The organism is Streptosporangium jomthongense (assembly GCF_042650425.1).
GTDB lineage: Bacteria > Actinomycetota > Actinomycetes > Streptosporangiales > Streptosporangiaceae > Streptosporangium.
Genome location: NZ_JBHSBC010000014.1, coordinates 197104 through 254774, shown reverse-complemented (window position 1 = coordinate 254774; position 57671 = coordinate 197104). Strand labels below are relative to the sequence as shown.

The 57671-nt window shown below is 70.7% G+C and carries 48 protein-coding genes (1 of these 48 running past the window's edge); 21 read left to right on the top strand and 27 right to left on the bottom strand.

Going from position 1 to position 57671, the window contains the following annotated elements; translation table 11 throughout:
* Positions 1-1338, top strand: the 3' portion of a protein-coding gene (locus ACFOYY_RS15870; protein WP_386190163.1) for an ATP-binding response regulator. Its footprint begins 363 nt before the window's first position; only the last 1338 of its 1701 coding nucleotides appear in the window; its start codon lies beyond the left edge, outside the window; it ends in the stop codon at positions 1336-1338.
* Positions 1335-2912 (top strand): fused response regulator/phosphatase, encoded by a 1578-nt coding sequence (locus ACFOYY_RS15865; RefSeq protein ID WP_352008579.1) that lies wholly within the window; start codon positions 1335-1337, stop codon positions 2910-2912. The genes ACFOYY_RS15870 and ACFOYY_RS15865 overlap by 4 nt, the downstream gene beginning before the upstream one ends.
* A gap of 49 nt (positions 2913-2961) precedes the next feature.
* On the opposite strand, the gene hflX is transcribed toward ACFOYY_RS15865, so the two are convergent.
* Positions 2962-4428 carry a GTPase HflX gene (hflX, locus tag ACFOYY_RS15860; RefSeq protein WP_386190162.1) on the bottom strand — a complete coding sequence of 489 codons (1467 nt, stop codon included), beginning with the start codon at positions 4426-4428 and terminating at the stop codon, positions 2962-2964.
* An 88-nt stretch (positions 4429-4516) separates the two neighbouring features.
* Positions 4517-5224, bottom strand: a complete 708-nt coding sequence (locus tag ACFOYY_RS15855) for a DUF4097 family beta strand repeat-containing protein (RefSeq protein WP_386190161.1) — start codon at positions 5222-5224, stop codon at positions 4517-4519.
* A gap of 187 nt (positions 5225-5411) precedes the next feature.
* On the opposite strand from ACFOYY_RS15855, the gene aceB reads away from it, so the two are divergent.
* The 5 genes from aceB to ACFOYY_RS15830 are packed head-to-tail and all read left to right on the top strand — an operon-like array spanning position 5412 to position 11810.
* The gene (gene aceB, locus ACFOYY_RS15850; protein ID WP_386190160.1) at positions 5412-6998 is read left to right on the top strand and encodes a malate synthase A; all 1587 of its coding nucleotides are present in this window, start codon (positions 5412-5414) and stop codon (positions 6996-6998) included.
* 57 nt (positions 6999-7055) lie between these two features.
* Positions 7056-8513, top strand: coding sequence for an FAD-linked oxidase C-terminal domain-containing protein (locus ACFOYY_RS15845; protein ID WP_352008576.1), 1458 nt, complete (start codon positions 7056-7058; stop codon positions 8511-8513).
* Positions 8513-9751 carry an FAD-binding oxidoreductase gene (locus ACFOYY_RS15840; RefSeq protein ID WP_386190159.1) on the top strand — a complete coding sequence of 413 codons (1239 nt, stop codon included), beginning with the start codon at positions 8513-8515 and terminating at the stop codon, positions 9749-9751. The genes ACFOYY_RS15845 and ACFOYY_RS15840 overlap by 1 nt, the downstream gene beginning before the upstream one ends.
* 1 nt (position 9752) lies before the next feature.
* Positions 9753-10982 (top strand): (Fe-S)-binding protein, encoded by a 1230-nt coding sequence (locus ACFOYY_RS15835; protein WP_386190158.1) that lies wholly within the window; start codon positions 9753-9755, stop codon positions 10980-10982.
* A 45-nt stretch (positions 10983-11027) separates the two neighbouring features.
* Entirely contained in the window at positions 11028-11810 is a 783-nt protein-coding gene (locus ACFOYY_RS15830; RefSeq protein WP_386190157.1) for an IclR family transcriptional regulator, read from the top strand.
* Between the two features lie 9 nt (positions 11811-11819).
* On the opposite strand, the gene ACFOYY_RS15825 is transcribed toward ACFOYY_RS15830, so the two are convergent.
* The 6 genes from ACFOYY_RS15825 to miaA form a co-directional block, all read right to left on the bottom strand.
* The gene (locus ACFOYY_RS15825) at positions 11820-12743 is read right to left on the bottom strand and encodes a hypothetical protein (RefSeq protein ID WP_386190156.1); all 924 of its coding nucleotides are present in this window, start codon (positions 12741-12743) and stop codon (positions 11820-11822) included.
* Positions 12744-12846: 103 nt separating this feature from the next.
* On the bottom strand, positions 12847-13518 hold the full coding sequence (locus ACFOYY_RS15820; RefSeq protein WP_352008571.1) for an HNH endonuclease family protein: 672 nt from the start codon (positions 13516-13518) through the stop codon (positions 12847-12849).
* Between the two features lie 132 nt (positions 13519-13650).
* On the bottom strand, positions 13651-14013 hold the full coding sequence (locus tag ACFOYY_RS15815) for a phosphomannose isomerase type II C-terminal cupin domain (RefSeq protein WP_352008570.1): 363 nt from the start codon (positions 14011-14013) through the stop codon (positions 13651-13653).
* Between the two features lie 238 nt (positions 14014-14251).
* Entirely contained in the window at positions 14252-16540 is a 2289-nt protein-coding gene (locus tag ACFOYY_RS15810; RefSeq protein ID WP_362774578.1) for a tetratricopeptide repeat protein, read from the bottom strand.
* Between the two features lie 122 nt (positions 16541-16662).
* Positions 16663-17469 carry a diaminopimelate epimerase gene (dapF, locus tag ACFOYY_RS15805; RefSeq protein WP_352008568.1) on the bottom strand — a complete coding sequence of 269 codons (807 nt, stop codon included), beginning with the start codon at positions 17467-17469 and terminating at the stop codon, positions 16663-16665.
* A gap of 20 nt (positions 17470-17489) precedes the next feature.
* Positions 17490-18395, bottom strand: a complete 906-nt coding sequence (gene miaA, locus ACFOYY_RS15800) for a tRNA (adenosine(37)-N6)-dimethylallyltransferase MiaA (RefSeq protein ID WP_352008567.1) — start codon at positions 18393-18395, stop codon at positions 17490-17492.
* A 75-nt stretch (positions 18396-18470) separates the two neighbouring features.
* On the opposite strand from miaA, the gene ACFOYY_RS15795 reads away from it, so the two are divergent.
* Positions 18471-18752 (top strand): antitoxin, encoded by a 282-nt coding sequence (locus tag ACFOYY_RS15795; RefSeq protein WP_352008566.1) that lies wholly within the window; start codon positions 18471-18473, stop codon positions 18750-18752.
* A 40-nt stretch (positions 18753-18792) separates the two neighbouring features.
* Here ACFOYY_RS15795 and ACFOYY_RS15790 read toward each other — a convergent pair whose 3' ends face one another.
* Entirely contained in the window at positions 18793-19323 is a 531-nt protein-coding gene (locus ACFOYY_RS15790) for a methylated-DNA--[protein]-cysteine S-methyltransferase (RefSeq protein WP_362774568.1), read from the bottom strand.
* Between the two features lie 130 nt (positions 19324-19453).
* Between ACFOYY_RS15790 and ACFOYY_RS15785 the strand changes: the two genes are divergently transcribed.
* Entirely contained in the window at positions 19454-20383 is a 930-nt protein-coding gene (locus tag ACFOYY_RS15785; RefSeq protein ID WP_386190155.1) for a ribonuclease Z, read from the top strand.
* A gap of 7 nt (positions 20384-20390) precedes the next feature.
* Here ACFOYY_RS15785 and ACFOYY_RS15780 read toward each other — a convergent pair whose 3' ends face one another.
* The gene (locus ACFOYY_RS15780; protein ID WP_352008563.1) at positions 20391-21077 is read right to left on the bottom strand and encodes a class III extradiol dioxygenase subunit B-like domain-containing protein; all 687 of its coding nucleotides are present in this window, start codon (positions 21075-21077) and stop codon (positions 20391-20393) included.
* A gap of 358 nt (positions 21078-21435) precedes the next feature.
* Between ACFOYY_RS15780 and ACFOYY_RS15775 the strand changes: the two genes are divergently transcribed.
* Positions 21436-21936 carry a hypothetical protein gene (locus tag ACFOYY_RS15775; protein ID WP_352008562.1) on the top strand — a complete coding sequence of 167 codons (501 nt, stop codon included), beginning with the start codon at positions 21436-21438 and terminating at the stop codon, positions 21934-21936.
* A gap of 7 nt (positions 21937-21943) precedes the next feature.
* Here the strand turns inward: ACFOYY_RS15775 and miaB are convergent, their stop codons facing one another.
* Positions 21944-23443 (bottom strand): tRNA (N6-isopentenyl adenosine(37)-C2)-methylthiotransferase MiaB, encoded by a 1500-nt coding sequence (gene miaB / locus ACFOYY_RS15770; RefSeq protein ID WP_362774559.1) that lies wholly within the window; start codon positions 23441-23443, stop codon positions 21944-21946.
* 247 nt (positions 23444-23690) lie between these two features.
* Between miaB and ACFOYY_RS15765 the strand changes: the two genes are divergently transcribed.
* The 5 genes from ACFOYY_RS15765 to ACFOYY_RS15745 all read left to right on the top strand — a co-directional run bounded on the left by ACFOYY_RS15765 (position 23691) and on the right by ACFOYY_RS15745 (position 28925).
* On the top strand, positions 23691-24446 hold the full coding sequence (locus tag ACFOYY_RS15765) for an amino acid ABC transporter ATP-binding protein (RefSeq protein WP_352008560.1): 756 nt from the start codon (positions 23691-23693) through the stop codon (positions 24444-24446).
* 38 nt (positions 24447-24484) lie between these two features.
* On the top strand, positions 24485-25300 hold the full coding sequence (locus ACFOYY_RS15760; protein WP_352008559.1) for a glutamate ABC transporter substrate-binding protein: 816 nt from the start codon (positions 24485-24487) through the stop codon (positions 25298-25300).
* Positions 25301-25351: 51 nt separating this feature from the next.
* Positions 25352-26020, top strand: coding sequence for an amino acid ABC transporter permease (locus tag ACFOYY_RS15755; RefSeq protein WP_352008558.1), 669 nt, complete (start codon positions 25352-25354; stop codon positions 26018-26020).
* Complete coding sequence (locus tag ACFOYY_RS15750; protein ID WP_352008557.1) at positions 26017-26913, top strand: amino acid ABC transporter permease; 897 nt, start codon at positions 26017-26019, stop codon at positions 26911-26913. Before ACFOYY_RS15755 ends, ACFOYY_RS15750 begins: the two co-directional genes overlap by 4 nt.
* Before the next feature lie 134 nt (positions 26914-27047).
* Entirely contained in the window at positions 27048-28925 is a 1878-nt protein-coding gene (locus ACFOYY_RS15745) for a S9 family peptidase (RefSeq protein WP_386190154.1), read from the top strand.
* A gap of 40 nt (positions 28926-28965) precedes the next feature.
* Here the strand turns inward: ACFOYY_RS15745 and rny are convergent, their stop codons facing one another.
* The 3 genes from rny to recA form a co-directional block, all read right to left on the bottom strand.
* Entirely contained in the window at positions 28966-30585 is a 1620-nt protein-coding gene (gene rny / locus ACFOYY_RS15740; RefSeq protein ID WP_352008555.1) for a ribonuclease Y, read from the bottom strand.
* A 437-nt stretch (positions 30586-31022) separates the two neighbouring features.
* Positions 31023-31763, bottom strand: a complete 741-nt coding sequence (gene recX / locus ACFOYY_RS15735) for a recombination regulator RecX (protein WP_386190153.1) — start codon at positions 31761-31763, stop codon at positions 31023-31025.
* Positions 31764-31776: 13 nt separating this feature from the next.
* The gene (gene recA / locus ACFOYY_RS15730) at positions 31777-32871 is read right to left on the bottom strand and encodes a recombinase RecA (RefSeq protein ID WP_352008553.1); all 1095 of its coding nucleotides are present in this window, start codon (positions 32869-32871) and stop codon (positions 31777-31779) included.
* 270 nt (positions 32872-33141) lie between these two features.
* Here recA and ACFOYY_RS15725 point away from each other — a divergent pair, with 270 nt between their 5' ends.
* Complete coding sequence (locus ACFOYY_RS15725) at positions 33142-33420, top strand: hypothetical protein (protein WP_386190152.1); 279 nt, start codon at positions 33142-33144, stop codon at positions 33418-33420.
* Positions 33421-33462: 42 nt separating this feature from the next.
* Here the strand turns inward: ACFOYY_RS15725 and ACFOYY_RS15720 are convergent, their stop codons facing one another.
* On the bottom strand, positions 33463-33714 hold the full coding sequence (locus ACFOYY_RS15720) for a hypothetical protein (protein WP_352008551.1): 252 nt from the start codon (positions 33712-33714) through the stop codon (positions 33463-33465).
* A gap of 79 nt (positions 33715-33793) precedes the next feature.
* On the opposite strand from ACFOYY_RS15720, the gene ACFOYY_RS15715 reads away from it, so the two are divergent.
* Positions 33794-35269: an aminotransferase-like domain-containing protein gene (locus tag ACFOYY_RS15715; RefSeq protein ID WP_362910844.1), complete on the top strand. Its 1476-nt coding sequence runs from the start codon at positions 33794-33796 to the stop codon at positions 35267-35269.
* A gap of 5 nt (positions 35270-35274) precedes the next feature.
* Here ACFOYY_RS15715 and ACFOYY_RS15710 read toward each other — a convergent pair whose 3' ends face one another.
* Genes ACFOYY_RS15710 through ACFOYY_RS15690 form a run of 5 tightly spaced genes read right to left on the bottom strand, consistent with a single transcriptional unit; the run spans position 35275 to position 39718 of the window.
* Positions 35275-35706 (bottom strand): MaoC/PaaZ C-terminal domain-containing protein, encoded by a 432-nt coding sequence (locus ACFOYY_RS15710; protein ID WP_362910846.1) that lies wholly within the window; start codon positions 35704-35706, stop codon positions 35275-35277.
* On the bottom strand, positions 35690-36676 hold the full coding sequence (locus ACFOYY_RS15705) for an amidohydrolase family protein (RefSeq protein ID WP_362774541.1): 987 nt from the start codon (positions 36674-36676) through the stop codon (positions 35690-35692). Before ACFOYY_RS15705 ends, ACFOYY_RS15710 begins: the two co-directional genes overlap by 17 nt.
* A 1-nt stretch (position 36677) precedes the next feature.
* Positions 36678-38039 (bottom strand): TrpB-like pyridoxal phosphate-dependent enzyme, encoded by a 1362-nt coding sequence (locus ACFOYY_RS15700; RefSeq protein ID WP_362774538.1) that lies wholly within the window; start codon positions 38037-38039, stop codon positions 36678-36680.
* Between the two features lie 32 nt (positions 38040-38071).
* Entirely contained in the window at positions 38072-39415 is a 1344-nt protein-coding gene (locus ACFOYY_RS15695) for an NAD(P)/FAD-dependent oxidoreductase (RefSeq protein ID WP_352008546.1), read from the bottom strand.
* A 48-nt stretch (positions 39416-39463) separates the two neighbouring features.
* Positions 39464-39718, bottom strand: a complete 255-nt coding sequence (locus ACFOYY_RS15690) for an acyl carrier protein (protein ID WP_352008545.1) — start codon at positions 39716-39718, stop codon at positions 39464-39466.
* Between the two features lie 291 nt (positions 39719-40009).
* Between ACFOYY_RS15690 and ACFOYY_RS15685 the strand changes: the two genes are divergently transcribed.
* Genes ACFOYY_RS15685 through ACFOYY_RS15675 form a run of 3 tightly spaced genes read left to right on the top strand, consistent with a single transcriptional unit; the run spans position 40010 to position 44018 of the window.
* Positions 40010-41137, top strand: a complete 1128-nt coding sequence (locus ACFOYY_RS15685) for an acyl-CoA dehydrogenase family protein (RefSeq protein ID WP_352008544.1) — start codon at positions 40010-40012, stop codon at positions 41135-41137.
* Positions 41134-42591 (top strand): amino acid adenylation domain-containing protein, encoded by a 1458-nt coding sequence (locus ACFOYY_RS15680; RefSeq protein ID WP_386190151.1) that lies wholly within the window; start codon positions 41134-41136, stop codon positions 42589-42591. Before ACFOYY_RS15685 ends, ACFOYY_RS15680 begins: the two co-directional genes overlap by 4 nt.
* On the top strand, positions 42588-44018 hold the full coding sequence (locus tag ACFOYY_RS15675) for a cation:proton antiporter domain-containing protein (protein ID WP_386190150.1): 1431 nt from the start codon (positions 42588-42590) through the stop codon (positions 44016-44018). The genes ACFOYY_RS15680 and ACFOYY_RS15675 overlap by 4 nt, the downstream gene beginning before the upstream one ends.
* On the opposite strand, the gene ACFOYY_RS15670 is transcribed toward ACFOYY_RS15675, so the two are convergent.
* The 6 genes from ACFOYY_RS15670 to ACFOYY_RS15645 all read right to left on the bottom strand — a co-directional run bounded on the left by ACFOYY_RS15670 (position 43956) and on the right by ACFOYY_RS15645 (position 50476).
* The gene (locus ACFOYY_RS15670; RefSeq protein ID WP_386190149.1) at positions 43956-44882 is read right to left on the bottom strand and encodes a DMT family transporter; all 927 of its coding nucleotides are present in this window, start codon (positions 44880-44882) and stop codon (positions 43956-43958) included. The two genes, ACFOYY_RS15675 and ACFOYY_RS15670, sit on opposite strands and share 63 nt — an antisense overlap.
* Before the next feature lie 71 nt (positions 44883-44953).
* On the bottom strand, positions 44954-45682 hold the full coding sequence (locus tag ACFOYY_RS15665) for a response regulator transcription factor (protein ID WP_352008540.1): 729 nt from the start codon (positions 45680-45682) through the stop codon (positions 44954-44956).
* Between the two features lie 637 nt (positions 45683-46319).
* The gene (locus ACFOYY_RS15660; protein ID WP_352008539.1) at positions 46320-46514 is read right to left on the bottom strand and encodes a DUF3046 domain-containing protein; all 195 of its coding nucleotides are present in this window, start codon (positions 46512-46514) and stop codon (positions 46320-46322) included.
* Positions 46515-46780: 266 nt separating this feature from the next.
* Positions 46781-47971, bottom strand: coding sequence for an alginate O-acetyltransferase AlgX-related protein (locus ACFOYY_RS15655; RefSeq protein WP_386190148.1), 1191 nt, complete (start codon positions 47969-47971; stop codon positions 46781-46783).
* Positions 47972-47985: 14 nt separating this feature from the next.
* Positions 47986-49554 (bottom strand): MBOAT family O-acyltransferase, encoded by a 1569-nt coding sequence (locus ACFOYY_RS15650; RefSeq protein WP_352008537.1) that lies wholly within the window; start codon positions 49552-49554, stop codon positions 47986-47988.
* A gap of 433 nt (positions 49555-49987) precedes the next feature.
* Entirely contained in the window at positions 49988-50476 is a 489-nt protein-coding gene (locus ACFOYY_RS15645) for a VOC family protein (protein ID WP_352008536.1), read from the bottom strand.
* A gap of 283 nt (positions 50477-50759) precedes the next feature.
* Here ACFOYY_RS15645 and ACFOYY_RS15640 point away from each other — a divergent pair, with 283 nt between their 5' ends.
* Positions 50760-55673 (top strand): ATP-dependent helicase, encoded by a 4914-nt coding sequence (locus ACFOYY_RS15640; protein WP_386190271.1) that lies wholly within the window; start codon positions 50760-50762, stop codon positions 55671-55673.
* Positions 55674-55761: 88 nt separating this feature from the next.
* Here ACFOYY_RS15640 and ACFOYY_RS15635 read toward each other — a convergent pair whose 3' ends face one another.
* On the bottom strand, positions 55762-57489 hold the full coding sequence (locus ACFOYY_RS15635; RefSeq protein WP_386190147.1) for a hypothetical protein: 1728 nt from the start codon (positions 57487-57489) through the stop codon (positions 55762-55764).
* Positions 57490-57671: the final 182 nt, after the last annotated feature.

Below are 57671 nucleotides of genomic sequence, written 5' to 3'. Positions count from 1 at the left end.
CCGGGCCGGCCGAGGCCGTCGGTCGAGGAGATACGCGCCAGGCTCGCGAAGCTGACCCCCACGACCGCCCTGGACGAGCTGCGCCAGCAGAACCACGAGCTGGCCGCGACCCTGGAGGAGGTCATCCAGCTCAACGCCGAGCTGCAGGAGACCAACCAGGGTGTGCTCGCGCTGTACAACCAGCTCTCCGAGGAGCTTGAGGAGACCAACCGCGGCGTCGTCGCGCTCTACGCCGAGCTGGATGAGAAGTCCGCCCAGCTCAGGGAGGCGAGCACCGCCAAGGACCGGTTCTGGGCCACGGTCAGCCACGAACTGCGCACCCCGCTCAACTCGATCATCGGCCTGGTACGGCTCCTGGTCGGCCCCGGCGGGGAGCCGCTGGCCGACGAGCAGCTCCACCAGATCCAGCTCATCGGCTCCTCGGCGGAGACGCTCCTCAACCTGGTGAGCGAGCTGCTCGACATGGCCAAGGCGCAGGCGGGACGGCTGGACCCGCAACCGTCCCAGGTGGACCTGGTCGCCCTGGCCGAACGGCTGCGCATGTCACTGCGCCCGACCGGCGGCAACCGGGTGCGCCTGACGACGCGGATCGCGCACGACGCGCGGGAGATGCTCGTCGACGAGACGATGCTCACCCGGGTGCTGCGCAACCTGCTGTCCAACGCGCTGAAGTTCACCGAGGAGGGCGAGGTCACGCTCGACGTGAGCTTCGACGCCGCGACCCACGAGGTCGTCCTGCTGGTCACCGACACCGGGATCGGCGTTCCCGAGGAGCACCAGGAGCGTGTCTTCGAGGAGTTCTACCAGGTGCCGGGGCCGATCCAGGTCAGGACGAAGGGCACCGGGCTCGGCCTGCCGTACGCCCGCAGGCTGGCCGAGGCGATGGGCGGCACGCTCAGGCTGTCCAGTGTGGCGGGTGCGGGGACGACGGTCACGCTCAGGCTGCCCAGCCGCGACGACGCAATGCCCTCCGTCGGGCGGGTGCTCGTCGCCGACGACGACGCGGAGTTCCGCGCGACCGTACGGCGGATGCTCTCCGGGGTCGCCGCGCACGTCGACGAGGCCGCCGACGGCCTGGTGGCGTTGGAGACGATGGCGGCGAACCCGCCGGACATCGCCCTGGTCGACCTCCTCATGCCCAGGCTGGACGGCGGGGCCCTGCTGCAGAGGATGGCGCGGGACGAGCGGCTGCGGCGGGTGCCGGTCGTCGTGGTCACCGCGGCGGGCTCGCACCAGTACCCGCAGGAGGCGAGCGCGGTCGTCCCCAAGCAGGGTCTGCGCAGGGACAGCCTGCTCGCGGCCCTGCGCCGCGCCCTGGAGCAGGCGGAGGCACGGTGAACCAGGCGCAGGCGAGGGTGCTCGTCGTCGACGACACCCCGACCAAGCTGTACATCCTGTCGAGCTGGCTGCGGCGCGCGGGACACGAGGTACTGCAGGCGACGGGCGGCGTCGAGGCGCTCGCCAAGGTCAGGGAGCTTCGGCCCGACCTGGTCGTCCTCGACGTACGGCTGCCCGACATCAGCGGGCACGAGGTGTGCGAGCAGATCAAGGCCGATCCGGTGACCGCCTCGATCCCGGTCGTCCAGATCTCCGGGGCGGCGATCACCCCGGCCGACCGGGCGCACGGGCTCGAACGGGGGGCGGACGCCTATCTGGCCGAACCGGTCGAACCCGACGAGTTCGCCGCGACGGTCGAGGCGACGCTGCGCTACTACCGGGCCAGGCAGCGGGCTGAGCGGATCGCCGAACGGCTGGCCGCGCTCACCGAGGTCACCCTCGCGATGAACTCGGCGGACACCTTCGACGAACTCCTCGTCACGGCCGTCGAGGGCACCTCAAGGATCCTCGGCAGGCAGGCGGGCGCTCTGGCGTTGCCGCCCGACGGGCGCGTCCGCAGATACACCGCGCTGCCTCCTGGCAGCGCCGTCTCCCGGAACGTGACCGCGACGACCCTGCCCGCGCTGGACGCCATGTCGCTGGGCAACGCGGCGGGAACCCGGGTCTTCACCGTCCTGGCGAGCGACTGGCTGCGGCTGATCCCCGACGCGGACCTCAAGGGCGACGTGCGGGGGGTGCTCTGCCGTACGAAGGGGGGCAGGCCGCCGGTCTTCCTCGGCGTCGAGGCGACGCCGGAGCTGGGCCAGGACGAGTCGAACGTCCTGCGGCAGCTCGGCCAGGCGCTGGCCCTGGCGCTCGACGCGCTGCGCGCCTACGCCGAGGAGCACGCGATAGCCCTCACCCTGCAGCGCAGCCTGCTGCCCGCCAGGATTCCCGAGGTTCCCGGCCTGGAGATCAGCTGGCGTTACCAGCCCGCGGTGGACAACGTGGAGGTCGGCGGCGACTTCTACGAGGTCCTGCGGCTCGGTGAACGCGTGCTCATCGCGATCGGGGACGTCCAGGGGCACTCCCTGCTGGCCGCGACGGTCATGGCGGAGCTGCGTCACGCGCTGCGGGCCTCGCTCATCGGCACCGTCGACCTGGGCGCGTCCATGGGACTGCTCAACGACGTGCTACGGCGTTATCACCCGGGCATGACCGCGACCGTGTGCCTGACGCTGATCGACCCGGCGACCGGGTGCATGGAGGTCGCCAACGCGGGCCACATCCCCCCGTTGCTCATCGGTGACGGCCGGGCCCGCTACGACCGCCTGGGCAATCTCCTGCTCGGCGTGGCCGAGGAGACCTACCGGGTCGACCGGCTGGTCGTTCCCGAGGGCGGGGCGGTGCTGATGTTCACCGACGGCCTGGTCGAGGACCGCGACAAGCTCCTCGACGAGAGCCTGGAGATCGTACGGCAGCTGGCGGACACGGTCGAGGACGACCTCGAACTGTTCTGCGAACGGCTGATCAGGCGGTTCGGCGCCCGGGAGGACGACGTGGCGCTGGTGGTCTTCCGGCGCGGCACGGAGTGAGAGAGCCCCGCCCCGCCGGGAAACGACGGGACGGGGCTCAGGGTCTCTCTCAGACGGTCTCGACCGGCTTGGCGGTCCGCTCCAGCTCGGCGAAGAGCGAGGGCAGGACCCTGGCGTGCAGGATCGTGCCGTCACCGGTGTGCTCGATGCCCAGCACCTCGCCCTCCTTGTGCGCCCTGGAGATCAGGTCTCCCCGCTGGTACGGCACCAGCAGTCTGACCTCCTGGTCGAAACGGGGCATCTCCCGCTCGATCAGCGCCATCAGCTCGTCGATCCCGGCGCCGGTGCGGGCCGAGACCACGACGATGGGCTTCTCCCTGGCCTCCAGCTGGGCCAGCACCACGGGGTCGGCGACGTCGGCCTTGTTGACGACGACGATCTCCGGGATGTCGCGGGCGCCCTCGATCTCGGAGACCACCTCCCGCACGGCCGCCAGCTGCGACTCCGGGTCGGGGTGCGAGCCGTCGACCACGTGCAGGATCAGGTCGGCGTCGCCGATCTCCTCAAGCGTCGAGCGGAAGGCCTCGACCAGCTGGTGCGGCAGGTGCCGGACGAACCCGACGGTGTCGGCCAGCGTGAACAGCCTGCCGTCCGGCGTGTGCGCCCTGCGGACCGTCGGGTCCAGCGTGGCGAACAGGGCGTCCTCGACCAGCACACCGGCGCTGGTGAGCCGGTTCAGCAGCGAGGACTTGCCCGCGTTGGTGTATCCGGCGATGGCCACCGCGGGCACCTCGCGCGACAGCCTCCTCGCCCGCTTGGTCTCTCTGGCGGTGGTCATCTCCGCGATCTGACGGCGCAGTTTGGCCATCCGCTCGCGGATGCGCCTGCGGTCCAGTTCGATCTTGGTCTCACCGGGGCCTCGGCCGCCGATGCCGACGCCGCCCGCGGCGCGTCCGCCGACCTGGCGGGACAGGTTGCCACCCCAGCCTCGCAGGCGTGGCAGCAGGTAGTTGAGCTGGGCCAGCTCGACCTGCGCCTTGCCCTCGCGGCTCTTGGCGTGCTGGGCGAAGATGTCGAGGATCAGCATGGTCCGGTCGATGACCTTGACCTTGACGACCTCCTCAAGCTGACGGAGCTGGCCGGGGCTCAGCTCTCCGTCGCACACCACGGTGTCGGCTCCGGTCGCCGCGACGATGTCGGCGAGCTCCTGCGCCTTGCCCGAGCCGATGTAGGTGGCGGTGTCGGGCTTCTGGCGGCGCTGGATCAGCCCTTCCAGGATCTCCGACCCGGCGGTCTCGGCCAGGAGCTTCAGCTCCAGGAGGGAGTTCTCGGCGTCGGCCGCCGTGCCCGAGGTCCAGACGCCGACCAGGACGACTCGTTCAAGTCGCAGCCGGCGGTACTCGACCTCGGTGACGTCCTCAAGCTCCGTCGAGAGCCCCGCGACCCTGCGCAGTGCCTGGCGCTCTGCCAGGTCCATCTCGCCGATCTCCGGCAGGTCGTCGAATCGGTCGATCTCCAGCGGCTCACGAATGTCTATGTTGTCGCTCCGTTCAGGTGCGTGGTTCGTATGCGTCATCTCCTGGGAGAACGCCCGAACCTCGGTGTCTCTTCCCATGATGGTGCCACGCGGACGGCTGGGTATTCATCCCGTTATCCGGTGTGGCTCACACGGGCAGCACCTTGGCGTCCCCGGCGCCGGTCCGCACCGAGACGCCGTTGGGCGAGGCCGGGTCGTTGGTGACCTTGACGACCTCCTCGCCGACCCCGGTGCCCGCCGTGACGTTGTAGCTGCCCTGCGGCAGCCGTACGGTCGCGTCGCCGGTGCCGGTCTCGACCTCCACGCGGCCGGGGGCCGCGGCGAACCTGACCCTGACCTCACCCGCCCCGGTGGTCGCGACGAGGCTCTTTCCTCCCAGGTCGTTGCCCTCGATGTCGCCGGCGCCCGCGCTCGCGTTCACCTCGCCGGTCAGTGAGCGCATCGTGATGTCACCCGCGGTCGACTCCAGGGTGACGGCGAGCCCCTTGGGGATGTCGATCCGGTAGTCGACCGAGCAGTTCGAGGAGCCCGGGCAGTCGTAGCGCAGGGTGAGCGTGCCGCCCGCGACGGGGTGCTCGGTCTTCGGGATGTTCCTGTCGTCCCCGCCCCAGTGGCGGGTCTCGGTCACCCGGACCTCCTGCTGCCCGCTCTCGGAGATCACGATGTCCCCCACCTCCGCGTACGCCTCAAGGGCGGTGACGCCGCCACCGACGGTGTAGGTGGCGACGGACTGCTTCCGGTCGCCGAAGTCGACGTTCAGCCTGCAGCCGGACAGCAGCAGGACCGCCCCGGCGAGCGCCCCCGCGGCGACCAGGTTCTTCCTCTTGGACAGCATCTCCGACCTTCCTCGTTCACCCCTGTTCGGGACATGTCCAACTCTTCCGGGAGGACGGCCCGCTCTCCATCGGGGAAGCCCCCGACAAGTCCCTCCGGGGACCCCGGTCTTTGCCCCCTGGGTGACCATCGAGTAGCGTCTATTCCACAATTCAGAAGTATTTTTCCACTCTATGGAAAGGATGCTCATGGACGGTGTTGAGATCCACGGCCCGTCGGCGGACCGGTTCGACGAGATCCTCACGCCGGAGGCGCTGGCCTTCACGGCCACACTCCAGCGAGAGTTCGGCGCCAGGCGCCTTGAGCTGCTGGGCGCCCGCCAGGCGCGCCAGGCGGAGCTGTCCGCGGGCGGCACCCTCGACTTCCTGCCGGAGACGCGGCACGTGCGCGAGTCCGAGTGGCGGGTCGCCCCGCCCGCACCCGGCCTTGAGGACCGCAGGGTGGAGATCACCGGCCCCGTCGACCGCAAGATGACGATCAACGCGCTGAACTCGGGGGCCAAGGTCTGGCTGGCGGACTTCGAGGACGCCAACGCCCCCACCTGGGAGAACACGGTCAACGGCCAGCTCAACCTGCGTGACGCGCTCGACAGGACCATCGACTTCTCCGCCGGCGGCAAGGACTACGCGCTCAGGCCCGACGAGGAACTCGCGACGATCGTGGTCCGCCCGCGTGGCTGGCACCTGGAGGAGAAACACCTCACCCTCGACGGTGAGCCGTTCTCCGGCTCGCTGGTCGACTTCGGCCTGTACTTCTTCCACTCGGCGCGGCGGCAGATCGACAAGGGCAGGGGCCCCTACTTCTACCTGCCGAAGATGGAGTCGCACCAGGAGGCCCGCCTCTGGAACGACGTCTTCGTCAGGGCCCAGGAGCTGCTCGGCATCCCGCGGGGCACGATCCGCGCGACCGTCCTGATCGAGACCTACCCGGCCGCCTTCGAGATGGAGGAGATCCTCTACGAGCTGCGCGAGCACTCTGCGGGGCTCAACGCGGGCCGCTGGGACTACCTGTTCAGCGTGATCAAGAAGTTCCGCACCCGGGGCAGGGAGTTCCTGCTGCCCGAGCGCAACGCGGTGACCATGACCGCCCCCTTCATGCGCGCCTACACCGAGCTGCTCGTGAGCACCTGCCACCGGCGCGGCGCCCACGCCATCGGCGGCATGGCCGCGTTCATCCCCTCCCGTCGTGACCCCGAGGTCAACAAGGTCGCGCTGGAGAAGGTCACCGCGGACAAGACCCGTGAGTCGGGCGACGGGTTCGACGGCTCGTGGGTGGCCCACCCCGACCTGGTCCCGGTCTGCCGCGAGGTCTTCGACTCCGTCCTCGGCGAGCGGCCCAACCAGCTCGACCGGCTGCGCGAGGACGTCTCGGTCTCGGCCGCCGACCTGCTCGCGGTCTCCAAGACCCCGGGTGAGATCACCGAGGCCGGGTTGCGCAACAACGTCGACGTGGCGCTGCGCTACCTCGCGGCCTGGATGGGCGGCCAGGGCGCGGTGGCCATCCACAACCTGATGGAGGACGCGGCGACCGCGGAGATCTCCCGTTCCCAGGTCTGGCAGTGGATCCACAACGACATCCGGCTCGCCGACACCGGCGCCCAGGTGACACGGGAACTCGTCGAGCGGATCATCGAGGAGGAGCTCGCCGGGATCGCCGCGCAGCCCGGCTACGACGCCGAGCGCTACACCCAGGCGACCGCCCTGTTCAAGGAGGTCGCCCTCGACGACGACTTCGCCGAGTTCCTGACGCTGCCCGCCTACGCCCGCATGCCCTGAGGCGACCGCGACCGCGGGGCCCGGGACCGGCGGGCCCCTCAGGGGAAGGGAGGCGCGATGCCGGAGAAGACCCTCGACGAACCGGTCCGGCGGTTCCTGGAGATCCTCGGCCCCGGCTCGGTGATCACCGATCCCGTACGGCTGCGCACCTACGAGTGCGACGGCCTGACCCACCATCGCGCGAGTCCCGGCGTCGTCGTGCTGCCGGAGACCGCCGAGCAGGTCGCGGCCGTGGTGCGGGTCTGCGTCCGCCACGGCGTGCCGTTCGTGGCCAGGGGCGCGGGGACCGGCCTGTCCGGCGGGGCGTTGCCGAGGACGGACGGGGTGCTCGTCGTCACCTCCAGGATGCGGCGGATCCTGTCGGTCGACCTGCCGAACCGGCGTGCCGTCGTCGAGCCCGGGGTCACCAACCTGGCGATCACCGAGGCGGTCCGCGACCTGGGTTACTACTACGCGCCCGACCCCTCAAGCCAGCAGGTCTGCTCCATCGGCGGCAACGTCGCGGAGAACTCCGGCGGCGCCCACTGCCTGAAGTACGGCTTCACGGTCAACCACGTGCTCGCCCTGGAGGTCGTCACCCCGGACGGCGACATCGTCGAGCTGTCGAACACCGATCCCGGCTACGACCTGCTGGGTGCCTTCGTCGGCTCGGAGGGCACGCTGGGCGTCACCACCAAGGTCACCGTCCGGCTGACACGGGCCCCGCAGGCCGTGACGACGCTGCTGGCGGCCTTCGACGACGTCGAGGGGGGCGGCCGGGCGGTCTCGGCGATCATCGGCGGCGGCATCCTGCCTGCGGCGATCGAGATGATGGACGCCCTGGCGATCGAGGCCGCGGAGGCGGCGGTCGCCTGCGCCTACCCCGAGGGCGCCGGGGCCGTGCTCATCGTCGAACTGGACGGCCCCGCCCCCGAGGTCGCGCACCAGTTCGCCGAGGTGCGGCGGATCTGTGAGGAGAACGGTGCCTTCGAGCTGCGCACGGCGGCGGACCCGGCGGAGCGGGCGGCCGTCTGGAAGGGCCGCAAGTCGGCCTTCGCGGCGGTCGGCCGGATCAGCCCGGCCTACATCGTGCAGGACGGGGTGGTGCCCAGGACCGCGCTGCCGGAGGTGCTGGCTGCCATCGACCGCATCTCCCTGGAGCACGGCATCCGGGTGGCCAACGTCTTCCACGCCGGGGACGGCAACCTGCATCCGCTGGTGCTGTTCGACGACGGTGAGCCCGGGGCGGCCGAGCGTGCCGAACTGGTCTCCGGCAGGATTCTCGACCTCTGCGTCGAGCATGGCGGCTCGATCACCGGGGAACACGGCGTAGGCGTCGATAAGTCCCGATATATGACGAAAATGTTCTCTGACGAGGATCTCGCGACCATGCAGCTGGTGCGTTGTGCCTTCGACCCGGCGGGCCTGTCGAACCCGGGAAAGATCTTCCCGACCCCACGGCTGTGCGGCGAGGTCCCCGGGGTGCGCAAAGGCGCGCACCCTCTGGTCGAGTCCGGCCAGGCGGAGCAGTTCTGATGACGGCCCCGTTCGAGGCGCTGCGCGGAACGGGCGTGATGGTCCGGCCCGCAGAGCCCGGGGACGCCGTCGCCGGGGTCATGCCCCGCTGGGTCGCGCTGCCGAGGACCACCGCCGAGGTCTCCGCGCTGATGCGGGTCTCGGCCGGGCACGACCTCGCCGTCGTCCCCGCCGGGGACGGCACGAAGCTGGCCTGGGGGAACCCTCCCGAGCGTTGCGACCTGCTGCTCCGCACCGGCCGTCTGACCCTCGACGGTGAGACGACCGTCGAGCACTCCCCCGGCGACCTGGTCGTCAGGGTCTGCGCCGGCCTCCCCCTCGGCGCGCTGGCCTCCTTCCCCGGCGTCGCCCAGGAACTTGCCCTGGACAACCCGCTCGGCGCGGGAACCGTCGGCGGCACGCTCGCCACCGGCGTCGCGGGCCCCCGAAGGTTCAGGTACGGCACCGCCCGCGACCTGCTGATCGGCGTCACCGTGGTCCTGGCCGACGGCACGGCCGCGACCTCCGGCGGCCGGGTCGTCAAGAACGTCGCGGGCTACGACCTCGGCAAGCTCCTGTGCGGCTCCTACGGCACGCTCGGGGTCGTCACCGAGGCCGTCTTCCGCCTCCATCCGTCCCCGCCGGAGCGCCGCTGGATCACCGTCGGGCTCGGCCGGGAGCCGGACCCGTTCACGGCCCTCGACGGGCTCGTGGCCGACCTGACCGCCTCGCAGGCCGAACCCTGCGCCGTCGAGGTCGACTGGCCGGGAGACGGGGACGGGCCGCTCGTCACGGCCCTCGTCGAGGGGACGGCGGCCGGGGAGCGGGCGACGGCCGTACGGGAACTGGCGCGCGGACGTCCTGCGTGGACCGGGAACGGCGCGCCCGGCTGGTGGAACACCCTGCCCGGTGACCCCGGCGGGGCGCTGTGCGAGCTGCGCCTGCCTCCCGCCGAGGTCGGCCGCGCGCTGCGGGCGGTCACGGCGTGTGAGCCGTCCGCCCGGATCCGGGGCTCGGCCGCCTCGGGGGTCCTGTGGGCCGCCCCACCGCCGGAGGCGCTCCCGGCGTTCGTCCCGGCCGTACGCGACCGGCTCGGCGTGCTCGGCGGCCACCTGGTCGTCCTCGCCGCGCCGTACGGACGGGACGAGGGGATCGACAGGTGGGGGCCGAGCGGCGCGCTGCCGTTGATGCGGCGGGTCAAGGAGCGGTTCGACCCGGACCGGAGGATGTCCCCCGGCCGGTTCGTCGGAGGGATCTGAGATGGACCCTGAGCTGATCGGCGACTGCGTGCACTGCGGGTTCTGCCTGCCGACGTGCCCGACCTACGTGCTGTGGGGCGAGGAGATGGACTCCCCCCGTGGCCGGATCCACCTCATGGGCCAGCACGTGGAGGGCACGCCCCTGACCCCGGAGATGGCCGGGCACTTCGACGCCTGCCTCGGGTGCATGGCGTGCGTGACGGCCTGCCCGTCCGGGGTGAGGTACGACCGGCTGATCGAACAGACCAGGGCCGAGGTCGAACGGGTCCACCGCAGGCCGCTCCAGGATCGGGCGCTGCGTGCCCTGGTCTTCCGGCTGTTCCCCTATCCCCGGCGGCTGCGGGCGATGCGGCTGCCGCTGCGGCTCACCGCGGGCGTGCGCCGCAGGCTCGCCCCGAGGCTGGGGCGGATCAGTCCGGCCCTGGCCGCGATGGCCGAGCTGGCGCCCCCGGTCCCCGCCCGGGTACGGCTGCCGCACAGGGTCAGGCCGGTCGGGCCGCGCAGGGCCACGGTCGGCATGCTCACCGGTTGTGTCCAGGGCGCCTTCTTCCCCCAGGTCAACGCGGCCACCGCCAGGGTGCTGGCGATGGAGGGCTGCGAGGTGGTGATCCCGCCCGCGCAGGGCTGCTGCGGGGCCCTGTCCCTGCACTCGGGACGGCAGGAACAGGCCGGACGGCTCGCGGATCGGACGATGGCGGCCTTCGAGCGCGCGGGAGTGGACACGGTCGTGGTCAACGCCGCGGGCTGCGGATCGACCATGAAGGAGTACGGCGACCTGCTCGGGCCGGAACGGGCCGGGGCCGTCAGGGTCGTGGATCTGTCGGAGTACCTCGCCGAGCTCGGCCCCGTGGCCCGGCGGCACCCGCTGCCGCTGACCGTGGCCTATCACGACGCCTGTCATCTGGCGCACGCCCAGGGAATCCGTGCCCAGCCCAGGGCGCTGCTGTCGGCCGTGCCCGGGCTCAGGCTGGTGGAGATCGCCGAATCGTCCATCTGCTGTGGCTCCGCGGGGACCTACAATCTCCTGCAGCCCGAGGCCGCGCGCGACCTCGGCGACCGCAAGGCGGAACGGGTGCTGGCCACCGGCGCCGACCTGCTGGTCTCGGCCAACCCCGGCTGCACCCTGCAGATCACCTCGGCCGTCCGCCGCCGCGGCATGGACCCGATCCCCGTCGCGCACGTCGCCCAGGTGCTTGACGCCTCCCTGCGCGGACTGGACCGGGCGTGGTGAACGCGGGAACAAGGAACAGGAACGGACCGCATGGACAAAACGGATATGAGCGACGCACGACACGGAGCCGCCGCCCCGGCCTCCCCTGGCGGCACCGTGCAGTCGGTCGACCGGGCGCTCGACGTGCTTGAGGCGCTCGCCGAACGGGGTGGGGAGGCCGGGCTCTCCGAGATCGCGGCCGGGACCGGCCTGCCGTACGGGACGATCCACCGGTTGCTGCGCACCCTGCTGGCGCGCGGTTACGTACGTCAGGAGTCCGACCGCCGCTACGCGCTCGGCGGCGCCCTGGTACGGCTCGGCGGGGTCGCCGAGCGCATGGTCGCGACGCTGGCGCAGCCGTATCTCACGAGGATGGTCGAACTGTCCGGTGAGACGGCCAACCTGGCGGTGCTCGAAGGTGACTTCGTCGTCTACGTCGCCCAGGTGCCCTCTCCCCGGAGGCTGCGGATGTTCGCCGAGGTCGGCAGGCGGGTGCTGCCGCACAGCACGGCGGTGGGGAAGGTCCTGATGGCCGACCGCGCCGACGACGAGGTGGCGGCGCTGGTCGGGCGCACCGGCATGCCCAGGCGCACCGCCAACACGGTCGTCGACCTGCCCGGCATGCTGGAGGAGCTGCGGCGGGTGCGTGAGCGGGGCTACGCCATGGACCTGGGCGAGGAGGAACTCGGCGTGCACTGCCTGGCCGTCGGGGTGCGCGACGGCGCGCGCACGGTCGCCGCGATGTCGATCTCCGGCCCGGCCGGGCGGATCGAGGCGCTCGACCGGGAGGAGCTCGCGGAGGGCATGCGGGGGATCGCCCGCGACTTCGGCACCGCGCTGGGCGCGTGACCCCGCCGGTTACCGGGCGGGCGGGGTGATGTTGAGGTTGCTGCCCTGGGGAACCGGGACCACCGAGACCTGGCCCTTCTGGATGGCCTGCCAGAGCACGGCGCCCTGCGGCCCCAGGACCTTGACGAGGTCCTTGATGGACTCCATCTCGGTGCGGACCTTCGCGTTGCGCTGCGCCTGGGCGATGTTCTCGGTCTTGGCGGCCTGCTCGTCGGCCAGGGCGTTCACCAGCGCCTCGGGCGGCTCGGGTTTCTGGATGGTCAGGGAGATGTCACCGCACTGGCCGCTGCCGGTGTAGTTGGGGTTGCAGAAGTAGTCGGCGCCGCCCGTCTCCTCGATGAACTGCCTGGCCAGCACACCGACCCGGGCCTCCCAGGCCTGCTTCACCTTCGGGTCGTTGAACAGCCCCCGCCACTCGAACTCCTGGGAGGCGGCGTCCATCGCACGGTCGAGCGGCACCCGCATGTACAGGTTGAGCATCCGCCCCCAGCCCTCGGACTGGCCGTCCTCGTAGTAGGCGCGGAACTTCAGCCCGATCTTCTCGTGGAAGCGCTGCAGCGTCTTGCACTCGGTGTTGAGCGTGAACGTCGCGACCCCGGACACCGTCATCTCGACGTTGTCCTTGGACACGACGGACAACGGCTTGGACTCGGCGTCCTTGGCCTCGGAGAAGTCGAAGGTCCGCTGCCCGAACGGGTAGGAGTAGGGGGTGTCGCCGGGGCCGAGCAGCGTCGCGCCGCTCGATGGGTTGATACAACGCTCGAACTTGATCGGCTCGAAGAGGCCGCCGGCGTAGTGCAGGACCATCTCGTCGGGCTGGGTGCTCACCCGCGAACAGCCGCTGAGGATCACCGCGCACGCCACCAGCAGGGGCACCGCGATCAGGTAGATCCGCAGCGACCTCCGTTTGCCGACCGGTCCCTTAGTGCCCATCGCCCATCCTTTACGTCCGCCTTATATCCATTTGTCAAAGGCGGATCCTATTACCGTCACATCACGAGCGAGCGACGTGACCGGATGCGACCGTGGGCGGCCGTCAGCAGGAGTTGAGGATCTTCCGCATGGCGTCCTTCTCCGCGGACGTCACCCACAGACCGTACTTGGCCTTCACCTGGATCTGGCGTGAGACATAGGTGCACCGGTAGGCGCCGCGCGGCGGGAGCCAGGTGGCCGCGTCACCGGCGCCCTTCTGGCTGTTCAGCGGCCCGTCGACGGCCAGCAGGTTCAGCGGGTCGTTGGCCAGTTCCTTGCGCTTGTTCTCCGGCCACTGCTGCGCGCCCTTCTGCCAGGCGTCGGCCAGCGCGACCACATGGTCGATCTGCACCGCGGAACTGGTCTTCTGGCCGCGCTCGAACCTGATGGTCTTGCCGCTGTAGGGGTCGTCGAGGACCCCGGTCAGCACGATGCAGTCGTGAGTGCCCGACTTGAAGGTCTCGTCCTTCAGGTCGCGCTTGAGGATGTCGTTGCGGGTGTCACAGCCGTTGTGGTCGACGTCGGACCAGGCGGGGCCGAACTCCCCGCGGTCGAAACCGGTCATCGGGGCACGCCCCTTGACCTGAAGCCTGTCCAGCTCACCGAGGGCCTCGGCGGCGGACTTCCCCTGGACGGCCGACGACCCCCCGCCCGCCTGCCCGGTGAGACCGCATCCCGCCAGAGTGAACGCGACCGCCGCGGCGACCGCTCCCCGACCAAGCGCCGACCGCAGCATGGCACCCCTTATGACGAATTACGACTTCAGCGATGACGAAGCGGCCAACTACCCGCATCCACCGTCATCAATCATAAGGTCACACGCCGTAACCCTCATTACCTGTTTCAGGACGCGATGGTAAGTAACCCCTCAGACGCGACCGTAGGAGTCCTCAAGCCGCTCGATGTCGTCCTCGTCGAAGTATCCGAAGGCGATCTCCAGGATCCGGGTCGCCTTGCCCGACGAGCTGAGCCGGTGAGTCTGCCCCGCCCTGATGAGCACCCGGTCGCCGACGGCGGGCTCGATCCGCTCACCGTCGATCTCGAACACCGCGCCGGGGTCGAGGGCGACCCAGAGCTCGTCACGGTGCTCGTGCCGCTGCAGGCTGAGCCGCTGCCCCGGCGCCACTTCGATGATCTTCACCGTGGACGTCTCGTTGAGTGTGTACCGTTCGAAAGCACCCCACGGGCGCTCGTCCCGGATCACCGCGCCGAGCCGGTCGATGTCCTGCAAGATGCCTCCATCCACTCACCTGAGTACAGGAACTGTGACATGTCCACGTAACGAGCGCGCATGTTCCATGAAACTGGATGCTTAACTCAGGTGAGACGATTACCTCACGTTACGAGAATTCACCGGGATCACCGCACTCGCCACGCGGAACCCGCCGCCACGGCCTCGCGACCCACGGGCAGGGAGTACGTACCCGCCCGGAGGAGATGGCTCCGGGCGGGCACGGATACGGGCACGGCTACAGGCCATACTCCTTGACGATGCGCTCGTGCCGCTCGACCTCGACGTCGACGGCCTTGGCGAGGTCGAGCCAGGCCAGCGGATGCACCCAGCGCTCGGTGGCGTCGTCGAGCACCGCGTCGAGCTCGACCGGCGTGACGTCCGGCGGGATCGCGATCCAGCCGAAGACGCCGGGCAGCCGCTCGCCGGAGGTCGGGTGCGCGACCGTGTAGCTGTCGTCGCTGTAGACCCACATCGGCCAGCCGCGCTCGGCCATGACCTCGTTGAACTCGGTCCAGTCGGCCTCGCTCGGAGCGGCGCCGTCGAAGAACCAGCTGGTGTACCCACCCGGGCGGAGCATGCTGACCGCGGCGAACGGCGGGATGAAGCCCTCCTGCTCCTCCTGGCTCTCCGGGATCGGCTCCAGCAGCTGCGGGTCGAAGACGACCAGGTCACCGGCGTTGTAGTCCATGCCGGTCGGCTGCGGGATGGCCAGCCTGGCCGTGGCGGGGCCGGTGCGCAGGCTGATGACCACGCGCTGGCTGCCGTCGGGAGCGGGCAGGACGATGCGCACCAGGCCCATCTCCTCCTCGATCGGTCCCTCCGTCGACTGCAGCGGCATGCCGAGCTTGGTGGTGCCCGCGCGGACGGTCTCCCAGTCCTCGGCGGCCGTGGCCATGGTGATCATCCGCCAGATGTCCTCCGGCTCGATCTCCTCCGAGTCGAGCGCGTCACGCAGGATCGCGGCGCCCTTGGCGTTGTCGCCGCTCTGCTGCACGGCGGCGGCCCACAGACGGCTCGCCTCCATGCCCGCGCCCGCGGCGACGGCGGCCTCGCCCTCGGCGGCGGCCTGCTCCCAGCGCTCCCGCGCGCGGTGCAGACGGCCCAGGGACAGGTGACGCTGAGCCTCGGGAAGCCGCTGCGCCATCTGTTCGAGGCGCTCGTCCTGACGGGCCTCGATCAGCAGACCGGTGAGGTAGGAGACGTCCTGCTGGTCGGCGGTCTCGATGTCGCCCGACTCGACCAGCATGGTCCAGTAGATGTCGGCGCCCCTGGCCGGGTAACCGAGGAAGCCCAGCGTGGTGGTGTGCCTGCGGGTGGCGGGCAGGTCACGGCCGGAGAGCGGGGCCAGCCAGCCGACCCAGCGCTCGGGGTCGGCGTTGAAGCCGTCGGCCGCGTCGAAGTACTCGACCAGCTCAGCCTCGGGACCCGGCGCCTCCGGCTCGACGACCGCGTCCGCGGCGGTGCGCAGCGCGGCGATCCGCTCGGCGATGCTCCCGGCGGCGTCCCCGGCGGACTTCAGCTCGCCCACCGCGGACTCGGCGATGTCGGCCAGCTGCCTGGCCTGCCAGACGCTCTGCCTGCTCACCGCCAGGTCCCCGGCGACCAGCGCCAGCTCGACCCGCGTGCGGTAGCCGCCCATCATGGCGAAGTAGTCGATCCACTGCTTGAGCACCCGGCCGAGCTGCCAGGTGTTGGTGATCTTCGCGAATCCGGCGAGCTCACGGATGGCCCGCGCCCACTCGGCCCAGACCCGCGGGTGGTCGCCGACCACGTCCAGGTCGGGCAGCGCGTCGACGGACTCCTGCGGCTTGCCGAGCACGGCGAGCACGAGCGAGCGCAGCACGCCCTCGCGGTGCTCCTTGGCCACGGGGTCGTCGGGCTTGAACCCGGTCGCCGCGTCGAGCGCGGTGAGCGCGTCCTGGGCGCGCCCCGCGGCCAGCAGGGCGCGGGCGGAGGCGGCACCGAGCTCCCAGCTCGCCTGCCTGTCGGCGGCGCCGAGCCTGCCGACCGCGGACTCGGCGTAGGTGACCGCCTCCTCGGCGCGGCCCGCGTCCAGCAGAGCCGAGACGTACTGCTCCGCGACGGAGGAGAAGGCCAGCGAGTCCGGCTCGACCCCGAGGGCGCCGAGGGCGGCCAGCCGCTCGTCGGCGTAGCCGGGACCGTCGGTGTTCGCCTGGGTGAGGGCCAGCGCCGTCACGGCCCCGGGCGCTCCGGGGCAGTCACGGATGTCCTCCCGCTGGGCGAGCTCGACCAGCGTCTCGGCGTCGGCGAGGGCGACGGCCCCCTGGGCGCGGTCGCCGACGCGGCCGATCAGGTGCCAGTAGCGGGCGTAGAACTCCAGCCAGGGCAGCCCCAGGTTCTGCGCCTGCTGTGCGATGGCCGGCGCGAGCACGTCGAGCTGCGCGTACCGGCCCTCCAGCGCCTGCGCGGGCACGTCGCCGATCGCCATGGCCAGGCCGGTGTTCCCGGCTTCGTGCAGTTGCCGCTGGGTGTCGCCCACCCAGGCCCAGATGTCCACGTCCATGGGACGTCAGTCTGCCAGGTCGGCGACCATGCCCCAAACGACTGCGCCATCCCGATTGGCCACGTGATTCACCCGGTTCGGTGGAGTTCGCCGCGCCGGGCCGTGAGAGCGCTCCCGCGAGCTCACAGGTTCAGCTCCCCCGAGGCGACCATCACGGCGGGCCCAGCCAGGTAACTGGTGTCCTCTTCGAGGGTGACGGTCACCGTGCCGCCGAGCACCTCGACCGCCCAGGTGCCCGTGTTCTCCCCTGCCAGCCGGGCCGCGGCGACGGCCGAGGCGACGGCGCCGGTCCCGCAGGAACGCGTCTCGCCGGAGCCCCGCTCGAAGACCCGCATCACCACGCGGCGCTCCCCGACCGGGTTGAGCAGCTCGATGTTCACCCCCTCGGGGAACACGGCGGGGTCGAAGCCGGGCTGACGGGACAGGTCGAGCTGGGCGACCGGGTCGCCGATGACACATGCCAGGTGGGGGTTGCCCATGTCGACGTGGAGCCCCTCGTAGCGCTTTCCCGAGACGGTCGTCGCGCTTTCGCCGAACGTCTTCGGCCGCCCCATCTCCACGGTCACGTCGCCGGTCTCGGCCAGCCGTACGCGCTTGACTCCTCCCCTGGTGGCGACCCCGAACTCGCCGGCGTCCGCCAGGCACGAGTCGACCAGGTAGCGGGCGAAGACCCGCACACCGTTGCCGCACATCTGCGCGACGCTGCCGTCGGCGTTGCGGTAGTCCATGAACCACTCGGCCCGGCCCGCCTGGTCGGCGACCTCTGGGCTGAGCTTGGTGGGCATCACGTGCAGCACTCCGTCCGCCCCGATCCCCGCGCGCCGGTCGCACACCGCGGCGACGAACGCCGCGGAGAGCTCCAGCTCGCCGTCGAGGTCGGGGATGATCACGAAGTCGTTCTCTGTGCCGTGGCCCTTGACGAATCGCATGTTCCAACTCTATCGGCGCCCTACCGGGGTATCAGCGCGAGCGCCCTGCCCAGCAGATCGGGCTCCTGCTGGGGCAGCCAGAGCACCCGTGGGTCGCGCCGGAACCACGACTCCTGACGGCGGACGAACCTGCGGGTGGCCCGGATCGTCTCCTGTTTCGCCTGATCCTCGGTCCACTCGCCGTCCAGGAAGCGCAGAACCTGGGCGTAGCCGAGCGCCCGGCTGGCCGTACGGCCCTCGGCGAGGCCGTGCGCGGCCAGCCGTCCGACCTCCTCCACCAGCCCGGCCTCCCACATCCGCTCGACCCGTACGGCGACCCGCTCGTCGAGGACCTCCCTGGGCACCTCGACCCCCAGCTGGACGCTGTGGTAGATCGCGTCGTAGGAGGGCATGGTGGCCGAGAACGGTCTCCCGGACAGTTCGATGACCTCCAGCGCGCGGACGATCCTGCGGCCGTTTCCCGGCAGGATCGCCCCGGCGGCCTTCGGGTCGAGCTCGCGGAGCCGTTCGTACAGGGGAGCGGTTCCCACACGTTCGAGCTCGGCCTCCAGCCTGGCGCGGATGCCGGGATCGGTGCCGGGGAACTCCAGGTCGTCGAGCGCGGCCCGCACGTAGAGTCCCGACCCCCCGGCCAGGATGGGCACGACCCCCCTGGCAAGCATGTCGTCGATCAGCGGCCTGGCCAGCGACTGGTACTCCGCGACGCTCGCGGTCCTGGTCACCTCCCAGATGTCGAGCAGGTGGTGCGGAACCCCGCGCCGTTCCCCGAGGGTCAGCTTGGCCGTCCCGATGTCCATTCCCCGGTAGAACTGCATGGAGTCGGTGTTGATCACCTCACCTCCCAGTTCGAGGGCGAGGTCGACGGCGAGGTCGGACTTGCCCGCGGCGGTGGGACCCACGACGGCGATGACTGGTAGCTGGCGCACGGTGATAAGTGTGTCAACTCCCTGGGTATGCACGGGATGACGATGATTCGTCACATCGGATCGGGGGATTCACCCATGTCGATCTTCGACAAGGTCAAGAGCATGCTCGGCGACCACAGCGCCAAGGCCGAGGAACTCGCCAAGCAGGGCGTGGACCAGGCGGCGCGGATGGCCAAGGAGAAGACGGGCGGCAAGTACGACCGGCACATCGACACCGCGGCCGCCAAGGCGAAGGAGATGGCCGACAGAATCGACGAACCGGACGGCACACCACGGCCTCCCGGGCAGGACGCCTCCCCGGGGTACCCGGGTCAGGGCCGCTCCGACGAGGGCAGGATCGACCCGCCCGCCGTCTGACGGGTTCCAGGCTCGGTGGGCGCGGAGGTGAGAGGGCCTTTCAGTCCCAGTCGAGGGTCGGCTGCAGATAGCCCTCAAGGGTGAGCAGCCAGCGCTTGGACTCCACGCCCTCTCCCCCGCTGAACCCGCCGAGCCCGTTTCCCGCGACCACCCGGTGGCAGGGGACGATGATCGGGATGGGGTTGGCCCCCATGATCGACCCGATGGCCCTCGCCGGGACACCCGTGCCACTGCGCGTGGCCAGCTCGCCGTACGTCACGGCCCTGCCGTAGCCGACCGTCTCGTACAGCGTGCCGAGCACCCTGCGCTGGACGGGCGAGGTCAGCCGCCAGTCGACGGGGACGCGGAAGGTCCGCAGTCTGCCCGCGTAGTACTCGGCGAGCTCGCCGAGCACCGCGGCCGTCCTGTCCCGGTCGTCGGCCTCGGCCAGGCCGAGGCCCGCCAGCATGCGTGCCCTGAGGTTCCCGCTACGGTGGGTCCAGCCGACCCCGGCGACCCCGTCCTCGGTGACGGCGGCGAGCATCTCCCCCAGGGGCGTCTGGACCGTCCCGAACGCCACGGTTGCCGCCATGTGTCCCCCTTGTGAGTGCGTCCCCGATCCCCGCCGGCCGCGGCAGGTAACGGCATTCTTCATGAAAGAGCGCCGCATGGAGCCGTATTCCCCACCGATGATCGCGATCAACAGGCCCTAGCATCGGCTCGTGTCCCATCGCGAACTCGTCGTCCTCGGCACCTCAAGCGCGGTTCCCACCCGGCACCGCAACCACAACGGCTACCTCCTGCGCTGGGACGGCCAGGGCTTCCTGTTCGACCCCGGGGAGGGCACCCAGCGTCAGATGCTGTACGCGGGAGTCGGCTCGCACGACGTCACGTGGATCTGCGTCACGCACTTCCACGGTGACCACTGCCTGGGGGTCCCCGGCATCGTCCAGCGCATCGCCAGGGACGGGGTCGCCCACCGGGTCACGGCGGTCTTCCCCGCGAGCGGGGAGGTCTACTGGCGGCGCCTGCGTCACGCCACCGCCTTCGCCGACACCTCGGTCATCGCCGAACACCCCGTCTCCGGGGAGGAGACGCGCCTCGACGCGGGGCCGGTGACCCTCACCGCCCGCCCGCTGTCCCATCCCGTGGACTCCTACGGCTACCGTCTCGACGAACCGGACGGCCACCGGATGGTTCCCGAACTGCTGGCCGCGCGAGGTCTTCACGGCCCCGCGATCGGGGAGTTGCAGCGCACGGGCACGGTCGTCGCCCCCGACGGCACGACGGTCGGGCTCGCGGAGTGCTCAAGGCCACGCCCCGGTCAGAGCGCCGCCTTCGTGATGGACACCCGGCTGTGCGACGGGGTGTTCGCCCTCGCGGAGGGGGTCGACCTGCTGGTGGTCGAGTCCACGTTCCTCTCCGGGGAGGCCGCGCTCGCCTCCCGTTACGGCCATCTGACCGCGGAGCAGGCCGGCCTGGTCGCCGCCGAGTCCGGGGTGCGCCGTCTCGTCCTGACGCACCTGTCGGAACGCTATGGAGCCGGCGACGAGCCCCGCTTCCTTGACGAGGCCCGGCGTCACTTCGGCGGCGACGTCGTCCTGGCACACGACCTGGAACGGATCGCCGTGCCCCACCGCGTCGTGGCCTGACGACCCCTCAGGGGGCCGTGGAGGCCCTGGACGCGAGGGCGGCGACGAAGTAGCCGACCCCGTAGGGGGCGTCGGCGTACAGGACCCTCCCGTCGAGGCGACCGCCCGCCCCCGCCAGGACCCGTAGCGCGGCCCTGCCCTGGACCCACAGCTCCTCGGCCTGTCCCCGGTCGAGCTCCGGCACCTCGCCCCGCCCCAGCGCCTCGACGATCTCCGCGTCGTACGGCAGCGCCCGCGGGTCCAGATATCCCGGTGACTTCTCGGTCAGCCGGGCGGAGCCGTCGGCCATGACCAGCAGCGCGACCCTGTCGTGCTCCTCGGCCAGCCGCGCCCCCAGCCGTGCGCACTCCTCCTCGGAGGCGTCGAACGGCACGGCGTGGAAGGCGGTCGCGGCCATCCCCTCCCGGTCGAGCAGCCACCGGCCCGCCGTCAGGGAGAGCGGCAGCACGGGCTGCCCGGCGCCGACCAGGACGTCGGCCCCCCAGGGGGCCAGGCTCCCTGCGGCGTGCGGGCCGTACGCCCCGGCGCGGGTCGCGCCGCCGACGACCAGGACCGCCTCGGGCCCGGCCTCGCGCAGGCCGCCGACCGCGACCGCGCAGGCGTCCCTCAGCCCGTCGAGCTCGGGGGCGGCCTCACCGGCCAGCTCGGGGAACAGCAACGGAGGATGCGGGCAGACCGCCGCGGCGACAAGCACCTCGTCAGAGTAACGGAGCGCTTTGACCGTCCCGCACTCCTCCGGCCTCGGAGACAACACTACGGTTCTCACATTTTCCTGATTTTTCACGCTGTTGCTTTATATAGGGCGCGCAAAATGGATCGATCCATATTTGCCGTTTCGCCCGCGCCGGGTTTCCACGCCCATCGGGAAGCCTGTCCGGGGAAAGAGCCGGAAATACCTGTTCTCCAGGGAAAACACGCACAGGACCTCTGGGTGGCGCGCCAAACTGGACGGAACACGAAACGTCCCCCAGTCTCCGACGCCCCCGAACGCTCCGGGCTCCTGCGGCCCTCACGGTTCCCGGGCTCTTCGGCCCTCAGGAAGGAAGTGCGGCTTGTCATACTCCGGGAGGGCGCCGTACGCGTGGCCGTACGCCCTGGCGAGCGTGGTCGTGGCCGCCGGGGTGGCGGGGATCAGCGTCGCGATCGTCACCGGCTCGCCCGAGCCTCCCGTCCCCGGGCCGGACCCCGGCCTCACCCGGGTCGTCACGCGGACGCCGGTGGCCGCGCCGTACCCTCCGCCGCTTCCCCCTGGGCCCGCGGCCGTGCTCGTGCCGCCGGTGGCCCGTAAGACGGGACACCGGGCGGAGCGCCTGCCCGCGCACCTGCCCGCGCGTCCGCACCTGCGGCCGCCCGCGCATCCGCAGGGGCGCACCGCGTGGGGTCGTACACACCCGGCTCCGCGTCAGCTCCCGCGGCACCCGAAGGTCAAGAAACCGATCAGACGGCCCGAGGCCCCCGCGAGGAAGCCCAGGCGGCAGAGCTTCTGCGACATGCTGGACGGCATCCGCCGCGCCTACTGCGACGCCGTGCTCGACGGCCTTGAGGGCCGCTGAACGGCGTTCAGGAACGGACGGAGCAGCCGGAGTCCTGGACCATGGGGGCGGCGGGACGGCCGATCGACGGCATGCCGAGCATGACGCCGGAGCCACCGGTCGCCGCAGCGCCCTGCCTGGCCTGCCAGGCGTCCCCCGCGCGGGTACGGCGCAGTTCGAGAGCGGGCCCGTCGGCCACCAGGTGGTGCGGCGCGGCGTAGGTGACCTCGACGCGAACCATGTCACCGGGCCTGGGCGTCTCGTCCCCCGGGGTGAAGTGGACCAGACGGTTGTCGGGGGCGCGGCCGGACAGGCGGTTGGTCGCCTCGTCCTTGCGGCCCTCGCCCTCGGCGACCAGCACCTCCAGCGTCCGGCCGACCTGCTTGCGGTTCTCCTCCCAGGAGATCTCGTTCTGCAGGGCCACGAGACGCTCGTAGCGCTCCTGCACGACCTCCTTGGGCACCTGCCCGTCCATGGTCGCCGCGGGCGTGCCCGGACGGATGGAGTACTGGAAGGTGAAGGCGTTGGCGAAGCGGGAACGGCGCACGACCTCCAGGGTCTCCTGGAAGTCCTCCTCGGTCTCGCCGGGGAAGCCGACGATGATGTCGGTGGAGATGGCCGCGTCGGGCATGGCGGCGCGGACCCGCTCGATGATGCCCAGGTAGCGCTCGGCCCGGTAGGAGCGGCGCATGGCCTTCAGGACCCGGTCGGAGCCGGACTGCAGGGGCATGTGGAGCTGGTGCATCACGTTGGGCGTCTCGGCCATGGCCGCGATGACGTCGTCGGTGAACGCGGCCGGGTGCGGGCTGGTGAAACGGACCCGCTCCAGGCCCTCGACGTCGCCACAGGCCCTCAGGAGCTTGCCGAAGGCCAGCTTGTCGCCGAACTCGACGCCGTAGGTGTTGACGTTCTGACCGAGCAGGGTGATCTCCAGCACCCCCTGGCCGACGAGGGTCCGCACCTCGCTGAGGACGTCGCCGGGACGGCGGTCCTTCTCCTTGCCGCGCAGCGAGGGCACGATGCAGAAGGTGCAGGTGTTGTTGCACCCGACGGAGATCGAGACCCAGGCGGCGTAGGCCGACTCGCGCTTGGTCGGCAGCGTGCTCGGGAAGGTCTCCAGCGACTCCTTGATCTCGACCTGCGCCTCCTGCTGGACGCGCGCCCGCTCAAGCAGCACCGGCAGCGAGCCGATGTTGTGCGTGCCGAAGACCACGTCGACCCAGGGCGCCCTGCGGACGATCTCCCCCTGGTCCTTCTGCGCCAGGCAGCCACCGACGGCGATCTGCATGCCGGGGTTGCCGACCTTCGAGGGGCGCAGGTGCCCGAGGTTGCCGTAGAGCCGGTTGTCGGCGTTCTCTCGCACGGCGCAGGTGTTGAACACGACCACGTCGGCGACCTGCCCCTCGGGCACGGGGACGTAGCCCGCGTCCTCAAGAAGGCCGGAAAGGCGCTCGGAGTCGTGCACGTTCATCTGGCACCCGTAGGTACGAACCTCGTACGTGCGGGCGCTCTCCACGGTGGCAGTCATCTCAAGACAAGGGTAGGCGCTCCGCCGACCCCAAGGTACGGCCCGAGCCGCCCCGCCTCCCATGGGCACCGCGCCGGGGATCACCGGGCAGGATCCCGCCGAACCACTCGAACAGCCCTTTATGCCTGTGGATCTCATCGAGATATGACAGAAAACAACAAACCTTTACCCGGAGTAAGGGGGATGTGATCTGATCGGTACCTCAGGGTTAGCCCGAGGTGCCGATCACGGATTTACGTTGTGTTTCATGACGGAGAACGGGGAAGCGACTCCTCTGGTCGTCCTCACGAACGTGAACAAGCATTTCGGCAACCTGCACGTCCTGCGTGACATCGACCTGACGATCTCCAGGGGGGAGGTCGTCGTGGTCATCGGCCCCTCGGGAGGCGGGAAGTCGACCCTGTGCCGGACGATCAACAGGCTGGAGACCGTCGACGACGGCACGGTCACCTTCGACGGGCGCCCGCTCCCCGCGGAGGGCAGGGCGCTGGCCATGCTCAGGGCCGAGGTCGGCATGGTGTTCCAGTCCTTCAACCTGTTCGCGCACAAGACGATCCTGGAGAACGTCACCCTCGGCCCGGTCAAGGTGCGCCGCCTGGGCAAGGCCGAGGCCCGCGCGCTGGGCATGGAGCTGCTGGAGCGGGTCGGCATCGGCGCCCAGGCGGCGAAGTACCCCGCCCAGCTCTCCGGCGGCCAGCAGCAGCGCGTGGCCATCGCCCGCGCCCTGGCCATGAACCCCAAGATGATCCTGTTCGACGAGCCGACCTCGGCGCTGGACCCGGAGATGGTCCAGGAGGTCCTCGACGTCATGATCGGCCTGGCCGCCGACGGCATGACGATGATGGTCGTCACCCACGAGATGGGGTTCGCCCGCCGCGCGGCCGACCGGGTGGTGTTCATGGCCGAGGGCCGCATCGTCGAGGAGAGCACTCCCGAGGAGTTCTTCACCTCCGCCAGGACCGACAGGGCCAGGGACTTCCTCTCCAAGATCCTTACGCACTAGGGCCGCCGGTATCTCTCAAGGGAAGACGAGGTAGCAGGATGCGTGTACAGCGTGCCGGAACCGTGTTGGTCGCGGTGGCCGCCATGGTGGCCGGACTCACCGCGTGCGGTGGCGGCAGCGGCGGCGGCAAGTTCGTCGTGGGCATCAAGTTCGACCAGCCCGGGCTCGGCCAGAAACAGCCGGACGGCTCGTTCAAGGGCTTCGACGTGGACGTGGCGAGATACGTCGCCAAGCAGCTCGGCTACCGGGACGACCAGATCGAGTTCAAGGAGGCCATCTCGGCCAACCGGGAGCCGTTCATCCAGCAGGGCCAGGTCAACATCGTCGCCGCGACCTACTCGATCACCGACGACCGCAAGAAGAAGATCTCCTTCGCCGGGCCGTACCTCGTCACCGGGCAGGACATCCTGACCCGCGCCGACGACACGACGATCAACGGTGAGGAGGACCTGAGGAACAAGAAGGTGTGCGGCGCCCAGGGTTCCTCCTCGCCCAAGCGCCTGGTCGACAAGTTCGGCGAGGCGTGGAAGAGCCAGTACCTCACCGAGCAGCAGGGCTACGGCGCCTGCCTGCCGCTGCTGGAGAACAAGCAGGTGGACGCGATCTCCACCGACGCGACGATCCTGGCCGGGTTCGCCGCCCGGTCGCCGGGCAAGTTCCGCCTCGTCGGCAAGCCCTTCTCCGAGGAGAAGTACGGCATCGGCCTGAAGCTGGAGGACAAGGACACCCGCGAGAAGATCAACAAGGCTCTGGAGAAGATGTTCGCCGACGGAAGCTGGAAGAAGGCCGTGGACGCCAACTTCGGTGAGTTCGGTAAGTTCTTCACCACGCCGCCGACCATCGAGCGCTACTGACCCGTCCCCGGGCCGGGGCGCGTCCCGGCCCGGGTTCCCTGGAGGGAACGAGTGCAGGCACTCCTCGACGAATTCCCGGCCATCCTGAGCGCCTTCTGGCTGACGATACGGCTCACGCTCGCCAGCGGGGCCGCGGCCCTGGTCCTCGGGACGATCCTGGCCGCGATGCGGGTCAGCCCGCTGCCCGTGCTGCGCGGCATCGGCACGGTCTACGTCAACACCCTGCGGAACACGCCGCTGACCCTGGTGATCGTCTTCTGCGGGCTCGGCCTGGGCCTGGTGCTGGACATCTCCTTCTCCACGAGCCTGTCCACGAACTACCTCTGGCTGTCGATCATCGGGCTGTCCGCCTACACGGCCGCGTTCGTCTGCGAGGCGATCAGGTCCGGGATCAACACCGTGCCGGTCGGCCAGGCCGAGGCGGCCCGCGCCATCGGCCTGACCTTCTCCCAGAACCTCAGGCTGATCGTGCTGCCCCAGGCGCTGCGCGCGGTGGTCGCCCCGCTGGGCAGCATCCTGATCGCGCTGACCAAGAACACCACGATCGCCGCGGCCATCGGCGTGACCGAGGCCTCGCTGACGATGAAGACCCTCTTCGAGGCACACGGTGACTCGGTCGTCCCGATCTTCTTCGGGTTCGCCCTCGGCTTCCTGGTCCTGACCCTGCCGACCGGGCTGCTGTTCACCTGGCTGTCCAGGCGGCTGGCGGTGGTCCGGTGAACGCGCGCTCGGCCGACGTCCTCTACGACGCCCCCGGGCCACGCGCCCGGACGCGCAACACCGTGCTCACGGTGCTGGTCGTCGTGGCGGCGCTGCTGGCCGCCTACCTGATGGTGGCCAAGCTGGGTGAGAAGAACCAGCTCGACCCGGCCCTGTGGACGCCGTTCCTGCGGGGCGACGTGTGGCTCAACCTGATCGTGCCCGGCCTGCTGAACACCCTGAGCGCGGCACTGGTCGCCTCACTGATCGCGGTGCCGTTCGGGTTCGTCCTGGGCATCGGACGGCTGTCCGACCACGCCGTGATCCGCGTCCCCGCGGGTGTGGTGGTGGAGTTCTTCAGGGCGATCCCGCTGCTCATCATGATCTTCGCGGTGATGTACGGCGGGAGCGCGGTCTTCGGGCTCACCGTGACCCCGTTCGCCGCCGTGGTCGTCGGCCTGGTCCTGTACAACGGGTCGGTGCTGGCGGAGATCGTGCGGGCGGGCATCCAGGCCGTGCCGCGCGGCCAGTCGGAGGCGGCCTACGCCGTCGGCCTGCGCAAGGGCCAGGTCATGCGGATGATCCTGCTGCCGCAGGCGGTCACGGCCATGATGCCGGCGATCGTCTCTCAGCTCGTGGTGCTCCTGAAGGACACCGCGCTGGGGTTCATCGTCTCCTTCGAGGACCTGTTGAACGCGGGGGCGCGTGTGCTGCCGTCCAACTTCAACAACCTCATCCCCTCCGTGATCGTCATCGCGATCGTCTACATCATCATCAACCTGGCCGTCGGCGCCGTCGCCACCTGGCTGGAGAGACGCAGCCGCCGAAGCCGCAGGACCACGGCCGCTCCGGTCGAACCCCCCGGGGCGATCGTGGTGTCCGGAACGACCCCCGGCGTCTCCGCGGTCGACTGACGGAGTCCGGGACAAGCTGATCATCACTGTTTGGGAGGCTGCATCAGGTGAGCATGGGAAACGAATTTCCGCACGCCGCGAGGGATGAGGACCATACCGGCGACACGGGACGGGTTATCGGGCAGGATGGCGCCATGTCCCCCGAGCAGGTCGTCCGGCCGTATGCCACCTGGCCCTCTCCCATCTCGACCACGGGTGTCGCCCGGTCGGGGCTGCGCCTGGGGTTCCCGACGGTGTCGGGAACCCAGATGTGGTGGACCGAGGACCGCCCCCTTGAGGGCGGCCGCACCACGATCGTGCGGCAGGAGGCCGACGGCACACGCACGCAGCTCCTGGCGGCTCCGTGGAACGCCAGGACCCGCGTCCACGAGTACGGCGGGCGGCCGTACGCCCTGGTCCCCGGCGGGGGGCTGGTGTTCGCCAACTTCGCCGACCAGCGCCTCTACCTTCTGTCCCCCGGCTCCGAGCCCGAGCCCCTCACGCCGGAACCCGAGCACGAGTGCGGCCTGCGCTACGCCGAGATGACCGTCCACGAAGGGCGGATCCTGTGCGTGCGCGAGCGGCACGACGCCGAAGGACGGGTGAGCCGCTCGATCGTCTCCATCCCGCTGGACGGCGGGGCCGAGACGCGCGAGCTCGTCGGCGGGAGCGACTTCTACGCCTTCCCCGCCCTGTCGCCCGACGGCGAACACCTGGCCTACGTCTGCTGGGACCACCCCCGCATGCCGTGGAACGGCACCGAGATACGGGTCACCCGGCTCTCCGACGGCCTGACCAGGACGGTGGCCGGAGGCCTTGAGGAGTCGGTCCTGGCCCCCTCCTGGCGCGACGACCTGAGCCTTTACTTCATCTCCGACCGCTCCGGCTGGTGGAACCTCTACCTGAGCGGCGTCGGCGGCGCCCCCGCGCGGGCGCTCCACCCCCTCCAGGAGGAGTGCGCAGGACCGCTGTGGCAGCTCGGCGGAGCACCCTACGCTCCGCTGGCCGACGGGCGGATCGTCCTGCTGCACGGCCGGGGAGACCTGCGCCTGGGCGTGCTCGACCCCGAGGACGGCACACTGACCGACCTCGAAACCCCCTACGACGGCTGGCACCCGTCCCTGTCGTGCGACGGGCGGGCGGTGGCCGCGATCGCCTACGGCCCGGAGATTCCCCGCGCCGTCGTCCGGCTCGACCCCGCGACGGGGAACGCCGAGGAGTTCCGGCGCGACGCCACCGAACTGCCCGACCCCGCCTACCTGCCCGTTCCCCGGGCCGTCGAGTTCGACGGCAAAGCCGGGCGCCGGGTGCACGCGATCGTCTACCCGCCCGTCAGCCCCGAGGCCAGGGGCGAGGGGCCCGCGCCGTACGTGGTGTTCGTGCACGGCGGTCCGACCGCGCACAGCGTCAGCGCGCTCGACCTGGAGAAGGCCTTCTTCACCAGCAGGGGCATCGGCGTGCTCGATCTCAACTACGGCGGCTCCACCGGGTACGGCCGCGCCTACCGCGACCTGCTGCACGAGCAGTGGGGGATCGTCGACGTCGAGGACGCGGTCTCCGCGGCCGAGTGGCTGGCGGCCGAGGGGCTCGCCGACTCACGGCGGATCGCGATCAGGGGCGGCAGCGCGGGCGGCTGGACGGTCATGGCCGCCTGCTGCGCCTCCGACGCGTTCGCGGGCGGCGTCTCCTACTACGGGGTGAGCGCGCTCGCCTCGTTCGTGACCACCACCCACGACTTCGAGTCCCGCTACATCGACTGGCTGATCGGTGCGGACCCCGCGCTGTACGGCCCCCGCGAACCGCTGGGCATGGTCTCCAAGGTGACCTGCCCGATGCTCCTGCTGCAGGGATTGTCCGACCCGGTGGTGCCTCCGGAGCAGTCGCAGGCCTTCGCCGACGCCCTGGCCGAGCGCGGTATCCCGTGCACCTACCTCACCTTCGAGGGAGAGTCACACGGCTTCCGCCGCGCCGAGACCCGAAGCACGGCCCTGGCCACCGAGCTGGCCTTCTACCAGCAGATCTTCCACTCCTGACGGCTCCGGCACGCCGGGTGACCCCGCGCCTGGACGACCCCTATCGGGCGAACTCCGTGGCGCGGGACTCCCGGACCACGGTGATGCGGATCTGACCGGGGTAGGTCAGCTCCTCCTCGACCTGCTTGGCCACGTCCCGGGCGATCACCTGGGCCTGGATGTCGTCGATCGCGTCGGGTTTGACCATGACCCTGATCTCTCGGCCCGCCTGCATGGCGAAGACCTTCTCGACGCCGTCGTAGGAGGTGGCGATCTCCTCCAGCCGCTCAAGGCGCTTGACGTACGCTTCGAGGGACTCCCGCCTGGCCCCCGGCCTGCCACCGCTGATCGCGTCCGCGGCCTGGGTGAGCACGGCCTCGACGGTCCTGACCTCGACCTCGTTGTGGTGGGCCTCGATCGCGTGGACCACGTCCTCGTGCTCGCCGTACCGTCTGGCGATCTCGGCGCCGATGAGCGCGTGGCTGCCCTCCACCTCGTGGGTGAGCGCCTTGCCGATGTCGTGCAGGAGTGTGCAGCGCTTGAGCAACAGAGGGTCGAGCCGGAGTTCGGCCGCCATGATCCCGGCGATGTGGGCGGACTCGACCAGGTGGCCGAGCACGTTCTGCCCGTAGGAGGTGCGGTAGCGGAGCTGGCCGAGGAGGGTGACGAGTTCGGGGTGCATCTCGGTGATGCCGAGCTCGACCAGCGCGTCCTCACCGGCGCGCACGCACAGGTCCTGGACCTCGGCCCTGCTGCGCTCGTGGGCCTCCTCAATGCGCTGCGGATGGATGCGCCCGTCGAGGACGAGCTTCTCCAGCGTCAGCCTGGCGGTCTCTCTGCGGACCGGGTCGAAGCACGACAGCAGGACCGCCTCGGGGGTGTCGTCGATGATCAGATTGACCCCGGTGGTCGACTCGAAGGCACGGATGTTGCGGCCCTCACGACCGATGATGCGGCCCTTCATCTCGTCGCCGGGCAGGTGCAGGACGCTGACGACGGACTCGGCGGTCTGCTCGGTGGCCACCCGCTGGACCGCCAGTGTCACGATCTTGGTGGCGCGCTTCTCCCCCTCTTTGCGGGCCTGGCCCTCGATCTCTCTGACGATCAGGGCGGCCTCACGTTTGGCCTGGTTCTCGATCTCTTTGACCAGTTCGGTCTTGGCCTGCTCGCCGGTGAGCCCGGCCACCCTCTCCAGGACGGCCCTGCGTTCCTGGGCGGCCCGGTCGAGGTCCTCGCGGCGGTCGGCGAGCTCGGTCTCCGTCTCGGCCAGTTTGCGAGCCCGCTCGGCCTGGCGCCTGGCCTCCTCGTCGAGCCGCTGCTCCCGTTCGGCGAGCCGCTTCTCCCTGCGTTCGAGGTCGGAGCGGAACTCCTTGAGCTCCTGCTTCAGGAGCCTGCTCTCGGCCTCCGCCTCCTTGCGCAGCCCGGCGGCGGCCTCCACGGCGGCCTCCGACCTGCGTAGAAGGTCTCCGGCGTCGTTCTCCGCCTTGGCGCGAATCTCGGCGGCCTCCTGCCTGGCCACCTCAAGTTCGGTCTGGATCTCCTCAAGCTGCTCGGGTGAGGGACCGCTCGGCCGTCCCAGTGCTCCGCCGGTACGGCGTAGCAACACGATCAGCGCGGCTATCATCGCCACGGCGAGAACCGCGACCGCGACCGTCAAAGTGACGACCACAACCGAATTCATGCGCGCCCCGCCCTCCTCGCGTTGCCAATAGCAAGACACGAGGCGTCACACGCACGGCACGGAAAGTCCACATGGTGGTATCACCAGGACATATGTTGATCCGGGAGCGACGCCGCATCAGCCCATCCCACCGGCTCTGTCGCCTGCCCGCATCCATGAAGCTTGTTCGTCCGCAATTTACCGTTATGACAATCCGCGCTGCGCGGAGTAACTCCTCACTGCCGTCGAGGTTAAGCGTCAAAGAGGTAACGGGCAAGCAAAGGCGCACCGGGAAACACTCGAACGTGAAGCGACCCCCCTTTCCCCCGTACGGCACGGCCGCAGGACGCACCGGCTCGCCGGCCGCTCAGGTTTCGCCGACGGCGACGACACCCGTCAGGACCGGGGCGGCGGCCGTACGGAATGGGGAGGGGCGCCTGGGGCCACCGGCTCCCGGGTCAATCCTCCGAATAGTCGTGTTCGTCCATGGAAGAGGGTGAGGAGGGGAAATTGTCCGCCTCCTCGCTCTCCAAAGTCTCACGGATCACCCGGAAGGCCAGCCCGGGGCCGTAGCCCTTTCTGGCGAGCATGCCCGCCAGCCTGCGGGTCCTGACCGCGGGATCCAGACCACGGGTCGAGGACAGCCTGCGCGTGACCAGGGCGCGCGCCGTCTCGGCCTCCCGCTCGGGGTCGAGCCGTTCGACCGCGTCCTTGACGATGTCCTCGTCGACCCCTCGGTGGCGCAGCTCCGAGGCGAGCGCCTTCCTGGCCAGCCCCCGCCCCGTGTGACGGGAGCTCACCCACGCCTCGGCGAACGCCTCGTCGTCGATGAGACCGACCTCGGAGAAACGCTCCAGCACCGCCTCGGCGGCCTCCTGCGGCACCTCGCGCCGCTGGAGCGCCTCGGCGAGCTGAGCCCGGGTGCGTGGCGCCATGGTCAGCAGCCGCAGGCAGATCGCCCGCGCCACCGCCTGCGGATCGGCGTCGGGCCCCCGGGCCGCCACCGACCCCTCGGCCGGACCGTCGGGCAGGAGACCGTCCCCCTCCCCCGCGCGCCCGGCGCGCCTCCCCCGGGCACGCGTGCCCCGGGAGGAGCCCCGGCCGCGCCGGTCCCGCCGGGTGTCCTCCGAGTCGGGCCAGGCACCCCAGTCTCGCGGCCCGGCCTCACCGGCCGGACCGGAATCAGGTCCCGTCGTCATCGGTCAGCCCGGATCAGGCGTCGCCCGGCTTGGGGGTCGAGGCCTTGGAGCCACGGCCGGAGGAGGCGGCGGGGGCCGGAGCGGCGGGCGGCGGGGTGGCCGGGCTGTCCAGGCGGGGGCCGATGCCGAGCTTCTCCTTGATCTTCTTCTCGATCTCGTTGGCGATGTCGGGGTGGTTCTTCAGGAAGTTACGGGCGTTCTCCTTACCCTGGCCGAGCTGGTCGCCCTCGTAGGTGTACCAAGCGCCGGACTTGCGGACGAAGCCGTGCTCGACACCCATGTCGATCAGGCCGCCCTCGCGGGAGATGCCGACGCCGTAGAGGATGTCGAAGTCGGCCACGCGGAAGGGCGGAGCCATCTTGTTCTTGACGACCTTCACCCGGGTGCGGTTGCCGACCGCCTCGGTGCCGTCCTTCAGCGTCTCGATGCGGCGGATGTCGAGACGGACCGAGGCGTAGAACTTCAGCGCCTTTCCACCGGTCGTGGTCTCAGGCGAGCCGAACATGACGCCGATCTTCTCGCGGAGCTGGTTGATGAAGATCGCGGTGGTGCCGGTGTTGTTGAGCGCGCCCGCGACCTTGCGCAGCGCCTGGGACATCAGGCGGGCCTGGAGGCCGACGTGGCTGTCGCCCATCTCGCCCTCGATCTCGGCCTTCGGCACCAGGGCCGCGACCGAGTCGATGACCAGCAGGTCGATGGCGCCGGAACGGATCAGCATGTCGGCGATCTCGAGCGCCTGCTCACCGGTGTCGGGCTGGGAGACCAGCAGCGCGTCGGTGTCGACGCCGAGCTTCTTGGCGTACTCGGGGTCGAGGGCGTGCTCGGCGTCGATGAAGGCCGCGATGCCGCCGGCCCGCTGGGCGTTGGCCACGGCGTGCAGGGCGACCGTGGTCTTACCGGAGGACTCGGGACCGTAGACCTCGATGATGCGGCCCCTCGGGAAACCGCCGATGCCGAGGGCGACGTCGAGCGCGATGGAACTGGTCGGGATCACCTCGATGGGCGCACGTGCCTCGTCACCGAGTCGCATGACGGAGCCCTTGCCGAACTGCCGCTCGATCTGGGCGAGGGCGGTCTCAAGCGCCTTCTCGCGGTCGTTAGCTGCCATGGGAGCCCCCCTGGAGGGTCGCGGGTTGGATCGGTTGCCAGAAAGCTACGGGGTGCCACCGACATTTTCCGGAGAGCACGCCGAGGAGCGTCAGCGCGTCCAATATAGCCGAACGACTGTTCGAGCGAGGCCGGACGACAGCGCATGTTCCGGGGCGTGCGGGACGACCCACCCCATCCGGAAGGCGATATTTCCGAGAATTCCCCCATGCCTGTTGTCAGGGGGCTGACCTGGGGCGATCCTGGGGGCAGCCGACTCTGAGGTGCCGACGTGACCAGCACGTTCAGCCAGCAACGCCTGACCTACCTTGGGTCCCTGTCCGCCGAGCTGTCGCGGCAGGGGCTGGCCAGCCGCATGGTCGGCGGGGACGACCCGGTGCTGTGGGTGTGGCATCCGGAGAGCCTGAGACAGACGATCGTCTTCGCCACCCCGGCCGGAGACGGATGGCTCTTCCTGTGGTCCCCCGACGGCCGGGAGAAGGCAGGGAACCCCCGCGGGACCGCGGAGTCCCTCGACCGGCTGTTGAGCGCCCCCGACCCCGGCCCCTGATCCGCGCACGGCGAAACGCCGCCGCCCGGGGGGCCGGGGAACCTACGGGTGACGCACGCCGACCGTCCCGCGCGGGCCGGACGCCCTTACCTCCGTCGCCCTCCGCCGTGGCGTACGTCGTCCGGCCCGCGCCCGCCCGGTCTGCCTGCCGGTTACGGCGGTGACGACCGCGCGCTCCGGCGGATAGGGATCGGCGGGTTTCCAGTCCCGGCCGTCACGGGTGTCCGCGCCGAAACGCGGCACAACCACGGCCAGGAACACGGCCGCGGCCAGGAAAAAGAGAAAATTGGTCATTTTCCAGTCCACTTCCATTGCCCACTGCGTCCATTCTTGGCACCCTTGGCACAAGTGGCCAGATCCAGTAGAGGGAAAAATGGACCGCATTTCCACCGAGCGTGACATCGTCGCGCTCCTCGGTGACTGGGCGTCGGGCCGAGGCCCTCTCTATCGCAAGCTCGCGGACGCGCTGGCGCAGGCCGTCGAGGACGGCCTGCTCCTCCCTGACGACCGGCTGCCCTCCGAGCGCGGGCTGGCCGACGCGCTCCAGGTGAGCAGGGCGACCGTGGTCGCGGCCTACCAGGAGCTGCGGGGCGCGGGCCTGCTGTCAAGCCGGCAGGGAAGCGGCACCAGGATCGCCTCGGACGTCAAGGTGCGCAGGCCGACCGCCGACGGGCGGGTGCCCGGTGGCACCGCGATGACCATCTTCCAGCGGCTGATCGACGGCCCCGGCGAGCTGATCTCCGTCGCGGTCGCGGCGGGCGGGGCTGCGCCCGAGCTGGCCGTCGCGCTGCGCGAGCTGGTCCGCGACGACCTGGACGACCTGCTTTCCGGGCCCGGCTACCACCCCTCCGGGCTTCCTGAGCTGCGTGAGGCGATCGCGGGTTACCTGACGAGGAACGGCCTGCCGACCGCGCACGACGAGATCGTGGTGACGACGGGCGCGCACCAGGGCCTGGTCCTGGTGACCGAGCTGTACGTCAGCCAGGGGGCGACGGTGCTGGTCGAGTCGCCCAACTGGCCCGGTTGCCTGGACGTGTTCCGCTCCGCCGGGGCGCGCCTGGTGACCGTACCGCTCGACGAGGAGGGGCCTGAGATCCACACGCTCGGCGCCATGTTGCGGGAGCGCAAACCCTCGCTCCTCTATCTCATGCCGACCTACCACAACCCGACCGGGGTGCTCATGTCGGCGGCGCGCAGGCGCAGGATCGCGGAACTGGCCGCCGAGCACGAGGTGCCCGTCCTTGAGGACAACGCCTACATGACCTACCACGCGGAACCGGGGGCCGTACCCGCGCCGCTCGCGGCCTACGCGCCGCCCGGCACGGAGATGCTCTCGCTCGGCTCGCTCGCCAAGGCCGTCTGGGGCGGCCTGCGCATCGGGTGGGTCCGCGGGCCCGCCGAGATCGTGCAGCGGCTCTCCCGGCGCAAGGTCCTCGCCGACATCGGCAGCCCGGTGATCGACCAGGCCCTCGCGGCCAGGCTGATGCCCCGCCTCGACCGGATCCTCGCCGAACGGGCCAAGGAGCTCGGCCTGCAGCTCGACCACATCGACGCCCTGCTGCGGGACCGGCTGCCGAGCTGGCGCTGGCGTCGCCCCGACGGCGGCGGCGCCCTGTGGGTCGAGCTGCCCGGTGTCGACGCCATGGCCTTCGCCCAGGTCGCCGTACGGCACGGCGTCGACGTGGTGCCCGGAGCCGTGATGGACCCGGACGGCGGGCACACCAACCACATCAGGCTGCCCTTCACCTTCTCCCCCGAGATCCTCGACGAACTCGTCCACCGGCTCGCCCGTGCCTGGTCGGAGATCGCCAGGCACGGGCCCGCGCCCGCCGTACAGGTCGTGGTCTGAGACGGTTAGGGGTTCGCGGCCTGGCGTCTGCGCATCAGGCCGTAGATCATGATCCGCATGACGGGCCGTTCCCGGTCGTCGAGGAACTCCCCGCGCTGCTGGAGGATCCCGCAGTCGGGCCTGGACAGGGAGGCCGCGAGCCCGACGACCGTCACCCGGCCGGTCAGGACGTCCCCCGGTCTGACCGGCCGCAGCCAGCGCAGCTCGTCCACGCCCGGGGAGACCTCCGCCTCGGCGTGCAGCAGTACCCCCTCCGTGTAGAGCCTCATGAACGTCGCCGTCACGTGCCAGCCGCTGGCGATGAGGTCCTCGTGGTCGAGGTGACGGGGCTGCGGATCGTACGCCTGGGCGAACCGTACGATCTCCTCGTGGGTGATCTTCTGGCTGCCCAGCTCGAAGACGTCCCCGACGTGGAAGTCCTCAAAGGCGCGCGGCATCGGCGGCCCCTTCCCTTCCCGCCGCGAGCCTGTCCGCCAGGCGGGGGAACAGGGCCAGGGCGTTGTCCAGGAAGGGGATGTCCCCGGCGTCCGCCAGGTGACGCAGGGTCCCGGAGACGACCGCGTCCCGCATGAACGGGAAGTCCGTGCCGAACAGGACGTTCTCCCTGCCGGTCACCTCGGCCAGGCAGGCCAGTGTCGCGGGCGAGGCCGCCTGGGCCGTCTCGTAGTACAGCCGCCGCAGTTCTCCCGCCACGTCCAGCCCGCCCGCCCCCGGCAGTACCCAGGTCGCCGCCAGTTCCAGCCGCCAGGCCAGGAACGGCACCGTGCCGCCCGCGTGGGCCAGGACGAACCGGATGTCGCGGCAGCGGCCGAGGGTGCCGCCGAAGAGCAGGTCGGCGACCGCCCGCGTGGTGTCCATGACGAAGTCGACCAGCGGCGGCGGGACCTTGGCGGCGAACCCGGGCCCGCCGGCGCAGTCGCACCGGTAGGCCGGGTTCGGATGGACGAAGACCACGGCCCCGCGCCGGTCGAGTTCGTCGAAGACCGGGGCGAACGCCGGATCGCCCAGGTAACGGCCGTCGGCCAGGCTCGCGCTCATGACGACCCCGTCGAGGCCGAGCACGTCGAGCGCGTACTCGATCTCCGCCAGGGTCGTCTCGACGTCGGGCATGGGCAGGACGGCCAGGGCGCCGAACCTGCCGGGGAAGTCGCGCACCAGCTCGGCCGACCACTCGTTCGCCTGCCGTACCAGGGAGGCGGCGCCCTGGCCGAGCGCGGCGTCCGGCAGCAGGATCGACAGGATCGCCGCCCGGACGTCGTTGGCGTCCATCACCCTGAGGGAGTCCTCGACCGTCCACTCGGGGAGGGGGACGCCCGGTGCCATGTGCGTCACCCCTCTCCGGCGCAGCTCGGCGATCAGCGGCGGGTGGTAGCTGTGGTGGTGCACGTCGATCCAGCCGCCGCCCATCTCAGGTCGTCGCGATCTTCGGCAGCCGGCTCAGCGCCTCGTCCAGCTGGGCCTGGGGGATCGCGTAGTCCTCAAGCTGGCCCGCCAGGTAGGCGTCGAAGGCGCCCAGGTCGAAGTGGCCGTGCCCGGACAGACCGAACAGGATCGTGCGCTCGCTCCCCTCCTCCTTGGCCGCGAGCGCCTCCTGCACGGCGCCGCGCAGCGCGTGCGACGACTCGGGCGCCATGATGAACCCCTCGCTCCTGGCGAACCGCACGGCCTCGGCGAACACCTCGTTCTGCTCGTAGGCGCGGGCCTCGATGTAGCCCTGCTCGTGCAGCGCGCACAGGGTCGGGGCGTCCCCGTGGAAGCGCAGGCCGCCCGCGTGGATGGGCGCGGGCATGAAGTCGTGGCCGACGGTGCGCATGGGCAGCAGCGGCCCGAGCCCGGCCGAGTCGGGGTAGTCGTAGGTGTAGGCGCCCCGGGTGAGCGTCGGGCAGGCGGTCGGCTCGGCCGCGATGAACCTGGTGCCCGGCCGTTCCCCGGAGAGCCGGTCGGCCATGAAGGGGAAGACCAGCCCGGAGAAGTTGGAGCCCCCGCCGACGCACCCGACCACGACGTCGGGGTAGTCGCCCGCCATCTCCAGCTGGCGCTTGGCCTCAAGACCGATGACGGTCTGGTGCAGCACCACGTGGTTCATGGCCGAGCCGAGCGCGAACTTCGTGTCGTCGTGGGCCAGGGCGTCCTCGACGGCCTCGCTGATGGCGATGCCCAGGCTGCCGGGCGAGTCGGGGTCCTTGGCCAGGATGTCGCGGCCCGCCTGGGTGCGGCTGGTCGGGGAGGGGAACACCTCGGCGCCCCAGGTGTGCATGAGCGAGCGGCGGTAGGGCTTCTGCTCGTAGGAGGCGCGCACCATGTAGACCGTGACGGCGACGCCGAACAGGCTGCCCGCGAAGGACAGCGCCGAGCCCCACTGTCCCGCGCCGGTCTCCGTCGTCAGCCGCCGCACGCCCTCGTTGGCGTTGTAGTAGACCTGCGGGATCGCGGTGTTGGGCTTGTGCGATCCCGCGGGCGAGACGCCCTCGTACTTGAAGTAGATCTTCGCCGGGGTGTCCAGCGCCTTCTCCAGGCGGTCGGCCCGCACCAGGGGACTCGGCCGCCACATCCGGTAGATGTCCCGCACCTGCTCGGGGATGTCGATCCAGCGCTCCGGGGAGAACTCCTGCTCGATCACCGCCTGCGGCAGCAGCGGCGCGAGGTCCTCAGGGCGCAGCGGCTCGTGCGTGACGGGGTTGAGGTACGGCGGCAGCGGGGCGGGCAGGTCGGGCAGGATGTTGTACCACTGCTGGGGCAGGTCGTTCTCCGCCAGGATGAACTTCTTCACGGATCTCCCGGTCCTTCCGTTCGGAACTGCGGCTAGAACTGCGGCGCCGCGCTGGGGGCGCGCAGCGTGCCGAGGTGCTTGTGCCAGAGATGATCAGGATTCTCCTCGACCTGGCGGGTGATCTCTCGCATTTTGGTCAAAGCCACCGGCTCGCCGCCGTCGTAGACGTCTCCCTGGAGCATCTTCAGCACGTCGAGGCGGTATCTCGGGTCGGCGACGAAGGCCGTGAACAGGATGTTGAGCCGGTAGTAGATGGAGATGAACTCGTACCAGTTGCTCACGGCGTTGCGTAGTTTGCCCTCGTAGTTCGCGAAGGAGGGCTTGGTGAAGTCACCCCGCTCCGCCGCCGCGAGAATGTCGTAGGAGGCGATCCTGGCGCTGTTCATGGCCACGCTGACGCCGCTGGAGAAGATCGGGTCGACGAAGCGGGCCGCGTCGCCGATCATCAGCCAGCCGTCGCCGCAGATCTCCCGCATGGCGTAGCTGTAGTCGCCCTCCGGCTTGAACGGCTTGACCTGCTTGCTCGCGCGCAGCGCCTCGGCCAGTTCGGGGCGGCTCTCCACGCACCTCCAGAAGAAGGTCTCCCAGTCGGATCCGGCCTCGCTGAAGTGCTTCTTCTGCGTGACGACCCCGATGCTGGTGATCGTCTCGGTGATGGGGATCTGCCACACCCAGGTGTCGGTGATGGGCAGGAAGTGGACGAAGATGTAGTCGCTCTGCTCCTTGTCGACCGACAGCGCGCCGCGGTCGAGCCCGTCGAACCAGGTGTGGATCGCGTACTGGTTGAACACCGGGTCGGAGACCTTGAGTTTGAGCTGCCTGCCGAGGAAGGTGTTGCGCCCGCTGGCGTCGATCACCATCCTCGCCCGCACGTCCGTCTCCCTGCGGCCCATGCTGAAGACCAGCTTGGGCTCGGGCTCGGAGAAGTCGACCCGGCGCACCCGGATGCCCTCGTAGACCTTGGCGCCGAGCGACTCGGCGTGCTGCAGCAGGATCAGGTCGAACCGCCCGCGGTCCACGTGGTAGGTGTAGTCCTGGTTGACCCCGGCCTGGTCACGCTCGCTGAAGTCGATCTCGGCCGTCCCGAACCCGTGGGAGACCTCGAATCCCAGGGTGGGGATCTTCGCGTCGATCGCCGAGGTCCAGGCGGCGCCGTACTTCCTGGGGAAGCCCGCGGCCTCGATCTTCGGCAGCGCGCCGATGTCGGACAGCACGGGGGTGGTCGCGGGGATCAGGGACTCCCCCACGTGCTCGCGCGGGAAGATCGCGCCCTCGAACACGCCGCAGGACAGCCCGGCCTGCGACAGGTAGGAGGCCATCGTGGATCCCGCGGGACCGCCTCCGATGATCGCGATGTCGAAGTCAACGTCAGACATGATTGGCCTTCCCCTCGTGGACACGTTCACGGGCACACCGGTACACGTTCACTCGCTGCCGAGCCGTACGACGAGACCGCTGATGCTCCGCAGGTCCTTGAAGTTCCCGCCGACCATCTCCTCCATGGGAATCTCGATCCCGTACTGTTCCCTGATGAATCCGACGAGCCGGGTGGTCGTGAGCGAATTGAGAATTCCCCATTCGAGCAACGGGGTCTCCGGCTCGATCTCCACGTCCGAGGTGTCAAGGATTCTCTCCTGCAGGTATTTGCGGAGTACGTCGGAGACCTCCGACTCGTTCATTCGCAGCTCCCGTCTCATGGGTGACCCATCGGGCGATCACACCGCCGTGGCCGTCGCTCCGGGCACGACCACCGGCATGAGACTACGAAGCGGTGCTCTGACTGTCCTCCTGACAAATATTGAACTTCACCTCTCCCCGGCCACCCTGAGGACAGGTGGACTCCTCATTTGGTAGGGGGGTGGAAAGGACGAGTGGGCAGACTTGTTCCCCACGTTTTCCCGTTTCCGGGACAGAAGCTTCCGCTGGAATGATGAGGACAGCGGAAAGCGGCCGATCCTAAGCTTCCGAGCGTGGATTTCGCCTGGGATTCCGACCAGCGGGAGCGATACGAGCTGGTCCGGGAAAAGACACGTACATGGCCGGTGACCGAGAACGGGTTCCTCACCCGTGAGGACTGGGGGCGGTGCGCGGCGCTGGGCCTGACGGGCCTGTCCGTGCCCGCCGAGTACGGCGGCGGCGGACTCGGCTTCCTGGACACGGCGCTGACCGTGGAGGCGTTCGGCCGGGGCTGCCAGGACATGGGGCTGGTCTTCGCCACCATGGCGCACCTGTTCGCCTGCGCGATGCCCATCGCCGAGCACGGCGGCGCGGAGCTGCGTGCGGCGACGCTCCCCGGCCTGTGCTCCGGCGAACTGGTCGGCGCCAACGCGATCACCGAGGACGAGGCGGGCTCGGACGTCACCGCGATGACGACGCGCGCGGTCCGCGACGGCGACGACTACGTCATCACCGGGGTCAAGTCCTTCGTGAGCAACGCGCCGATCGCGGACGTCTTCACGGTCTACGCCTCGACCGACCCGGCCTTCGGGCACATGGGGGTCAGCGCGTTCGCCGTGTCACGCGGCACGCCGGGACTGACCGTCGGTGAGCCGTTCCGCAAGGTGGGGCTGGAGAGCGTCCCCGCCGCGCGGGTCCGGCTCGACGGGTGCCGTGTCCCGGCGGACGCCATGCTCGGTGTGCGGGGGCAGGGGGCGGCGATCTTCCAGTCCTCGATGCGCTGGGAGCGCACCTGCCTGTTCGCCGGCTACCTGGGCCTGACCGAACGGCTGCTCGACGCGGTCGTCGAGCACTCCGGGGAGCGCAGGCAGTTCGGCCGCCGTGTCTCCGACAACCAGGCGGTCTCGCACCGCATCGCGCGGCTGCGGCTGCGCCTTGAGGCGGCACGGCTGCTGCTGTGGCGGGCCTGCTGGCGGCTCGACCGAGGCGAGCGCGCCGTACTCGACGTCGCGATGGCCAAGCTCGCGGTCAGCGAGGGCGCGGTGCAGGCCGGTCTCGACGCCGTGCAGATCTTCGGCGGGGCGGGCATCCGCGGCGAGGCGGGGGTGGAGCGCGCGCTGCGGGACGCGCTGCCCTCGACCGTCTTCTCCGGCACCACGGAGATCCAGCTCGAACAGATCGTCAAGGAGCTGGGGCTGTGAGACTGCACGAACTCGTCCGCCGGAGCGCCCGCCGCGCCCCGCAGGCGCTCGCCGTCGCCGGGCCGGACGCCGCCCTGACCTACGGCGAGCTGGACGCCGAGGCCGACCGCCTGGCGCACGCGCTGGCCGCGACCGGCGTACGGCGGGGCGACCGGGTGGCGCTCTGGCTCGACAAGTCGGCGCGGGCCGTGGTAGCGACCCAGGCGGTGCTGCGTCTGGGGGCCGCCTACGTGCCCGTCGATCCGCTCAGCCCGGTCGAGCGGGCCGTCCACCTGGTGCGGGACTGCGCGCCGCGCGCCGTGGTCACCTCCCCCGAGCGCCTGCGGACGCTGGAGCTCAACGGCGTGGACGTCCCGGCGCCCGGCCCGGGACCCGAGGGCACCCCGCCGCCGCTGCCGGAGCCGGACGGGACGGCCGACGACCTGGCCTACATCCTGTACACCTCGGGCTCGACCGGCGTGCCGAAGGGCGTCTGCCTGTCACACCGCAACGCGCTGGCCTTCGTCGGCTGGGCCGCCGCCGAGCTCGGGGCCGTCCCCGCAGACCGCTTCGCCAACCACGCCCCCTTCCACTTCGACCTGTCGGTGCTGGACCTGTACGTCGCCTTCCACGCGGGGGCCTCGGTGCACCTGATCCCGCAGGAGACGGCCTACGCCCCGCGCCTGCTGGTCGACTTCCTGCTGGACCGGCGGATCACCGTGTGGTACTCGGTGCCCTCGGCGCTGATCCTGATGGCCCGCGACGGCGGGCTGCTCGACGCGCGCCCCTCGGCGCTGCGCGCGCTGCTGTTCGCCGGCGAGCCGTACCCGGTGACGCATCTGCGCAGGCTCCGTGAGCACCTGCCCGGGGTGCGCATGCTCAACCTGTACGGCCCGACGGAGACCAACGTGTGCACCTTCCACGAGGTCGGCGAGGTGGCCGGGGACAGGACCACGCCGGTCCCCATCGGGCGGGCCTGTTCCGGTGACCGGGTGTGGGCGGTCAGGCAGGACGGGAGCGTGGCAGGTCCCGGCGAGGAGGGCGAGCTGGTCGTCGACGGGCCGACGGTGATGCTGGGGTACTGGGGCTCCGCGCCGCAGGCCGGGCCGTACGCGACGGGTGACCTGGTGCTGCTGCAGGACGACGGCGACTACCGCTTCCTCGGCAGGCGTGACGGACAGGTCAAGATCCGGGGGTACCGGGTCGAGATCGGCGAGATCGAGGCGGTGTTGCAGGCTCATCCCGCCGTCGGCGACGCGGCGGTCGTGCTGACCGGCAGCGGCATCGACGCCAGGCTGGTCGCCTACCTGGTGCCCTCTGGGGCCGAGCGCCCGAACCTGCTGGAGATCAAGCGCCACTGCGCGGCCTCGCTGCCCCGGCACATGATCGTCGACGCCGTCCGGCACGTCGACGAGCTGCCCAGGACACCGAACGGCAAGATCCACCGCCGTCTGCTCACCTCGGAGGCACGATGACGCCGACGCCCACGGGCACGGTCGAGCTCGATCCCCGCCCGTCGGGGACCCCCGTCTCACGCCGCGGGGCGGGCGCCGCCGTCTACGCCCTGACCGCGATCCTGCCCGCGCTGGCGGCCGTGGGCCTGCTGGTGATGCTGGGGACCTCGGCGGGCACGGCGCGGCCGGTGCCCTCCGCCTCCGGTCCCGTCGAACACAGCGTCCAGCTGTTCGCCGCGATAGCCGTGGTCATCCTGGCCGCCAGGCTCTTCGGACGGCTGGCCAGGGGCGTGGGGCAGCCGCCCGTCGTCGGGGAGATCTTCGCCGGGCTCTGCCTCGGGCCCTCGGTGCTCGGCGCGCTGCTGCCCGGCGTGAGCGCCTGGCTCTTCCCCGCCGAGGTGCGTCCCGTCCTGCAGGGCCTGGCCGACCTTGGGCTGATCGCCCTGATGTTCGTGGTCGGCCAGGAGACGAGGCAGACCTCCTTCCGCGGTCAGGGCGGGGCCGCCGTGACGATCGCCCACGCGGGCATCGCGGGTCCCTTCCTCGGCGGCGCGCTCCTGGCGAGCCTGCTGTATCGCGACTGGGCCGGGCCTCAGGCCAGCCCGGTGGTCTTCGCGATGTTCCTCGGCTCCGCCCTGTCGATCACCGCCTTCCCGGTGCTCGCCCGCATCCTGGTCGAACGGGACATGTTCCGTACCCCGCTGGGCAGGCTGAGCATGTTGTGCGCGGCGATCGCCGACGTGGTCGCCTGGTGCCTGATCGCCGTGATGACCGCGGTCGCGGGCCGGGACACCCCGGTCAGGGCGGCGCTCACCGTGACGCTGGTGCTCGCCTACGGCGTCGTGATGACCTGGCTGGTCCGTCCCTGGCTGGCCAGGATTCTCACCGCGCTTGAGGACCGGCCGGAGATACGCCTGCTGGTGCTGCTGGCGGGCCTGCTCGCCTCCTCCGCGGTGACCTCGGCGATCGGGATTCACGCCATCTTCGGCGCGTTCCTGTACGGCCTGTGCTGTCCCTCCGGATCCCTGTCCCGGCTGACCGAGCGGATCAACTCCGTCTCGGGGCTTCTGCTGCTGCCGTTCTTCTTCGTGGGCACGGGGCTGCGCACGGACGTCTGGCGCAGCGGGCTCGACGCCTCACTGCTCGGCGTGACCGTGCTCGTCGTGGCGGTCTCGATGCTGGGCAAGCTGGCCGGTCCGATGCTGATGGCCCGCTCGACCGGGCTGAGCTGGCCCGACTCGGCCTCGCTCGGAGTGCTTCTCAACGCCAGGGGCCTGACGGAGCTGGTGGTGCTCAACCTCGGGCTCGCCCTGGGGATGCTCAGCGAACGGCTGTTCGTCGTGCTGGTGGCCATGGCGCTGGTGACGACCGCCGCGACGGCCCCGTTACTCTCGCTGCTCGACCGGCTGACGGCCCGCCGTCGAGATGGAGGGGCCCGTCGGCTGTAGCCCGATCAGCAGGCCCACGACGACGAGGGCGGCCCCGGCGAACTCCGGCCAGCCGGGGTGGCCCGTCCCCAGGACGACGGCGGCGACGATGGTGCCCAGCGGCAGGAAGCCGGAGAACAGGCCGGCCCGTTCCGCGCCGAGCCGGGGCAGCGCGTCGTACCAGCAGAAGAACGCGAAGGCGGTGACCACGACGGCGAGGTAGGCCAGCGCCCCCGCCTCCGAGGACGTGGGCGTCCGCAGCATCCGCGGTCCGTCGACGACGGCCCCGGCGATCAGCAGCAGCGGCACGGAGGCGGCGGCCGAGTAGGCGGCGACCCTGACGGCGCCGAGTTTCGGCAGGAGCGGGATCGCCAGCAGTGAGAAGCCGACCTCCCCGCCGAGCGCGCCGAGCGCGAGCAGCACCCCGACGAGCGTCGCGCCGCCCAGGCCGATCGTGACGGCCGCCCCCGTGGCGACCACGACCGCCGCGACCACGACGTGCGGGGTCGGCCTCCTGCCCTCCATGAGCGGTGTGGCGACCGCGAAGACGATGGGGACGGTGGCCACGATCGTGCCGACCATCGCCGGGTCGGCGTAGCGGGTCGACTCGACCACGAACACGTTGAACGCCGCCAGCCCGACCAGGGCCAGGGCGGCGACGAGAAGGATCTCGCGGCGGGTCAGCCTGACCGGTGGCAGCCGCCTGGCTTTGACGACGGCGAACAGCAGGACCGCGCCGACGGCGTAGCGCACCGCCTGCCCGCCGTACACGGGATAGCCGTGGAGCGCGGGAGAGACCCCCGTCAGTGTGCCGACGCAGAACATCGCGGTCGCCGCACCGATCATGCCGCGCCGCCTGTCGGCCTTGTCTCGTATGAACGTCACGGGGTGTCATCGTGGCAAGCGGCATGATCTCGCGAAAGTGCCAATGGGCGGGCAAGTGGACTGACCTCCCGTTACGCGTTGGCCGCCCGGCTGCGTTCCTCCTGCGGATACCTCCTGCGGGACAGGTGGACGGGGTTCTCCCCGACCTTCATCAGGCCCGTCTCGTAGGCGTAGATCACCGCGCCCGCCCTGTTGCGCAGGTGTTTCTTGTGCAGCACGTTCTGGACGTGGGACTTGACGGTGCTCTCGCTGAGTGACAGGTCCCTGGAGATCTCCGCGTTGGTGTAGCCACGGGCCAGCAGGCGCAATACGTCCAGTTCCCTGCTGGTCATGTCGGTCACCGGCGGCGTCCTGGGCGATCCCGTCGCGGCGGTCCTGACGGTCCGCTGACACGCCTCGGGGGCCAGGAAGGAGTATCCGGCGGACAGCATCCTGATCGCGGCACGCAGTTCCTCGGCCGAGGCGTTGGTGAACAGCAGACCTCCCACCTCGGGCTCGGCCATGTCGAGGGAGCGGGCGTCCCAGGCGTCGACGAGCGCGAGGAAGCGAGGGGTCTCGCCGGGGAGCTCCGCCACGATCTTCCTGGTCGCCTCGACGGAGTCGGCGCAGTCGCTGAGCGGTCCCATCACGACGACCTCGGGGCACAGGTCGCGGATGCTGCGGATGGTGTCCGTCGAGTCGGTCGTCTCACCGGTCACCGCCATGTCTCCGGTCTCGTCGAGGATCTCCCTCAGTCCGATCCGGAGAAGCGTGCGGCTCTCGGCCAGAAGGACCGTCTTCTTCTGGGTGGCATTCTTCATCGTCACCGTATCTGGCCTGGGAAATCGCGGTTTCGGCGGCTCTCGTCCTGCGTGCCTGAGGGCACGGCCCGCGCACGGGCCGTCAGGAGATCGCGAAGGTTCCAGATCACGAGGTACGGCCGCCGCACGCGGAGGCCGAGCGCGTGTGTCGGCCGGGGCGCCCTCCCGGCGGGCCCGTCCCTGACGGGCGGACCATGGGTCATGGGGCGGGTCGGCTCGCGGTCGACAAGAGACACAGCGGACAGACCCCCACTATCCGGATACGCATACCTCGGGTATACAACAGTGCGATCGCAATGTATCTACCAATTTTTGTGACTTAACCCTCGCTATTTGCGACCGGAACGATATTCGGCCAGGTGGCGGCCTTACGAGAAAAGTCGATCAACACGAGGAACCATACGAAGTTCGGCATGGCCGGCGAGGCCCGCTCACCCGTGTGATGGGCGGGACGATCACGAAGCGCTTATTTACCCAGCTAGTTGACATGTCCCGGAAAATTTCCGGTGACCGGCCCGTCCGCCCGGGGAACACGCTTCAAGATCGGCGCAGGGAAAGGGGCGGCCATATCCGGCGGCGTTTCGCGCGAAACCCACGGCCTGGGAACGCAGGCGCCCCGGAGGCCGGGGCGGGGCCCTCAGCGCAGGCGGGGGGCGACGTCGATCACCCCGCACACCGCCCGCCAGACGTCCTTGGCCGCGAAACCGTCGGCGAGCGCCTGGTCCACCGTCCTGCCGCCCAGCTCGGCCAGGATGTAGTCGCGAGCCCACGACTCGGCGTAGGCGTCACCGAAGTGCAGTTTCATCCGGTCCCAGAAATCCGACAGGCGCATCCCCCAAGTATGACCCCGGCCACGGGTGCCGGACGCCATGGATCGAGGAGCCCCGCCGCGGCGCGCGCCCGCCCCCTGCCCCACGAGAGAAATCCGATTTCACGGAGGCGACGACCGAACATTCATCACGAGCCGTGATGAAGCCATCACCCTCCGAACGGGAAAGGGCCACCCGCCGCACGGGCGACATGACGCCATATACAAAAACGCTTTCGGCACTCCTTTACGGATGTTCGGATCCTGATCGAATCGCGAGGACGGAGAGGCTAGCGCAGCGCTTTCTCGATCGCGGCGAGGGTCGCGTCGTCCAGCATCTCCCCGTGCCCGCCGACGAAGTAGCGCTCCACCATCTCGAACACCACCGTCTCGCTCCCGGCGACCTTCTCCGCGACGTACCCGGGTCCCGCCTTGGCGGGCGCGTCACTGCGCAGATAGGTCAGGTCCGCGAAGTACGGCGTGATCCACGGCAGCGAGTTACGGGTGAACGAGTCACCGACGAGCAGGGTCCTCGGCTCGTACAGCGGCGCCCCGGAGGAGGCGTTGGCCGTGCTGAAGGAGGTGGGCAGCTGCGTGTCGTCCTGCTTGGTCCGCCGTACCCCCTGCCTGACCAGGGACCACCGGTCGATGATCTCCTCGCGTGGCGTGCCCAGCATCGGCCCGAGGTCGCCGACCCTGGGCTCCTGCCCGACCTTGACCAGGCTCGTTCCCCGCGCCAGCCGGGGGTCGAGCGTCTGGGCCAGTGTCGTGCCGTACAGTCCGCACGAACGCTCGTTCCAGTGGCTGTCGGTCCGCCAGTAGGTCGGCGCGCCGGTCTCCACGCGCAGTCGTTGGAGCGGGCCCCGCAGGTCCATGTAGCCGGGCGGGCGGGCCGCCTCAAGCGCCGCCCAGAACTCCTTCTTGCGCCTCTGCAGGCATCCCTGGCCGAGGAAGCGCTCCGGGAGCTCGTCGGGATAGGCGGTGGTCTTGTCCGGCGCGACGGTGAGCACGAACCTCCTGCCCGATCTCCGCACGATCTCGGCCAGCCTTCGTGTCCGCTCCAGGGTCTCGGCGATGCTCCAGCGCGGCCCGCACGCCTCGATCACGTCGTCCCCGAAGTAGAGCCAGCCGTTACGGCCCTCGATCGCCCGGGGATAGGTCGGTTTCCTGCCGGTGTTGTACGACGGGAGCTGGCCGAACACCCCCTCCGACAGGGCGGCGTTGCCACGGATGGCGTACTGCCGCAGCGGCAGGTGGGCCACCGCCCAGGACTCGGCCTTCGGGATGAGGTCCCAGCCCTCCGACAGTGAGGGGAACTCCGGCAGTCTCCGGTTCTCGATCTCGACGGCCCGGTCTCCCAGGGCGAAGGCCAGCGCGGGCCCGAAGAAGAACAGCCCCGCCGCAAGCAGCGTCGGCAGCCGCCCCCGGAGGCGACGGGGCCGGGTCCCCGAGGTCGCCGGTTCGGTCTCGACTGCGGTCATCGACGGCCTCTCTCTCAGAACTGGTAGTACAGGAACGGGCTGAAGGTGCCCGCGGCGACCAGGACGGCGGAGTAGGGGGCGGCCACCCACGTCACCACGACGCGCGCCGCCACCGCCGTACGGCCCCGCCCCGCCTCGACCAGGCGGCCGAGTGTGAACGAGGCCGGCAGCAGCACCACGCCCAGCGCCAGCGCGAGGGTGAGTGTCCGCTGGTGGTTGAGCGCGAAGGCCGTGAACTCGTCCAGGCCGCCGGGCCGCCAGCCGAACATCGCCTGGAGGACGTCGACCGCCCCGGTCATCGTCTCCGCCCGGAAGAACACCCAGCCGACCACGACCAGCAGGAAGGTCACGGCACGACGCAGCACCGCGGTCGTGACGGTGCCCGGCGGGCGGTCCCAGCCCAGCAGCCGCTCGGCGACCAGCAGGCCTCCGTGGTACAGACCCCAGACGAGGAATGTCCAGTTGGCGCCGTGCCAGAAGCCGCAGAGCACGAAGATGACCAGCAGGTTGCGGTAGGTGACCAGGGTGCCCCGGCGGTTGCCGCCGAGCGGGATGTAGACGTAGTCGCGGAACCAGCGGGACAGGGACATGTGCCAGCGCCGCCAGAAGTCCGTCACCGAGTACGCCGAGTACGGTCGGTCGAAGTTCTCCGGAAGCCGGAAGCCCAGCATCATGCCCAGGCCGATGGCCATGTCGGAGTATCCGGAGAAGTCGAAGTAGATCTGGAGCGTGTAGGCCACGGCCCCCAGCCAGGCGGTCGGGGTGGTGATCTGGCCTCCGGCGTGGGCGAACGCGGCGTCCGCGACCGGGGCGATCGTGTCGGCGACGATCACCTTCTTGGCCAGCCCGAGGGCGAACCGGGGGAAGCCCGCGGCGAAGTCGGCGTACCGGTCACGCCGGGTGTCGGAGAGCTGCTCGGAGATCTCGTGGTACCGGACGATCGGCCCGGCGATGAGCTGGGGGAACATCGCGATGTAGGTGACGAACCGCACCGGACTCCGCTGGGCTGGCCTGCTGCGCCGGTAGACGTCCACCACGTAGGACAGGTGGTGGAAGGTGAAGAACGATATGCCGATCGGCAGGGCGAGGCTCACGATCGGGCTGTGCCCCAGTCCCAGGGCGCTCGACAGGGCGTCGATCTGACGGCTGGCGAACCCGGCGTACTTCCACACCCCCAGGATCGTGAGGTCCCACACGATCGTCGTGACCAGCAGGCCCCTGCGTGTCCGCGGACGTTCCCTGAGCCGCTCCGAGTCCAGGGCGAGGCCCATGGCGTAGTTCACGGCGATCACCGACAGCAGCAACGCCGTGTACGGCCCCGCCCCCCAGGTGTAGAAGACCAGGCTGACCACCGCGACGAGGGAGTTGCGCCAGTGCGAGGGGAGCACCCAGTAGGCCAGCAGCGTGACCGGCATGAAGAACCACAGGAACAAGGAGGAGGAGAACGACATCGGTGTCCCGGAGAGAAGGATGAGGGGGCCGGGCTGGGCCTTTCGGGAAAGGTGCGCGGCCAGGTGCGGGACCTTGGACTCCGCGGTCGCCTGCGCGGTCAGGCGGACGGGAAACCGGAACGAGATCCGCATATGTCACGGGAATCCATGGGACGCGCTCGACCATGGTTTCCCCTTCGGCGGTTTCCGGCGCGCGAAAGGACCGGCCAAGGACCTTCGGCGGCGATTCAGTTCACCCTATCCGCGCTTTTGGTCATGACATGACCGAATGACAGAGCGCACGCCATGCTACCGAAGACCGCGTTCTTCCGAGATACGCATTCCTCCAGATCAACGCGACGGCCGTACTATCCGGGCGTTTCTCCGGACTTCACACCGGGAGCATGGAAACGAGGACGCGTCACGCGAAAACTCCTCTCAGGTGCGGCCTTTCCGAACCGAAGACGGGAGAGCAGGCGGTTTCCCGTGTTTCACGGCATTCCCAGGGCCGCGTCCGGTGTCCGACGGGGGCGCGGATCCACGACCTGCCAGGGCGCAAGGGCCTTCCCACCCGGGAAGGCCCCCGTCACAGGACGTGTGAGCCGTACATCTCGCCGAGGGGGTCGGCGAGCAGTTCCAGGCGGGTGCCGTCGGGGTCCCGGAAGTAGATGGAGGCGCCGCTCTCGATCTGGTGCGGTACCCCGGCGGCCTCCAGCTTGCCGCGCAGTCGTTCCCAGGTGGCCGGATCGACGGACAGGGCGATGTGGTGCAGGCCGCCGAGCACCTCCCGGTAGGGGCCGACGTCCAGGCCGGGAAAATCGAAGAAGGCCAGCAGGTTGCCGTTTCCCACGTCGAAGAAGAAGTGGTTCGAGCCTCGGTAGTCGCGGTTCTCGACGATCTCGGTGAGGGGGAACTCCAGCAGGTCCTGATAGAAGGCGATCGTGGTCTCGACGTCCGAACAGAGCAGCGCGACGTGGTGCAGGCCTCTGACGCTGCTCGGCGGACGGTGATCCCTGAGGTGCTCCGCCCTGATTCGTTCACGTGCCGCCTCGATGGCGGGGTGGTCGATGCTCATCGCGCACGCTCACCGGCTTGGTTGCTCACCTGGGATCTATCTCCGTCTTGATGGTGGATGAACCTTTTCTGACTCATGCCCCACTTCCGGGCCCCGGCTGGCATCACAAATTTGGATAAAAGCTATTAAGGACGACTTATTGTGATCTTTCCCCCTATCAGTGGGGTGAGGGAGTGGGACGGATTCTGTCGGTGGCGCCGTGCACCATGGAGCGGTGGCCGGGCCGTCCGGCCGGGACGAGACGAGGGGGCGATCTCACGTGCGTGAGGCGGACACCGATCCCATGGGCGGGGCGCTCAGTCTCTTCACCCCCGTGACCAGGCAGTGGTTCACCGGAGCCTTCTCCGCCCCGACCGCCGCGCAGGAGGGCGCGTGGGCGTCCATCGCCCGGGGCGACGACACTCTCGTGGTCGCGCCGACGGGGTCGGGCAAGACCCTGGCCGCGTTCCTGTGGTCACTCGACCGGTTGGCGGCGCGGGCGGAGGAACGGACGGAGGAGGAGCCCTCCCGGCGGTGCCGGGTGCTCTACGTGTCCCCGCTCAAGGCGCTGGCGGTCGACGTCGAACGCAACCTCAGGGCACCGCTGGCCGGGTTGCGGCAGACCGCCCGGCGGCTCGGGCTCCCGGTGCCGGAGATCTCGGTGGCGATCCGCTCGGGCGACACCTCCACCGAGGAGCGCAGACGTTTCGCCGCCAAACCGTCCGACATCCTCATCACCACCCCGGAGTCGCTGTTCCTGCTGCTGACCAGCAAGGCCCGTGAGGCGCTGCGCGGCGTCGAGACCGTCATCCTCGACGAGGTGCACGCGGTCGCGGCGACCAAGCGCGGCGCGCACCTGGCCCTCAGCCTCGAACGGCTCGACGCCCTGCTCGCCCGCCGCGCCCAGCGCGTCGGGCTGTCGGCGACGGTGCGCCCGGTGAGCGAGGTCGCCACCTTCCTCGGCGGCGGGAGGCCCGCCGTGGTGGTCCAGCCGCCCTCGGACAAGGTGATCGAGGTCGAGGTCGTCGTCCCCGTCGAGGACATGACCGAGCTCGACGCCCCGGTACGGCCGGCCGACCCCGCCGACGAGGAGCGGTGGCCGGCCGGTCCCGCGCCCAGACGCTCCATCTGGCCACACGTCGAGGAGCGGTTGTTCGACCTGATCGGGCGGCACCGCTCGACGATCGTGTTCGCCAACTCGCGGCGGCTGGCCGAACGGCTGTGCACCCGCCTCAACGAGCTGGCCTGGCAGCACGGGGCGGGCTCCCAGCCGGAGCCGGGGGCCGGGGAGCCCGCCCACTGGGCCGAGGGCTTCCCCACTCCCCCCGGCGCCCCCGCGCCCCCGGCCTCCCTGGCGACCCCGGCGGCGATGATGGCGCAGGCCGGGGCCTCGAAGGGGGCCCTCCCTGAGATCGTGCGGGCCCACCACGGCTCGGTCTCCAAGCAGGAGCGTTCCCAGATCGAGGAGGCTCTGAAGTCGGGGCGGCTGCCCGCGGTGGTGGCGACCTCCAGCCTGGAGCTCGGCATCGACATGGGCTCGGTCGACCTGGTCGCCTGCGTCGAGTCTCCGCCGAGCGTGGCCAGCGGCCTGCAGCGCATCGGCAGGGCCGGTCACCAGGTCGGGGCCGTCTCCCGTGGCGTGATCTTCCCCAAATACCGGGGCGACCTGGTCCAGACGGCCGTGGTCGCCGAGCGGATGCGCGACGGGCGGATCGAGGAGCTGCGCTACCCGCGCAACCCGCTCGACGTGCTGGCCCAGCAGATCGTGGCGATGACGGCGCTCGACGACTGGACGGTCGACGAGCTGGAGACGGTGGTACGGCGTGCCGCGCCGTACCACGGACTGCCCCGCAGCGCGCTTGAGGCGACGCTCGACATGCTCGCCGGGCGTTACCCCAGCGAGGAGTTCGCCGAGCTGCGGCCGCGTGTCGTGTGGGACCGGGTCACGGGCACGCTGAGCGGGCGCCCCGGCTCCCAGCGGCTGGCGGTGACCAACGGGGGCACGATCCCGGACCGGGGGCTGTTCGGCGTGTTCCTCGCCGGGGAGAAGTCCTCCCGGGTGGGCGAGCTGGACGAGGAGATGGTCTACGAGTCCCGCGCCGGGGACGTGTTCGTGCTGGGCGCGACCTCGTGGCGGATCGAGGACATCACGGCCGACCGGGTCCTGGTCTCCCCCGCCCCGGGCCGGCCGGGCAAGCTGCCCTTCTGGCACGGTGACAGCGCGGGCCGCCCTGCCGAGCTGGGCAGGGCGATCGGCGAGTTCCTGCGTGAGATGTCCGCCGCGGGCGCGGACTCGGGCGGCGGGAAGACCACGGAGTCGTCCGCCTCCGGCGGCCCGGACCCGGCCGATACGACGCCGACGCGGCGGAGGCCGGGGCGGGGTTCGGAGGGGGACGGCGGCGCGGCGCGCGAGGCCGCCCTGTCCCGCATCCGGGCGGCCGGGCTCGACGAGCTCGCCGCCGCGAACCTGCTGTCCTACCTGGCCGAGCAGCGGGAGGCGACCGGTTACGTGCCGGATGACCGGACGTTGCTGGTCGAGCGGTTCCACGACGAGCTCGGCGACTGGCGGGTCGTGGTGCACTCGCCGTACGGCGCCAGGGTGCACGCGCCGTGGGCCCTGGCGATCGGGCGACGGCTGCGGGAGCGCTACGGCACCGACGTCCAGGCGGTGCACTCCGACGACGGCATCGTGCTGCGCGTTCCCGACACGCTCTCCGGGCCTCCCTCGGACATCGCGGTCTTCGACCCCGACGAGATCGAACGGATCGTCACGGAGGAGCTCGGCGGTTCGGCGCTGTTCGCGGCGCGTTTCCGCGAGTGCGCGGGCCGGTCGCTGCTGCTGCCCAAGCGCACGCCTGGCAGGCGCACCCCGCTGTGGCAGCAGCGGCAGCGGGCCTCGCACCTGCTCGACGTCGCCGGAAGATACGCCTCCTTCCCCGTGGTGCTCGAGACGATGCGCGAGTGCCTGCAGGACGTGTTCGACGTCCCCGGGCTGGCCGGGCTCATGCGCGACATCGCGGCCAGGCGGGTGCGGCTGGTCGAGGTCGAGACCGGGCAGGCGTCGCCGTTCGCGGCGTCGCTGATGTTCAACTACGTGGGCGCGTTCATGTACGAGGGGGACGCCCCGCTGGCGGAGCGCCGGGCCCAGGCGCTCGCCCTCGACACGAGCCTGCTGGCCGAGTTGCTCGGCCAGGCCGACCTGCGCGAGCTGCTCGACCCCGACGTGATCGCCGACACCGAGCGGGAGCTCGCACGGCTCGACCGGCCGTTGCGCGACGCCGAGGACCTGGCCGACCTGCTCCGCTCACACGGCCCGCTGGTCGCGGCGGATGTGAGCCTGCGTGAGGGCGACCCGGCCTGGCTCGGCGCGCTTGAGGCCGCCAGGCGGGCGATCAGGGTGCGGATCGCCGGGCAGGAGCAGTGGGCGGCGATCGAGGACGCCGCCCGGCTGCGTGACGCGCTCGGCGCGCCGTTGCCCGTCGGGGTGCCGCACGTGTTCCTCGAACCGGTCGAGGACCCCCTCGGCGACCTCGTCTCCAGGCACGCCCGTACGCGCGGGCCGTTCTCGGCGGACACCGCCGCCGCGAGGTTCGGTCTCGGGCCCGCCGTCGTCACCGACGCGCTGCGCCGCCTGGCCGTCCACGGCAGGGTGGTGAACGGGGAGTTCAGGCCCGGGGGCCGGGGTGAGGAGTGGTGCGACGGCGGGGTGCTTCGGACCCTGCGCCGCAGGTCGCTGGCCAGGCTCCGCAAGGAGGTCGAGCCGGTTCCCCCGGAGGCCCTGGCCGCCTTCTCCCCCGCCTGGCACGGCATCACCGGCGGTCAGCAGCGGGGCAGGCCGCCCATCGACGCGCTGGCCGGGGCCATCGAGCAGTTGCAGGGGGCGGCGGTGCCCGCCTCCGCGCTGGAGACGCTGATCCTGCCCTCGCGGGTGCCCGGATACGACCCCTCGATGCTCGACGAGCTGACCTCCTCCGGCGAGGTCGTCTGGGCGGGTCAGGGGTCGCTGCCCGGTGGAGACGGCTGGGTCGCGCTGTACTTCGCCGACACCGCCCCGCTGCTGATGCCCGATCCGGTGGAGATCACCATGACACCGGTGCACGAGCGGGTGCTCGACGTCCTGAACGGCGGGGGCGCGTTGTTCTTCCGCGACCTGTCCGGCCGGGTCGGCTCCCTGATGCCGGGCGCGGTCCCGGACGACGGCGCGCTCACCGCCGCGCTGTGGGACCTGGTGTGGGCGGGGCGGATCACCGGTGACACGCTCGCGCCGCTGCGCGCCACGCTCGGCACCGGGCGTCCCGCCCACCGCAGGGCGCCTTCGCGCAGCAGGCGCGCGGTGCTTCCCAGCCGGAGCGGCCCGCCGACCGTCGGCGGGCGCTGGTGGTCGTTGCCCGTCCCGTCGCAGGACGCGACCCAGCGCGCGCACGCCCAGGCGGAGGTCCTGCTGGAACGGCACGGCGTGGTGACCCGTGGCGCGGTCGCCGCCGAGCGGCTGCCCGGTGGGTTCGCCGCGGTCTATCCCGTGCTGCGCGCCTTCGAGGAGAGCGGCCGGTGCCGCAGGGGTTACTTCGTCGAGGGGCTCGGCGGGGCGCAGTTCGCGCTGGCCGGCGCGGTCGACCGGATGCGCGCGACCTCGGCGCCGCCCGTCCGCCCGCCCGTCTCCCCGTCCGCCGTCCCGCCCGCCACCTCGCTCGACGATCCGGCCGCCGGGGTGTCTTCGGACCCGTGGCGGACCGGCCCGCCGGTCATGGACCCCGGGGGTGAGAGCGAGTGGGGCGGCGGGTCCTGGGGAGCTCGGGGCGGAGGGCCGTGGGGTGCGATGTCACAGGGTGCGGCGTCACGGGGTGAGGCCTCACGGCGGGCGGTCGTGCTGGCGGCGACCGACCCGGCCAACCCGTACGGCGCCGCCCTGCCGTGGCCCGCGCACCCGGGAGAGGTGTCTCACAAACCGGGCAGGAAGGCGGGTTCCCTGGTGGTGCTGGTCGACGGGCACCTGGTTCTCTATGTGGAACGCGGCGGCAGGACCCTGCTGTCCTTCGCCGACGGCGACGTCCTGCAGCCCGCGGTCGACGCCCTCGCGCTGGCCGTACGGGACGGGGCGCTGGGCAAACTGACCGTCGAACGGGCCGACGGCACCGCCATCAACGACTCCCCGCTGGGGGCCGCCCTCGAATCCGCCGGTTTCCACCCGACCCCCAGGGGGTTGCGTCTGCGCGCCTGACCCGGCGCCGTCCCGTGCGGTGGAGTGAATCGCGTCCACCCCCGGAGGTCCGAGAGGCACCCTGAGGCGTCATGGACGAAGGTGTGGGTCATGGGCCGTCGTGGCCTTCACCGGGAACGGTTCGGGGGCGGCGTTCGGTGAGGGCGAGGCTCAACGCCAGGCAGAGCAGCGGGACGGCGGGCAGCCAGTACCTGCTGTCGTAGGCGGTGACGGCCACCGGGCCCACGATGAGGGCGAACGCCATGGACAACGGCAACACCCCGGCCGGTGTGGCTCTCCTGCCCGTCTCCGAACCCTGCACCTTCGAACCCCGGGTCTCCGAACTCCGGGTCTCCGAATCTTGAGCCTCCGGATCCCGGGTGCCCGAGCCCGGGGCGTCCGAGCTCTGGGCGAACCGGCTTTCGGCACCCTGGCTTTCGGCGCTCCGGGTTCGAACGCCCTGGGTTCCGACGCCTCGGATCCGGGCTCGCCAGGTTCGGGCGCTCCGGGCTCGGGTGTCCCGGGCTCGGGTGTTCCGGGCTCGGGTGTTCGCGATGAGACGGGTCGCGCAGGCCAGGAGGGCTCCCGCCGCGAGGGCGCCGAACAGCGGTCCGGGCAGGAAGCCGAAGGACTGGTAGGCGCGCATCACCCTCGCCGCGGGCTCGACGACCCGGGTCTCCGGCCGTTCGTGCCCGTAGGCCAGCAGGTCGGCCCTGATGCCTCCACCGGGGATCCTGACCCCGTCGGGCAGCGGGCCTTCGGTGTTGGGCAGGACGTAACGGTTGTAAACGACCGGCACCGCACCCGGCACCGGTCCTCTTCGCCAGTTCAGCGTCCTGCGCAGGTCCTCACCGACCACCCGGAGATAGTCCAGCGGCTGGGCGATGACGGCGCGCCGGGCCAGGCCTCCCGCCAGGGCGTCGATCCTCGGCTGGAACAGGTCCGCGCGGGTGACGACGGGGTGGCCGGGCACCCGGCGCAGGGGCGACCAGTCCGACCAGATGAAGTACGGCGAGGCCGGGCGCGAGCCGACCGGCTGGGACGGGCACAGGACGGCCTCCTCCTGCGGCGGCCTGATCCTCCGGCAGTCGGCGAACGGCATGGTCCTGGCCCACAGCCACACGCCGTTGCCCCCGTTGAGCGCGGGGGTGCCGTGCCAGGCGCCGTACCACGCGGCGTAGCCGCCGAGCGGGACCGCGACCGCGACCAGCGCCGTGAGCAGGGCTCGGGCGCCCGCGCGGGCGACCAGGAGGTAGGCGGCGAGCAGCGGGAGCAGCACGAGCCCGATCGAGCGGGTGAGCGCCGCGACGGCCAGCAGCAGCCCGGCCGTGGCCGCGCGGCCGGGGGTGACCCCGGGCGTCCAGAGCACGACCGCGACGGCGACGACCACCAGGAACGTGAAGGGGACGTCGCTCAGGATCGTGTGCTCGAAGAAGATCTGGTAGGCGTCGAGAAGGACGGGGGTGGCTGCGAGCACCGCCCACCCCGCCCGTGTCCCGGCCGCCCTGCGGCGGACGAGCGCGTAGATCGCCGTCCCGGTCGCCAGCCCCATCAGATGCTGGAGGATCGCGACGGCGGCGAAGCTGTGCAGCGGTCGCAGGAGCCACAGCAGCAGGGAGTAGCCGCTGGGACGGACCTCGTAGGGCTGCGGCCGTTCGGCGACGCCCACGTAGTCGAAGGAGTCCTCGAACCACACGACCGGCGAGTAGCCCATGACGGTGAGAACACGCAGCGCCGCCGCGACCAGCAGGACGGCCAGGAAGAGCCGGTGCCGCCTGGGCGAAGGGACCTGTGGGCGAACGCGGGCATTCTTCCGTTCCGGACTGACAGCCTTCATGATCGCTTTTATATATTGACGTAAGGGTATTCGTGATCTTTTGTGGGGTACATGCATCCCAGAAAAGCGATCTAGGGATTTTTCCCCCGAGCCATCGCCGCCACCCTGTGGCTTTTAATACGTATTTTCGGGATATATCCCTGAAAGTCTGGTTACCCAGGAACCCCGGGAGCCCCGAAGAA

Bases quoted from the DNA above. Each gene is read 5' to 3' on its own strand.
- ACFOYY_RS15710 (WP_362910846.1), bottom strand. From the start codon at position 35,706: ATGCCGCGCGCCTTTGAGGACTTCCACGTCGGGGACGTCTTCGAGCTG.
- ACFOYY_RS15820 (WP_352008571.1), bottom strand. From the start codon at position 13,518: ATGCTGCGGTCGGCGCTTGGTCGGGGAGCGGTCGCCGCGGCGGTCGCG.
- ACFOYY_RS15650 (WP_352008537.1), bottom strand. From the start codon at position 49,554: ATGCGGATCTCGTTCCGGTTTCCCGTCCGCCTGACCGCGCAGGCGACC.
- ACFOYY_RS15645 (WP_352008536.1), bottom strand. From the start codon at position 50,476: ATGAGCATCGACCACCCCGCCATCGAGGCGGCACGTGAACGAATCAGG.
- ACFOYY_RS15715 (WP_362910844.1), top strand. From the start codon at position 33,794: ATGGACCGCATTTCCACCGAGCGTGACATCGTCGCGCTCCTCGGTGAC.
- recX (WP_386190153.1), bottom strand. From the start codon at position 31,763: ATGACGACGGGACCTGATTCCGGTCCGGCCGGTGAGGCCGGGCCGCGA.
- ACFOYY_RS15790 (WP_362774568.1), bottom strand. From the start codon at position 19,323: ATGGCGGCAACCGTGGCGTTCGGGACGGTCCAGACGCCCCTGGGGGAG.
- ACFOYY_RS15690 (WP_352008545.1), bottom strand. From the start codon at position 39,718: ATGAACGAGTCGGAGGTCTCCGACGTACTCCGCAAATACCTGCAGGAG.
- aceB (WP_386190160.1), top strand. From the start codon at position 5,412: ATGGACGGTGTTGAGATCCACGGCCCGTCGGCGGACCGGTTCGACGAG.
- ACFOYY_RS15640 (WP_386190271.1), top strand. From the start codon at position 50,760: ATGGGCGGGGCGCTCAGTCTCTTCACCCCCGTGACCAGGCAGTGGTTC.
- recA (WP_352008553.1), bottom strand. From the start codon at position 32,871: ATGGCAGCTAACGACCGCGAGAAGGCGCTTGAGACCGCCCTCGCCCAG.
- ACFOYY_RS15830 (WP_386190157.1), top strand. From the start codon at position 11,028: ATGAGCGACGCACGACACGGAGCCGCCGCCCCGGCCTCCCCTGGCGGC.
- dapF (WP_352008568.1), bottom strand. From the start codon at position 17,469: ATGCGATTCGTCAAGGGCCACGGCACAGAGAACGACTTCGTGATCATC.
- ACFOYY_RS15665 (WP_352008540.1), bottom strand. From the start codon at position 45,682: ATGAAGAATGCCACCCAGAAGAAGACGGTCCTTCTGGCCGAGAGCCGC.
- ACFOYY_RS15845 (WP_352008576.1), top strand. From the start codon at position 7,056: ATGCCGGAGAAGACCCTCGACGAACCGGTCCGGCGGTTCCTGGAGATC.
- ACFOYY_RS15835 (WP_386190158.1), top strand. From the start codon at position 9,753: ATGGACCCTGAGCTGATCGGCGACTGCGTGCACTGCGGGTTCTGCCTG.
- ACFOYY_RS15660 (WP_352008539.1), bottom strand. From the start codon at position 46,514: ATGCGCCTGTCGGATTTCTGGGACCGGATGAAACTGCACTTCGGTGAC.
- ACFOYY_RS15855 (WP_386190161.1), bottom strand. From the start codon at position 5,224: ATGCTGTCCAAGAGGAAGAACCTGGTCGCCGCGGGGGCGCTCGCCGGG.
- ACFOYY_RS15695 (WP_352008546.1), bottom strand. From the start codon at position 39,415: ATGTCTGACGTTGACTTCGACATCGCGATCATCGGAGGCGGTCCCGCG.
- ACFOYY_RS15720 (WP_352008551.1), bottom strand. From the start codon at position 33,714: ATGACCAATTTTCTCTTTTTCCTGGCCGCGGCCGTGTTCCTGGCCGTG.
- ACFOYY_RS15760 (WP_352008559.1), top strand. From the start codon at position 24,485: ATGCGTGTACAGCGTGCCGGAACCGTGTTGGTCGCGGTGGCCGCCATG.
- ACFOYY_RS15635 (WP_386190147.1), bottom strand. From the start codon at position 57,489: ATGAAGGCTGTCAGTCCGGAACGGAAGAATGCCCGCGTTCGCCCACAG.
- ACFOYY_RS15840 (WP_386190159.1), top strand. From the start codon at position 8,513: ATGACGGCCCCGTTCGAGGCGCTGCGCGGAACGGGCGTGATGGTCCGG.
- ACFOYY_RS15705 (WP_362774541.1), bottom strand. From the start codon at position 36,676: ATGGGCGGCGGCTGGATCGACGTGCACCACCACAGCTACCACCCGCCG.
- rny (WP_352008555.1), bottom strand. From the start codon at position 30,585: ATGAATTCGGTTGTGGTCGTCACTTTGACGGTCGCGGTCGCGGTTCTC.
- ACFOYY_RS15810 (WP_362774578.1), bottom strand. From the start codon at position 16,540: ATGGACGTGGACATCTGGGCCTGGGTGGGCGACACCCAGCGGCAACTG.
- ACFOYY_RS15655 (WP_386190148.1), bottom strand. From the start codon at position 47,971: ATGACCGCAGTCGAGACCGAACCGGCGACCTCGGGGACCCGGCCCCGT.
- miaB (WP_362774559.1), bottom strand. From the start codon at position 23,443: ATGACTGCCACCGTGGAGAGCGCCCGCACGTACGAGGTTCGTACCTAC.
- ACFOYY_RS15825 (WP_386190156.1), bottom strand. From the start codon at position 12,743: ATGGGCACTAAGGGACCGGTCGGCAAACGGAGGTCGCTGCGGATCTAC.
- ACFOYY_RS15795 (WP_352008566.1), top strand. From the start codon at position 18,471: ATGTCGATCTTCGACAAGGTCAAGAGCATGCTCGGCGACCACAGCGCC.
- hflX (WP_386190162.1), bottom strand. From the start codon at position 4,428: ATGACGCATACGAACCACGCACCTGAACGGAGCGACAACATAGACATT.
- ACFOYY_RS15675 (WP_386190150.1), top strand. From the start codon at position 42,588: ATGACGCCGACGCCCACGGGCACGGTCGAGCTCGATCCCCGCCCGTCG.
- ACFOYY_RS15745 (WP_386190154.1), top strand. From the start codon at position 27,048: ATGTCCCCCGAGCAGGTCGTCCGGCCGTATGCCACCTGGCCCTCTCCC.
- ACFOYY_RS15765 (WP_352008560.1), top strand. From the start codon at position 23,691: ATGACGGAGAACGGGGAAGCGACTCCTCTGGTCGTCCTCACGAACGTG.